Below are 57,671 nucleotides of genomic sequence, written 5' to 3'. Positions count from 1 at the left end.
AATTCCCATCAAGCGGGTGTTGAACATAAAAAGTATTTTGATTATGTATTAGCTGACGAACATAAATAAGTCAGCCAAGGCAAGCTGCTCAGCGCCCAACTTGCCATTGATAGAGGTTAACTTGGCTTTAGTTGTTGACCTAATTTCAACGTCATCGCAATGTTGCGACTGGTATTACTGATGTTAAGCGCACCACTAGCAAGGGCTTGGGCTAATGACATGGCCCTTGGCACAGCAGGAAAAACCGCCACTAAACCATGCTGATGCACCACGCCATAATCCTCACTGACACATCCTGCAATGCCAATCACCGGACAGCCATGTAAATTGGCAACACGAGTCACTCCCATTGGCGTTTTACCCTGAATCGTTTGACTGTCAATGCGACCTTCCCCGGTGATCACCAGATCCGCGCCTTCAACTTGCTGCGCTAGGCCAACCGTTTCCATTACAATATCGATACCAGGACGTAGCTTGGCATTAAAAAACGCCAACACACCCGCGCCCATTCCACCCGCTGCGCCCGCGCCTTTAATGTCAGCGACATCTTTGCCTAAGGCTTGCTTGATACAATCAGCATAATGCGCCAAGTTGGCATCAAGCGCGGTCACCATGGCTGCATCCGCACCTTTTTGTGGGCCAAATACAGCGCTAGCACCTAACGGCCCGCACAATGGATTATCGACATCACAAGCCACTTCAATGTCTACACTAGCTAATCGAGGATCTAATGCGCTTACATTAATCTGTTGTATTTCACCTAAGCCTTGTCCACCGCGAGCCACAGGCTCATCAGCCTCATTTAAAAAACCCATACCTAGCGCACAAAGCATGCCCATGCCGCCATCATTGGTGGCGCTGCCGCCAAGGCCGATAACAATTTTTTTCACGCCACGGTCAAGGGCGTCTAAGATCAATTCACCAGTGCCAAAGCTACACGTCTGCATCGGATTGCGCTGTTCAATCGGCACTAAGTGCAAGCCCGAAGCCGCCGCCATTTCAATCACAGCCACTTCACCGCCGCCTAATAAACCATATTGCGCGGTAACAATATTGCCTAATGGGGCGTGCACTTGGCAGCTGACGAGCTCACCTTGCGTGGCATCCACCATGGCTTGTACTGTGCCCTCACCACCATCGGCTACTGGCACTTTAATGTAACTGGCATTGGGAAACACTTGCTTGAAGCCTTGCTCAATTGCATTTGCCACCTCAAGAGCAGTCAGGCTTTCTTTAAAAGAGTCTGGGGCAATAACAATTTTCATTCTTTCTCTCCAGTCCTACGCCTTAGCTAAACGACGGGCAAACCTGCCCGTCAGCTAGGGTAAGTTAATTACAGTAAAATCAAGCTCAGGATGTAAACTAACGTCATAGCCGTAACACCTTGGATCAAGGTCGCCATGGTATGAGCCCGATAAGCCAGGGAAACACTCATTTTGCTAAATTGTGATACCACCCAGAAGAAACTATCGTTAGCATGAGATACCGTCATTGCGCCCGCACCAATAGCCATTACCGTTAACACGCGTCCCATTTCAGTGTCTAAACCCAATTCAGGCAGCAATGGTGCAACCAGTGCTGATGTTGTTACCAAAGCAACCGTTGACGAGCCTTGTGCTGATTTCAGCGCTGCCGCAACAATAAATGGCATAAAAATACCTACGCCTAAAGCCGATAACGTCGCGCCTAGATAATCACCAATCGGCGTTGCTTTAAGTACCGCACCAAACGCGCCGCCAGCACCAGTGATCAAAATAATAGGGGCGGCAGCGGTTAAACCTTGGCCAATACGTTCGCTGAATTCAGCAATTTTATTCTCACCTTTTAACAAGCCAAGAGACAAACCTAACCCCACCAATAAGGCATTAAGCGGCTGCCCTAAAAAGTTGAACAGCTCAAACAAGCTACCATCACCCATAGGAGCGGAAGGAAATTTAGCAATAGAGCCAAAACAGATTAAAATAATCGGCACAAAAATCGGTGCAAATGCCTTCATTGGTGAAGGTAGCGTGCCGTAAGCCGCTTTCATTGCAGCAAAATCTTGCTCAGTTGGCTGCGCCGAAGATCCATCCACCACATCAGGTTGCACCTTGGCAAAACGGTTTGCCCATAGCATACCTGCAATCGCCGCCGCGGCTGCCACAAACACACCGACAAAAATAACTAAACCTAAGTTTGATTCTAAGCCTAAATTACCCGCAGCCGCAATCGGACCAGGAGTTGGCGGCACAAACGTATGCGTAGCGTATAAACCTGTTGCCAATGCCACACTCATGGCAACACTCGATACCGCCATCCGCTTAGCCATCGACTCTTTTAGCGAGTTTAGAATGACAAAACCAGAATCACAGAACACAGGCACCGATACCAAGTAACCAATAATCGACATGGTTAATGTAGGGAAGCGCTTCCCTAGCACCTTGATGATCACATCGGCCATGGTAATTGCCGCACCGCTTTTCTCTAAGATAATACCAATAATGGTGCCTAACACGATCACCAGGCCGATATAACCCAGTATGCCACCAAAACCAGAGCTGATGGTTTTAGCGATATCAGCAGCGGGTAAACCATAGGCAAAAGCCGCCAAAAAGGCCGCTAAAATAAGGGTTAAAAACGGATGGAGTTTAAATTTGGCGGTTGCTAGGACGATAAATCCTATGACAGCAACCAAGATAAAGATCATGAGCATGTTTGCCTCCTGCAATGGCGTGATGGAGTCTTTGCCACTGGCATTGAGCACAGGCATAGACCAAAGTTAACACAAAAAGGCATTCCTTTTTGCACAGCAAATTATCACCAAGTCGGTCTCAAATTGCTTTAGCCAAGCGCACCAATCGAATGTTACAAAATTGCTAATTTATGTGCATTTGCACAATCGACAACAAACACAAAAACACACCACCAATACAACTGATTGTATTTAAATAAAATTATTTAATGTGGAGACATTGATCACAATTATTTATGTTTAAGATCACAAACCTGTGCCACTGTGCTGGCAAGATATAATTGCACTAAACCATCTAGGCTTTGTAGATCAAGCCCAGTAATTTGGATAATTTTATCCAATCGATAGCGCAAGGTATTACGATGAACAAATAAGCTGGTGGCGCAAGCATTTAAATCACCAAAATGAGTGAAATACGCCTTAAGGGTTTTTTCCAGCTGGCCTGATTTATCTTGCTGGCGCAACATTTGATAGGGCTTGATCAGTTCTTGACCGCGCCAATCTTCCGCTAGCGCTGAAACTAACACTGGCAGTGATAAATCGTGATATAAGTATTGCTGTTGATCGGGTTGCAGTTGCTTGCCAACCGCTAAGGTTTGTAAAGCACTTTGATAAGACAAAGGAATTCGACTAACGCCATTACTGGTATCGAAGAAGTGGCCTAAGCCGACATTAATTTGGATCGTTTGCTCTTGTTCAATGCGCTGTAGCAAAGCGCTAATACGCTGGCGCTCTAACTCAGGCTGCCATTGTTGCTCCGCTAAAAAAGCGGGTTTCAGTACCACTAGCTCAGACATAGAAAGCATTGCCACTAAGTTGTCTCGCGCGGGGTACTCCAATAACTCAATCACGCGACGAATAGTTTGGGTTGAAACTCCTTGCCCTTGGCTTGCATTCAGCTCTATCACCGCAGCGACCCGTGGCATATAAATATCGATCCCTAAACGCTGCGCCCAATCAAGGCACTGTTCATGGCTGAGTTGGCCTTTCACCCATTGCACAATAAACTCTTCTTTATGACGGCGATCCCATTGTAATTTCTCCAGCAAGGCCGCTTGCTCTACGATCATTTCGGCGGTCATCTTTACTAACTTACCGTAATTGCGAATAGCATCTGGCTCGCCAGTGATCCCAACAACCCCTATTACATCGCCCGCAAATGACAAAGTCAGATTGATTCCAGGTTTTACGCCGACCAAATTATTGGCCGTTTCTAGATCTATTTCCACAGTGCGGCCGTTAGCAATCGCCAACAAAGCCCCTTCATGTACCGTGTTAATACGTTGAGTATCACCGCTAGCAAGGATCACCCCCTTGGCGTTCATGACATTGATGTTAAAACCAATGATGTCCATGGTGCGATCGACAATTTGCTGCGCTAAGCGGGGATCAAAAATATACATAAGCGGCCTTAGAGTGTTTTGACAAATGGCGTTTATACGCGCCCTAACAAACCTGATCTAATTGTATTAGTCGCCGCCATTGCTGCGCCAATAACTGATCACTCGCACTGGCTACGTTCTCAGGCTGCAGATACCACAACAGCTCTAATAAACGATAGCCTAAGCGATACAACGCCAGCTGCGACATATGACAGCCACAGCGCGCAATGAGTACAGCAGCTTGTGCATCCGATAGCTGTAAATCTTCAGCCAGAGCCGCAATATCAATTAAACGATTACCTATACTGGCATATTCCCAATCAAGTAATGCTAACCCCTGCTCAGAAAATAAAATATTATGCCGATGTAAATCGCCATGACAAAGGGTTAACTCAGTCGACGCAAAAGCTGGTAATAATTCAAGCTTGCCCACCATCGCATGTAAGCTTGCGCTACAAATATTTCCAGGAAAAACCAACACAGATTGATAAAGCTGCTGACAACGTTTAGCTAAGTTTAATTTAGGCAGCGCAGCATAAAGCGCAGGCGGCAAGCTGATGAGATTTAATTGCGCCAAGGCATCGGCAAGATGTTGCAGATAGCCAGCGCGGTTTGCTGACAAAGCAAAGTCCTGTGGGCTAAGGTGTATTCCAGCAAAAAATGCACTGATCAACACCCCGCCGTGACTGTAAATTAACTCAGGATAAAGTCCTCGCTGCGCCAGTTGCCGCAGTAGAGCTGCTTCGTTATCATCACTTAGCCAAGGTGTAACCTGGCTTTTAGGGGGCAAGCGCAGTACCCAATCGATCCCCTCACCCGCGCAGTTAATGCCGATTAAGCGCACACTTTGATGGCTAACACCTTGCGTTAACAGCAAGGCTTGACTGAGTTGAATATCCGCTAACGGCCCACCGACTTGCGACAAGCGATGGATTTGCTTAACACAAGCAAGGGGTAAGGCGTTTAGTACAAGGCTTCCCTCACTCACAATAAATTAAGCCGTGGCCAAGCTTGCATCGCCTGACTGTAAACGATAGTGACGATACCAACGAATAAAACCAATGACCGCCATCACTTCATAACTGATAAACAACAATGCGGTTAAATACAGCTCACGATCCACATACAAATAAATGGCACACGCATTGATCACTAGCCAGTAAAGCCAGTTTTCCAGTACCTTCTTGGCAACCATATAAGTGGTTAACACACTGGCCCAAGTGGTAAACGAGTCTAAATAAGGCAATTGCGCACCAGTATTCGCCGTTAAGAAATAGCCTGAAGCGAACGTTAAAACTATCACAACGGCAAAAGCCTGCATGTGTTGCTGTAACTGCCAGCGTACAATGGGACGTCCCGACACTTGCTCGCCTCCGGCAGGGTTGCGCCACTGATACCAACCATAGATGGCCATGGCCATATAGTAGGCATTCAATAACGACTCCATTATTAAACTGACGTCCCAAAACAGCCAAGTATAAATCGCGGTGCTGACAAAAGCGGCATACCAACACCAACTACTTTCCTTGATCGCCAGTACTAAATAAGCGATCGCAAGCACCACAGCCACTATTTCAAAACCAGACATCGCCGCCCAAGCCGCTTGAATATTCTGACTAAAAGATTCCGCCACCCACCTCACTCCTGTAAATCAGTAAAGGGTTCGCGGACATCTCGGCCGAGAATTTTCGCCACAAACACCGCAAAACCATATTGTTCAAACGATTTTTTTAATTCAATTTTGACGCAATCCATCACTTCATCATAATCACCAAAAAGCTGAGTGCTGGTGGCCGTGGTGATCACATCAATATTAGAGTAAGCGTTAAAACCTGCGATCACACTTTTAATGGGCGGGATAAAATCTTGATTGAACGGGTACATGCTAATTTCGACAGTGGCTTTCATGCTAAACCTAGGAAGTGAATGAAAAGAGATATGTTAGCAGTATGAGAAATAAAGCCTAATGAAAATAACCTCAAATTCATTTTTTATTTTCGGCAAGGCACAGCAAAATCAACGTGATAATGTTCATCGTGCCTAACCCAAGAGCGGCGTTTAGAAAACTTAACATGTTGCTTAAGGTAGCCGCCGTATTGCGTTTTAAACAAACCTTTTTGCAACTCAGGGGCGAAAATAACCCGCCACAAACCAACGCCATGGGCGCGAGCTTGTTTATGTAGTGCAACAATATGAGCAGCCATCGCGGGATAATCAATACTTAAACCATCGTATTGATTGTTACTATCTAGCTCGATGTTGTAGCCAAATTTATTCCACGGATAAGTGGGTAAATGCACCGACTTACCCGTGTTATCTATCATTGGCGTCATAAAATCAACTGACAGACCATTTTGATGGGTTTTGTGGGGACGAAACTTGCCGCCAGCAGCAAGCCCCGTTTCGGCGTATTTGTACACCTTATCAGGATGACTCTTAGCCAAATCAGCGTACGCAGCAAGCAAAATATCATGCACCTTACTGTGCACATAAGTACGTCCAGCCAAGCGTGCTACGTCGCTATAAGTGACAAAGTTTTTACCACTTCTAGGCAATTCTACCGCGTTTTCTAAGCGTCCTTTGCTGGTAGTGCCATAGCAAATACTCTCGGCAATTACCGGCATACTTAAACAACATAAACTTAAAAAATTAAGCAAGCGGCCCATATTAACCCTCAGGTAAGTATAAGGTCAGCACTTGCCCTACACGAATATGGTTACCCTTTATCTGATTAACCAAACGTATATCGTCAAGCTTGACTTGATGGTTCGAAGCAATGCGCAGTAACGAATCGCCCGCTTGCACTTTATATTGCTTAATAGACACATTTGTAGCAGGTACTTTTATTTCACTGCCCGCGCGTAACCCTTTCTTTAAGCTTGGATTTAAAGCAACAAGCTCCGTTTCGGTGACATCAAACCAACGGTTAAGACGACTAAATGTCATACCTGGCTGGATCGCGACCTTAATGTAACTAGCATTGCTTTGAGTTTGGCTTACCTCTTTGCTACTAGTACGGTTTGGCGAACGTTTGATAGTCGGTTTAATTTTGCGCTTAGCTTTAGCCAGTAACGCCTTTCTCTCCAGTTCAGCACTGGCACGAGTTGCAATATTCAACTGAGCACCAGCAATAAACTGTGGCTCAAATCCTGTTGCCGCGCTGATATGCAGTCCATCAACGGCGTTCACTGGATGGGCATTGGGATGAACAATAAAGTTATGCTGGTTTGTGAGAAACTCTTCGCCCACAAAATCAGGATTACGCGTTTCAAACTCTTTTTTATTCATGCCCAAGGCACTGGCTAGAGGCGCAATTTGATAATCCTTGTCGGTGATCAGAACCGACTCTGGCGCAGGCATCTTACCTTGACGCTTTATTTGATTAGCCAGCATGGTGGCAGCGATCCAACGCGGCACATAATGACGGGTTTCTTTAGGTAAATGAGAATAAACCGTAACGTAGTTGTAACGCTTAGAATCTACATGGACAAAACGCTTACTCACGCCATATTCACCTGCGTTATATGACGCAGCAATCAGCAGCGCATCATTACCAAATGCCGCTTCACGCGCTTGAATATATTTAATGGCCGCATCGGTGGCTTTCACCACATCTTTACGTTGCTCTGGCGTGATGCCTAACTCTTTTGCCGTTGCGGGCATTAATTGCCATACCCCATGAGCGCCTTTATTAGAAAGCGCGACCGTTCTAAATGCCGACTCGATCATTGCCAAATAGCTGTATTCAATTGGCAGGCCTGCTTGACGTAAACGGTATTGTAAATAAGGAATATACCGATTACCGCGAACCAAAGATCCGGTGACAAAATTAGTTTGATAAAAATAATCGTACTCTGCTTTAACCCACTCATAAAGCTGACGAATTTCGTCATTTTCAAGATCCACTTCAAGTGCTCTTAACACATCAAGGTAATCGAGCTGCTCAGCCGTTGGGCGCTTAAAAGGTGGCTCAACGGGTGCCATTTTCAACACCACCACTTTTTTCGGAGCAGGCTCGGGAGTTGAACTACAGGCACTGATAAATAAAATAAACAAAAAAACGCTAATAAATTTCACTGACTTTCTCCCTGCGCCATCACTCTATTGCAACATTGCGTTGCTGATTCACCCACCAATACATAAACGTTATTTTTTGTGCCAATTGGCCCACGGGTTACTCGTATCACCCTCATCTTGATGTCGAGGCTTAGATACTGCTTTGCCTCTTGGTGTTGACTTACTGTTAGGTTTAAACGACTTTTGCTTTTTCAAGGCTTGCTGCGCTTCGTAATCACGCTGCGCCTTTTCCTTCATTTCGGCAATCAGTTCAACGGTTAGCTCTTGCGGTGCGCGCGGTAAAATACCATCAGCAAAACCACGCTCACGCGGCTTTAGCTCGAACTGTTGTACGCTGGGTCTTGGCATGCGCTTAAAACGGTACAAGTAAAAATTTTCTACTTTGATTCTGGCCCATTCTGTTTTCTTTAAAAACTTCAGACTGCTTTCAATACTTGGATTGAGCTTAAAGCAATCTAAACGCAGCGCCTCATAAAGGATGCTCCAGCCATAAAAGTCCACCAACTCTGCCAGCAAAATTTCATTTTTAAGGCCATGCAAAGGGTTGTTTTGTTGTTTTTCAATCATGACTGCGCCTAACTACACCGAACAATGGGAAGTATCATACCAATCCCGCGAATAAGAAAAAGAATGATACAGGAAAGTAGCATAAGCAAGAATAAATAAATCTCACAGATCCGGCGATAGCAACAATTGAAATAACATAGAGCGGTGAGATTAAATAACTCAGTAATGGAGAAAAGTAGTTCAATGTAAAACAACAGCAATAAAATAATCCGCCTGACAAAAAACACCCGCTAATATAGCGGGTGTTACATGGCAGATAACGGCACTTTCAAGTCAGTCAAATCCGTTAAAGAATTTCTGCTACCGCTTGCTTTAGCTCTTGATCCCACACGCCCACTTGTACTTGGCCAATGTGCTGTTTTTGCAGTAATAACATGGCTAAACGAGACTGACCAATACCGCCACCAATGGTTTGTGGCAGTTTCGCGTCTAACAAGTCTTTATGCCAATCAAAGGCTAGGCGATCTTGATCACCAGTAATTTCAAGTTGTTTTGCCAACGCTTCAGGGTTAACGCGGATCCCCATAGAAGAAATCTCAAACGAATCTTCTAATACTGGGTTCCATACTAAAATATCGCCATTTAAGCCTGCGTATTTTTCACAGGTTGCCGTTGACCAGTCATCATAGTCAGGGGCACGGACATCGTGAATTTCGCCGTGAGAAAGGACGCCGCCAATACCGATTAAAAATACCGCGCCATGCTCTTTTGTGATCGCGCGTTCACGCTCTTTTGAACTTAGCTCTGGATATTGTTCAACCAGCTGTTGTGCGTGCACAAAAGTAATGGTTTCAGGTAAAAATGGTTTTAGATCATAAAGTGCATCAACCTGCGCTTCCGCTGTTTTAATGGCGCTGTATAACGTTTCAACGGTTGCCTTTAAATAATCTAATGAACGCTCAGTGCTGGCACAAATGACTTTTTCCCAGTCCCATTGATCAACGTACACAGAGTGGATTGGGCTAAGCTTTTCTTCGTCAGGGCGCAACGCCTTCATATGAGTGTAAATACCTTCACCAACTTGGAAGCGGTAATCACCTAGAGTTTTACGCTTCCACTTAGCCAAAGAGTGGACAACTTCGTAATCTTGGTCTTGTTCTGGCAGTGATTTTACTTTTACTGATACCGCTTTTTCATGGCCGCTTAAGTTGTCCTGAATACCGTCACCTACTTTCGCCAAAATAGGCGCTTGCACTTCAACTAGGCCGAGTTTTTCTTCTAATTGCGCCGAAAAGATTTGCTTAACTTTGCTGATTTGGCGCTGGCTTTGAATGTATTGACTGCTCATGAAGATATTCCTTTACTTAACGTGTTTTAATTATCTGGAACGAATCTTCACTTATTCACAACCTTTATTCAATATACCTTAATAAAAATAGCTTTATGATCCAATAATCGTTATTTTTAGTTCCATAATTTGGTGATTCAATAATTTTAGGTGGTATATATGCAAGATAATTATGAGATCGATAATCTCGATAAACAGATACTTCAAGCGCTAACAGCAAACGCACGCATACCTTACGCAGAATTGGCTAAAAACTGTTCAGTAAGTGCTGGAACAATCCATGTTCGGGTGGAGAAAATGAAACAAGCGGGCATTATTGAAGGTACGCGAGTAGCGATAAATGCCAAAAAGCTGGGTTACGATGTGTGCTGTTTTATAGGCGTAAACTTGACCAGTGCTAAAGATTATCCTGACACCATTAAAAGATTAGAAGCCCTAGAAGAAGTGGTTGAAGCCTATTACACCACAGGTAACTACAGTATTTTTGTCAAAGTCATGACCCGCTCGATTGATCATTTACAAGCAACCCTGATTAATAAAATCCAAACCATCGACGCAATCCAGTCAACAGAGACCCTGATCTCGCTGCAAAACCCCATTAACCGTGATGTGTTGCCGTAACACTTAAAGGAAGCTGCCTTGATATTGTCTAGGCGTTACCGCGAGACGCTTTTTAAATTGATGCTGAAAATGACTTTGGTCGTTAAAGCCTAATGCAAAAGCAGTGTCAGCAATACTTTGCCCTTGCTTAAGTTTACGTTTCGCCATTTTAATTTTAGCATCCAACAAGAAAGCATGAGGAGATAAGCCAAATGCAGCTTTAAAGCTACGAATAAGGTGATAACGGCTGATCCCGACTTCTTGCGCTAGCTCAGTAAGGGATGGCGCATTGTCTAGCTGATCAAGAAGTCGCTCTTTAGCGCGATATAACTGAGCACTTACACGCGACTCTGCGCGCATGGTAAACAATGGCATTAAATAACCAATCAACAATGTTTCCATTCTTAAGGGAGAGCTCGATTCACCAAGGGCTGAAAACAAGCGAGCAAAATCTTGGTAAGCTTGCTTATCTCGTCGTAAACATGTTGCAAACGATTGATAGTCTGCACTCGAGGTTAACTCACTTTCTTGTTGTAACTCTGCTAGCCAAGGCGTATCCAGAAACAGCATTCGATATGACCATAAGCCTTGTTTTGGGTTACAGGCGTGGACATCGCCGGGGTTAATCAGCACCGTATCCCCGACATGAATACTGTGCTTACGCGATAAATTTTGATAATCCGCAGCGCCAACATCAATCACTCCAAATGAAAACTCATCATGACTATGGGCTTGATAACAAGCCGACGATTGATTGGCTTGGCGCATTTCAAGCATAGGCATTATGCGATTTTGGTAAAAACGCTGTTGAGCTTGTTCCATCACCGTCTCCACAATTAAATGCTCATGCTAAGGTGTAAGTTGACGACCAAATAGTTAACACACTCAATACCAATAGCGCACTCATTAACCAATTAAAATAGCGTTGACGCATAGGATCAGCAAGAAGTTTTTGTAAGCCTTGGCCAAGTAACGCCCAGCTACTAATACCCACTGAGCACATAAGTAATGAGATCACCACAAAATAACCCAACAACAGTGCTTTATCAGCTTGCCCCGAAATAAATAAAGAGACGCCAGAGATTGAGACAAGCCACGCTTTAGGATTAAGTAATTGTGCCATCGCCCCTGTCATCATCGTCGGAATTGATGCAGGCTCGTGATGAGCAGTGGTGTCAACAGGAGTGGCAACAGCAATTTGATACGCCAAATATAATAAAAATAGTCCACCAAGGTAGCCCATGCCTTCTAGTACAAAAGGCCAACTCACCAAATACACTTGTACGCCTAGTCCTACTAGCCACACAATCAAGGTATATGCCAACGTTGCACCGGTAATATGGGGCAGCGCTTGCTTAAAACCATGCTGAGCGCCAATGCTAGTAGCAATGATGTTCACAGGACCAGGGGAAATGGCGCCGACTAGGGCAAATAGACTCATCGCGACAATCGCACTTATCATTATTTATCTCCAAAAGATGTTTTCATAACAATAATGCGAAGGTCACGTTAAAGATTGTAAAAAATTGCGCTGGTTTAAGCTAAAGGCGCATCAACTGCCTTAGTCTGCCTTAGCCAAATCGTCAGTTATCACCCGCTCAAACACTATCTCACCGTATTTAAACACCACAAATGCCCCCGTGGCCATTTTGACCCAAGGTTCACCTTCGGTCAGTGGGCGAGTCGCGATCACTGTGACAATATCATTGGGTGTGGTTTCTTGCTGAAAATCTATCACCATGTCTTCATCAATTAGGCGCGCCTTACCAAACGGCGCTCGACGTGTTAGCCAGTGTAGGTTATTGCTGCAATAGGCCAAAACATATTCACCATCACTGAGCAGCATGTTAAACACGCCTTTTGCTCTTAGGGTATCGCCAGATTGCGCAAGAAATTCAAATACTGGCGTGAGATCACTTGGCTTAGTTGGAAAGTGTTGCTTGAGTTGAGCAAGGATCCAGCAAAATGCTTTTTCACTGTCCGTTTCACCTATTGGCAACAAATCACCAGTGGGCAGATCGTGATAATCACTGAGTTGACCATTATGAGCATAAGTCCAGTGGCGCCCCCACAACTCGCGAGTAAAAGGGTGGGTGTTTTCTAAACTTACACCACCACGGTTAGCTTGACGAATATGGCTGATCACCGCTTCACTCTTTATCGGATACGCTTTGACTAACTCGGCTATTTCCGATTCGCAACTGGGCCGCGGATCTTTAAAGCTGCGACAACCTTTACCTTCATAAAAAGTAATGCCCCAACCATCACGATGTGGCCCAGTTTCACCGCCGCGCTTAACTAATCCCGTAAAGCTAAAACATATGTCGGTTGGCACATTCGCGCTCATCCCTAACAACTCACACATAATGACTCATCCTTTACTGAGCAGCCGAGCTCGCCATTTCTTTTTCAATAAGTAAAATTAATATATGGATAATTTTGATGTGTATTTCTTGAATGCGATCGGCATAGCCAAAATGTGGTACGCGAATTTCAATATCGGCTAGTCCCGCCATCTTGCCACCGTCTTTACCCGTTAGGGCAATGGTTTTCATGCCTTTGCTTTTCGCCACTTCAATAGCGTTTAAAATATTGACCGAATTACCACTGGTGCTTAACCCTAACAAAACATCACCAGTACGCCCTACGCCTTGAACATAGCGCGAAAAAACATGGTCAAAACCATAATCGTTACTGACACAAGACATATGACTCGCATCAGCAATAGCGATGCCCGGTAAGGAAGGTCGGTCATCACGGAAGCGACCGGTTAACTCTTCGGCGAAGTGCATCGCGTCACAGTGCGAGCCGCCATTACCACAAGAGAGAACTTTGCCATCGGCCTTAAAACTGGCTGCGATCATCTTGGCTGCCGCTTCAATCTTACTAAGGTTTTCAGGCTGACTAATAAAGTTATCTAAAACAGTCGCCGCTTCTGTTAATTCTGCTTGGATTATTTGCTGATACATGGCCTGCGCTCAACATACTATAAAAGCGGCATTGTGCCATATCTATGACTTTATTCCTATATACCCAATCAACTTGAAGATGCATGTTTCAAGCATCTCCAGGTTGATTAGGTATATACTCAAAACACTTCATCTATACTAACAAAGAGGTGATAGATGCTAAGTTTTGCAATTGTTTTAACATCAATTTTTACCCTACTGTGCTTGATTATTGGCAAAGCATCTTTAGCCAGTGCCACCTTGATTTTGGGTTTATTCTTTCTGTTTACTCTCTATTTGCAGTGGCTCCCCATTTCCGTATTTATTATTTACTTGGTATTAGCGTTATTACTCAATCATCCCCCCCTACGACAACGTTATCTCTCTCGCCCTTTACAGGCCTTATTTGTCCGCCGTAAAAAACACTGGTTACCTCCCCAACTCCCCCATAGTGAAGGTTGGCTAGAGCGAAAAATAATAACGGGGTTAATCCAATGGCACCATTTACATGCCCAGCCGGCGCCGCGCATCAACGCACAAGAGCAAGCTTTCCTTGATGGACCAACTCATCAATTATGCCAATTGATTAACAGTGAACCGTGCCAAGGTGGCATCAATGAAGCCTGCTGGCGCTATCTTAATCAACGCGGCTTTTTTGCTTTAAGCCAACCTTACCATTTAGGGGGGCATGCTTTTTCTTGCTATGGCATCAATAAAATCATCCAAAAAGTCGCCAGCGTAAACAGTGAGATAGCTGAAACCGTTGCGCTACATAACAGCTTAGGTAGCGCGTCATTTCTGCAACATTGTGCACCGCGCGAGGCTCAAAGTATTTGGCTTCGAGCAATTTGCAAGGGCCGAAAACAAGCGCTATTTAGTGTTGAACCCGCCACAATCGTGCAACAGATGACCCCACTTCAGGGTGAATTAACCATTGATAAACACCCTATCCCTAGCCCTGTTATGCCCGATTTATTAATTTTACCTGTGCGTTTAACAGCAAAGGGAGAAGAGCATTATCTATTAATTGAAACCGAGCACTGCAAACAACTTTCTTTTACCTGTCAAAATCAGTTGGGTAGTTTTTCTATCGCCGCTTACCCTTTCGCTTTATCTGACTTGATCTGCCCTGAGACCGTAAAACCTTGGTATTGCCGAGCGCAAGCGTGGTTAAAACTCAATTTAAGCGCCTTACAAGCCGCGCAAATGAAACAAGCATTAATTAGCACTCATTCAACAACTGATGCGCCCCTTGCAACACCAGACACCACAAAGCAACCCAGATCCGATCGATTAGTTGGGCTATTGCTGCGTGTCGCCTCCTTTGATGCTTGTATCGCCATGACCTGCTCCGCCACTGACAACGGCGAAAACCCTATATTGATTGCAGACTTACTCACTAATGAAGTTGACCATACGCGATCTCGTTATGTGCTGCCATTATCAAGCCAGTACTTTGAGTACCTTTATGCCTGTCACCCCTATTTATTGGATGAATATAAAAACTGTCAGGGACCGCAACAACTTGAACGATTTGACCTGCAAGTGATTAGCCACCTCGGCTTTACCCTTAACCAATTACTGATCGTATTTACCCATAAGTTTTTTGCCCGCTATCCCTACCGAGCCTGTGACCAATTTTATTTTAAGTTAATTAAACGCTACAGCCATATTTTGGCCGTGTTGGGCGAAGATTTACTGTTTTCTAGTCCACTCCCCGTGAGTCGGGATAAGCAGCAAGGCCGGCTATTACGCCTACTTTCACTGATCTATGCCATGACCGCTTTGCTGCGCAGTCATCAACACACTACCATCAAGTATTCGGCACTGGATAAAGTCATCAATGAAATAGAAGCATTACTGCAAAATATTTCGGGAAATATGAAAGGCTCACTGATTGGTCGACTCTTTTGTTGGCTTTTTTTACCAAACAATCCTTTGTATGTACCAGAATCAGATCAAAATTATCAATTAATTAGCCAGGAAATTGCCCAGCAAAAAATCAATTTTCAGCATCTGTGCGGCGATATCAATCAGGCTCAGCCAACCTCGCCAAGCTCTGATTAGTCATTAATAGTAGCTGAAGCACTATTAATTAACCGCTATGATGACGCTCGCTGCATCGCCCGCACGCGCAGTTTCGACCAACCAATGACCAGTAACTGTCCACCAGCCATCGCCGCCAAAAACAATAATATTTCTTGTTGTCCCGTGACTAAAGCCGTTAAAGCCGGCCCTGGGCAAATGCCCGCCAGTCCCCAACCCAAACCAAATAAACTAGCGCCAATAATAAGGGGCTTGTCGATAGCCGTTGTGGTTGGCACTTTCAGTACCTCGCCACTAATGGCTGTTTGACGCGGCTTAATAAACAAATGATAACAAGGGCTAAACACCAACAACGCACCGCCCATGACAAAGGCTAAACTGGGATCCCAGTTACCGCTGATATTTAAAAAGCCCATGACTTTGGCGGGGTCAACCATTTGCGAAACCACCATGCCCATACCAAATAAAATGCCTGCCAACAAAGCGATAACACGATTCATTAAAACCACCCTAGCTGTTCACGTAATAACACCACTAAAATCGCCACGCCCATAAACACCACTGTCGCCACCACCGAGCGCACAGAAAATCGCCCCATGCCGCAAATGCCGTGACCACTGGTGCAACCATTGCCTAACTTAGTGCCGATCCCCACTAACAGCCCAGCCAGCACATACAATAAAGTGGAGCCTTGCGGCACCTTCGCAATACTAAACCCCATCGGCAATAAGATAGCCGCCCCCAACATCATGCCAACCAAAAATAACACGCGCCAACTGGTGTCTTCTTTATGAGGGGTAAAAAGGCCCGACAATATGCCACTGATACCCGCAATTCGGCCTCGAAACAATAATAAAATCACCGCCGACAGCCCTAATAAAGCACCACCTGCGAGCGCACTCCAAGGAGTAAAATTTTCCACTTTATTTTCCTATTTTATTAATGGTTGCTCTAAGCCTTCGGCTCATCACAAAATGATTCTTTAAGCACGCCTAATAGTGCTTCAATACGATGGTCAGCAAGGGAGTAAAACACCTGCTGTGACTCTTTACGTACCTTCACTATATTTTGTTTACGCAGCACACTAAGGTGCTGTGAAAACGCCGACTGACTAAGCCGAGAATGTTGCGATAACTCGCTCACATTCATTTCACCTTGGGTTAATAAACACAGCACCATTAACCGATCTGGGTGCGCCACGGTTTTTAAAAAGTCAGCAACGACAGCCGACTGCTGCTGCATTGTTTCAATATCTATCATAGCTACCTCTTTAAGCTGTTCGGGGCATTTTAAGTGAAGCATATAAGATTAGTCAAAACTATTTTAGATTAAACTTAATTAGCAAAAACTAAAATACAATTTGATTTATTAGATTATACTAATATATTATTTCCCTAACGCTTATAGGGTCACCAAGGAGCATCAAATGAAATTAGAAAATGCGGTACGCGTGTTTGCAGGGTTCATGGTTTTATTGTCTATTGCGCTCACCTATTGGGTATCTCCTCACTTTGTATGGCTCACGGCTTTTATTGGCTTTAACTTAATTCAAAGCGCATTTACTGGAATTTGCCCAGCAGCAAGTGTGCTTAAAAAATTGGGCTTTCAGCCTTAAATTATATTCAACAAACTAACTTTATTAACATTTTTGAGTGAGGTTACATGACAAAAATTTTAATTATCGGAGGCGTTGCTGGTGGCGCCTCTGCTGCTGCCAGAGCACGCCGTTTAAGTGAAGATGCAGAAATTATCATGTTCGAAAGAGGCCACTACGTTTCTTTTGCTAACTGCGGCTTGCCATACCATATTGGCGGTGACATAAAAGATAAAAGCAAGTTACTGCTACAAACGCCTGAGAGTTTTCTTGCTCGTTTTAATGTTGACGTACGCGTGATGAACGAAGTCACTCACATCAATCGTCAAGATAAAACAGTAACAGTGAAAAACTTACTTGATGGTAGCGAGTATCGAGAAGCATACGACTTTTTACTGCTTAGCCCTGGTGCGGGCCCCATTGTTCCGCCTATCCCAGGTTTAGACAATCCCCTTACTCACTCGCTGCGTAATATTCCTGATATGGAGCGCATTCTAAACACCATCGAGATGAATAAGCCTGAGCATGCAACGGTTGTTGGTGGAGGCTTTATTGGATTAGAAATGATGGAAGCATTCCATCAACTTGGCATTAAAACAACGCTGGTCGAAATGGCCGATCAGGTTATGACCCCTGTCGATCGCGAGATGGCCGGTTTTGCTCATGCCGAAATTCGTGAAAAAGGAGTCGATCTTAAACTAGGGGTTGCTTTAGAGGCAGTTGAATACTTGCCTAGTGAACATATTGCAGATGTAAACTCGGGAGAGGATGCTGCCCATCAACATATTGAAGGCGAACTAAAACTGTCTCTTAACAGCGGAGAAACACTCACTACCGATATACTGATTATGGCGATTGGCGTACGACCTGAGATTAAGTTAGCGCAACAAGCAGGCCTGCAGATCGGTGAACTAGGTGGCATTTACACCAATGAAATGATGCAAACAAGCGACCCTGCTATATATGCTGTTGGCGATGCGGTTGAGGCCAAAGATTTTGTTACGAACGCACCGAGCTTAGTGCCATTAGCAGGGCCAGCTAACCGCCAAGGTCGCATGGCGGCAGACAATATGTTTGGTCGCAATGAAGCTTACCAAGGTACGCAAGGCACCGCTATTTGTAAAATTTTTGACATTGCGGTCGCTTCTACAGGTAAAAACGAGAAACAACTTAAGCGTGATGGTATCGAGTATGAAAAAGTATATGTTCATACTGCCAGCCATGCCAGCTACTACCCCGGCGCTGAAATTGTCTCGTTTAAAATGCTGTTTGACCCCAACTCGGGCAAAATTTTAGGCGCTCAAGCTGTCGGTAAAGACGGCATCGATAAGCGCATCGACGTAATGGCGGTGGCACAACGGGCAGGAATGACCGTTGAACAGTTACAGCATCTCGAACTTACTTATGCGCCTCCGTACGGCAGCGCTAAAGACGTGATTAATCAGGCTGCATTTGTGGCGAGTAACCTAATGAAAGGGGATGCGAAAGCCATACATTACCATGAAATAAGTCACCTAACGGATGAGCAAATACTGTTAGATGTGCGTAACCCCGGAGAGCTTGAAGCGATGGGTAGCTTAGCCGACGCAATCAACATTCCCGTTGATCAGTTGCGCCAACGTATTAATGAGCTGCCAAAAGACAAAGAGATCATCATCTATTGCCAAGTAGGTTTGCGCGGTAATGTCGCCTATCGTCAACTGGTTAATAATGGATACAAAGCGCGTAACTTGCTTGGCGGTTTACGCACTTACCAGTTCGCACAAGCTTAATGGGATAATCGCTCCGTTGATTTGGCGCACCTTGATGCGCCAAATCAAAAAAAACATGAGTTTAGCTCTGTACGACTAGAATAATTAAGTAGGTAAATGAGTAAACCAACACGCGATTTTCTACTCTGCATGTGACTAGGTTTCGCCAGACCCCCATTTAATATGGAGTCATAATATGAATAATATTCAAGCTTTTATGCCACAGCAAACTCAGCAATTTATTACCGGGTTATTAACCACACTGATACTCTCGCTAATCACACTTTTTAGCCAAGTCAGCCAAGCTGACGAGTTTGAAAAAATCCGCGTTCAAGCAAGCCTTCACACAGAAACTTTAACCCTTAATGCCACCATCGAAGCCGTCAACCAAGGCACCGTATCCGCACAAACTACTGGTCGCATTACCCAACTTAATTATGACGTAAGCGATTTCGTGCCTGCAGGTAGCACACTATTAGAGATCACCGACACCAATCAAGCGGCAGATATTCTTGCAGCGCAAGCCGATGTAGCGGCCAGTGAGGCGAATAACACCGATGCAAATTTAAACTTACAACGCCTTAAAGCCCTCTATCCACAAGGGGCTATTTCCAAAGGTCAACTCGATCAAGCTAAAGCCAATGCTCAAGCCGCCCTTAGCCGCTTACAAGCTGCGAAAGCGCACTTAAGCCAAGCGCAACAAGCCCATAGCTACACTCAAGTTAATGCACCTTTTACCGGGGTAGTAACAGAACGTCATGTTGAGATTGGCGAAACCGTGATGATGGGCACGCCGTTGTACTCAGGTTTCTCTCTCGACAAATTAAGAGCACTAGCGTCAATTCCACAATCCTATTTAAGCTACATCACCCCCGATACCCAATACGATATTTTGCTTAATAACGCGCAAGTTATTTCAAGCCGCGATGCGGTGCTGTTTAGTTATGCTGACAGCGCCAGCCATGGCTTTAAATTACGCATTAACTTTAACAACCTTTTCAACAGCACCTTAGATAAACCCGCCGCCCAATTGCGCCCCGGCATGTGGGTAAAAATACGCTTTGCGATTGGTGAGACGGAGCAAATTTGGCTACCGCGCAGCGCTGTCACCAAGCATTATCAACTTAACGCCGTTTACCTCAATACAGCACAAGGTTGGCAGTTAACCCAGGTACGCCTCGGCCAAACGCAAGGCGATCAAGTGCAAATTATCTCGGGTTTGCGCAACCAAGACGAGGTCGCCCTAAATGCACAAACGGTCATGTCGGCGCAACTAAAACAAAATTTAGCATCCAGTCAGTAATCGTCACGGCGCATTCAAATAAGGAAAAAATATGGGCATTTCAGGACGCATCGCGAGTGCATTTCAAGGATCTGCTATTACGCCACTGCTGGCCCTAGTCGGTTTGTTATTAGGTTTGTTTGCAGTGATCGTCACGCCAAAAGAGGAAGAGCCGCAAATTGATGTCACCTTCGTTGATGTGTTTATTCCATTTACCGGAGCATCGGTGCAAGAGGTCGAAAATCTACTGACCTATCCTGTTGAGCAAATTGTTTCCGAGCTACACGGCATCGATACCTTGTATTCTTTCTCCCAGCCCGGAGGCGCCATGCTAATTGTGGTATTTGATGTCGGCGTGCCACGTAATGAAGCCATTGTCGGGTTGTATAATCAGCTTTATGCCAATCTTGATAAACTGCCACAACAAGCTGGCGTCGGTCAGCCGTTAATAAAACCCAAAGCCATTGATGACGTCCCCATTGTCAGTTTAACCCTGTGGTCGGAGCAAACCAATGCCGATATGGCTCAGCTCAGTCAGGTGGCCACCAGCTTAGAAACCGAGCTTAAACGCATTCCCGGCACCCGCACCATTGAACTGCTCGGCCAGCAAGCTAATGTGCTTAGCGTGCGCTTAGACAGCCAAAAAATGAACGCCTATGGCGTGTCTTTTAATCAAATAAGCCAGTTACTATCACAAAGTAACCTTCGCAGTGGTCTTGCGCCGCTGCAACAAGATGACCAAATCATTCAAGTGCAAACAGGGCAGTTTTTCACCCGGTTAGATGAGATTGAACAGTTAATTGTCGCCATGCACCAAGGCGCGCCGGTGTATTTAAAAGACGTGGCCAGCGTCAGCTTAGGTGCTGAACTACCGACACAAAGTGTTTGGCACACCAATGAGCGCGGCACTTTTGCCGGCATTACTTTAGCCATCGCCAAACAACCGGGTAAAAATGCCGTGGCTGTCGCCGAGCAAATCACCGAGCGTATTCACCAATTAGAAAACGTACTGTTACCTAAAGATGTGCATTACAGCATCACGCGTAACTACGGCATTACCGCTGGCGACAAGTCTAATACCTTAATCGCCAAGCTGATTTTTGCTACTGCTGCGGTGATTATTTTAGTGGTGATCACCATGGGCTGGCGTGAAGCTATTGTCGTCGGTATTGCGATTACCGTTACCTTGGCCATGACCTTATTTGCCTCATGGGCGTGGGGCTTTACCCTTAACCGCGTCTCTTTATTTGCCTTGATTTTCTCCATCGGCATCTTAGTTGATGACGCTATCGTGGTGGTCGAAAATATTCATCGCCATATGGCCATGGGCAAAAAGTCCATGAGTGAACTTATCCCCGTGGCGGTAGATGAAGTGGGCGGACCGACTATTTTAGCCACCTTTACCGTGATCGCAGCTTTGCTGCCAATGGCATTTGTTTCCGGTTTAATGGGGCCTTACATGAGCCCTATTCCCATCAATGCCAGCTTAGGCATGCTCATTTCACTAATGGTCGCTTTTATTCTCTCACCTTGGCTGAGCCGCCATCTATTGCGCCGCCATAGTCATAGCACTTCACCCACAACAGCCAATAATAATGAAGAGAATCACAACGATAACAGCAAAATTCTGCGTATTTTCACCTACTTTATGACGCCCTTTTTGCGCCCTAATACCGGCAAGCGCGCACGAGCTGGCTTATGGTTAGTGGTATCCCTGCTGATCTTAGGCTCTATCGCCTTGCCAATCAGTGAGAAAGTGGTATTAAAAATGCTGCCGTTTGACAATAAATCTGAATTTCAGGTGATGATCGATTTACCCGAAGGCAGTACCTTAGAAACCAGTCAACGCTTGGGCTTTGCCCTTGCGCAATACTTAACCACAGTGCCCGAGGTTGAACATGTACAACTCTACGCTGGCACCAGTGCACCGATTAACTTCAACGGCTTAGTACGCCATTACTTTTTGCGTCAAAGCCCTGCCTTATCTGACATTCAAGTAAATTTAGTGGATAAAAAACACCGCGATCGCAGCAGTCACGACATCGCCCTATCAGTGCGCGAAGAACTGCAAAATATAGGCAAAGCCTATCAAGCTAATATTAAAGTAGTTGAAGTACCACCCGGCCCGCCCGTGTGGTCACCGATAGTGGCAGAAGTGTATGGCCCAAACCAAGTGAGCAGAGAAACCGCTGCCAATACCTTATTGGATATATTCAAACAAACGCCAGACATTGTTGACATGGACATTGACTTGCCAGCCATGCAACCGCAATGGCAAATAAACATAGACACCAATAAAGCAACGCAACTTGGCATTACCCAATCAGCTATCATCGACGCCGTTTATACGGGACTAGCTGGCAAAGACGTGGCGGTGTTTCATGATCCACAACAAAAGCGCCCGTTGCCCATTCGCCTGCAACTGCAAGAAACCGATAAGCTGGCATTACGAGAATTACTTAACCTATCTTTAACTAATCCTCAGGGACAAAAAGTGCCACTGGTGGAATTGGTTAGTATCGAAAAAGGCCATATTGAAACCGCCATCATGCATAAAAATATGCAGCCGATGATCATGGTTATCGCCGATATGGCCGGCCCATTAGACAGCCCTTTATACGGCATGTTTGAAATGGCGTTAAACATGGACGAATTAGGCCTAGATGTCACACAACACTACGTTGAACAGCCCGATGGTCTTGCAGGCATTGGCATTTTATGGGACGGCGAATGGAAAATTACCTATGAAACTTTTCGCGACATGGGCATCGCGTATGCGGTGGGTATGATTTTGATTTACTTGCTGGTAGTGGGTCAATTTAAGTCTTACTTGGTACCCCTAGTGATCATGGCGCCTATTCCGCTAACCATTATCGGCGTATTGCCTGGCCATGCGCTATTGGGCGCGCAATTTACCGCCACATCGATGATTGGCATGATCGCCCTAGCGGGGATCATCGTGCGTAACTCTATTTTGCTGGTGGACTTTATTCATCAAGAAATTGCGCAAGGCGTGCCCCTTGAGCAAGCAGTGATCCACTCCGGCGCGGTGCGGGCAAAACCGATTTTACTGACCGCGTTAGCCGCGATGATCGGCGCTCTGTTTATCTTGGACGATCCGATTTTTAATGGCTTAGCCATCAGTTTAATCTTCGGGATTTTTATCTCGACGTTACTAACGTTAGTGGTGATCCCTATTTTGTATTACAGTGTGTTTGCCAACAAAATCCCTAAGTAACCCCTGAATTCAGCTTAAGCAGGTTACATCAGCCTCAAACAAGCACGGGAGTATGATTTAACTGCGCTAACATAAATAAGTGACAGACAAACACCACAGCGGTAATTTTACCGCGCATTTGCTGATAATCAGGTGTCATTTCAGGCCAGCTAGCTAACCGCTTTTGTAAAGCTAATAACCAAACAAAGCTTAACGCTAAGCAAATCAATACCACTGACTCAGCAACAAATACACTTAATGGCAATGGCAAGGTCACCAAAACCACCAGCCAAGCTTGAGTATGAGATTGGCTAATGGTTTTAGTCTCACCCTTTACGCTGGTCTTGGTAGCGGGTTGCCATAAGCTGCCCGCAACAAAAGATAAAATGCTAATGCTGTAAATGATAAAACTTTGTAGCAGCCAATCGGCCTCGGTTAAAAAATAACCTCCGGTTAAAAGCAGGAAAGGCAGTAACCCGAGATAACCCAGTTTTACGTGATGAAATGTAGACATGACTTACCTAACCTTGACAAATTATCTGATTAAAACGTAATGACTCACTGGGACGATCACTGCTGATTGGTAAACAACACTTCTGGCGTGTCAAACAACAGTTTCGCCAACTCAGCGATAGCCTGATTACGCTGTACTAAGTCGAGCTTACTCTCGGTTAAATAAATACTGACGATAGTTGGCGTTTGCTCACCTTGCCACAGCAACGCGGTAATACCACGCGAACCATGGCCACCGGCACCAGAGCGATCTGCGATATGCCAACCTTGTGGTAATACCGAGCGGATCAGTGGCTCTGAAACAGTATTATCCATCATCCACTGTTTAAGTTGCTGGCGGGATCCTTGGTTAAGCGCAGAACTAAAAAAGATCTGGTTTAAGCTATGTACCATTGCCACTGGCGTGGTGGTATCACGCACATCACTTGGCGTTGCTTCATTTAGGTCTGGTTCAATGCGAGTCAACTGAGTGGTGGTGTCGCCGAGTAAGCGAATAAAACGCGTCACCGCTTTTGGTCCACCAATATGGGCTAACACCAAGTTGGCGGCAGTATTATCACTGGTGAGCATGGTTGCTTCACAGGCATCAAATACCGAAATACGGCGGCCAATCTTAGTTTCAGTCACCGGTGACCAAGGCACTAACATTTCCCCATTGATTAAGGTGCTGGCGTTGGGATCTAACCCCCCACCATCAATGTCGCCCAGCATTCTTGCGCAAATTAAGGTTTTAGCAGTGCTCATCATCGGAAAACGCTCATCACCACGATATTGCCATATACGTCCGGTATCGGGCTGAAAGGTAGCAATGCCAACGCGAGCCGATAGCCTCGCTTCAATGGCGGCGACAGCTTTGGTTAACTCATCGGTTGAAGATCCAGCCTGACTCAATGGGCTAAATAAGATGAATACACTCAGCAGTAATAAAAACGTACATTGCTTTTTCATTTTTGTTCTCACTTACTTGTTTTTAAGGCGTTACGACTCTTGTTCGACAATCATACCAATACCGAATATTATTGAGCCAAGTTTTTTATTTAGGCTTGCATTATGAATTCCGTGATAGATACGATCCTTTCACACCGCTCTATTCGCTCCTTTACCGAACAAGCCATCAGCAAAGAGCAATTAGACACCATCATTCGCGCTGGCCTCGCCGCATCATCTTCCAGTATGTTACAAGTCGTTTCAGTCATTCGTGTCACCGAACCATCGATGCGAGCACAATTAGCGCAATTTGCCGGGCAACAACAATATGTTGAATCGGCTGCCGAGTTCTTAGTGTTCTGCATTGATTATCAGCGTCACGCCACCATTAATCCTGACATTCAAGCAGGCTTTACTGAGTTAATTCTGATTGGCGCGGTCGATGCAGGGATCATGGCGCAAAACTGCTTGTTGGCAGCTGAATCCATGGGCTTGGGCGGCGTATATATTGGCGGGTTGAGAAATCAAGCATCCGACGTCGATAAGCTACTTCAATTACCGCCCTACACTGCAGTGTTATTTGGCATGTGCCTAGGCCACCCCAATCAACACCCAGAGTTAAAGCCACGCTTACCAGTGGATGTGGTGGTGCATGAAAATACCTACCAAGGAGTTAACCTAACCCGCATTGCGCAATATGATCAACACATGCAAGATTACTACAGCCATCGCGCGGCGAATCAAAAGCAAACCACTTGGTCGCAGCAAACGTCCTCCAAACTGGCAGGCGAATCGCGGCCTCATATTTTGCCCTATTTAAATAGTAAAGGGCTCACGACAAAATAGTATCGGTTTGATACTTTTTAAGGGTAAAGGGGCAGCAAGTGGAGAATTGGGCAGGCACTCTAATAAAATGTGATGAATAACCCCGCCCAATTATTATTGTTAGGCGCTCAGTTTCTTCTTACTGATTTGAACCACTCCCCCTTTAACACAAACTTTGGGAAGGTATAGCATTGCTCAATTAACAAGCGTGCAATAAAGTTGCCAGTACTGCTAAATGGTGCAGGTTGCTTCGCCTCTTGCTTGTGGCCTACATTTTGTAACACTAAAGAGCACATGGCTACTGCAACAGACACTAACGCACCAAACATAGCGCCACTAAACAGGTTGATAAAAAGCGCTAATAAAGCGCAAACAAAAATGGGCACAGCAATGATGTGGATCCATAAATTTGTTTTGGATTGATGGTTGATGGCATAGTCTTGCCACTGCCAAGCCAATAATGTCTTTAACTTCATCGCTGCACCTCGGCAAACGTTGACCAATCGCCAAGCTGAACGAGAACTTGATTATCCGAGCCATCGGTATCACTCTCAAACCAATTTGTCATCTTCGCCTCCTTCATTTAATTAACAACCTAAGCTTACTGAAGGCAGCTTTTCAATTAAATACATGTAGGATAGCTTGGGAGTAAAAGGCGATAGAATAAGACAAAACGTCGATATTATGGGTTGGTTTTAGCTACACGTGTTGCATATTGTTTTGGCGTGCAATCATGAAATTGCCGAAAATTTCGAATGAACACATCGACCGATTGAAAACCCACTTTGTGAGCAATTTGCGCAACGGTAAAACGTTCATTAACCAACCATTGCGCCGCAATAAAGCAGCGCCACTGACGTAAAAATAATAACGGACTAGTCCCCGTTGTGGTTTTGAATTTTTCGGCAAATACCGAGCGCGACATAGCGGCAAGGCGGGCTAGCTCATCAACGGTCCAATCACGACAAAACTGCTGCTGAATGGCCAAAATGACAGGAGCCAAACGCGTATCTTGTAATGCAGCCATCCAACTGGGGTAATGAGTAAAATGGTCCAAATTTCGCAGCATTTCAATTAGCAGTAATTGCATTAAATATTCAATGGCCAAAGATTGCCCAGCTTGTGGTTGACTGTTTTCTTGGTATAACCAAGTCAAAAGTTGTACCAAACGACTGCCGCTTGGTACGTTTAAAACAATCATTTCTGGCAAGCTACCAATCAACGCATCTTTGCCCCAATGCTGCATTGGCGCAAACGAAAAGGTGCCGTAAACCAACTCACAACTATCACCGTTGCTGGCGTTATGCCATTGTTCGCCTGCGCCCTTCTTTTCATTAAGTAATTCATTTACCTTGACGCACTTGGCATGAATATCACTTTTGATGCAGTGAGCATGACCATAAGGCAAGATTAACATTTGGCCAGCGAATAACGTCACCGACTCCCTGCCTTCTAATTCAAGGACACAAGTACCAGCAGGTAGATAGGCAACATAAGCCGAATTTAGCTGGTCGGCTTCAATTCCCCAAGGCGCTGACAAAGTAACATGGGTGAAGATCTCACTACTCGGCGAGAGGAAGTGAACAAATTGACTTAACGGATCTAATTTCTTTTGCATACATACCTACTCTATAACCAACGAGCCTCCGCTAGCCTAAGTAACCTAGCTAGATGTTGTTTATAGCTGTGTGCCACACTTTAAAAAGGCGACTTAGCATCTTTAGGTTCATGGGGCTATTAAGCTCCACTCTAGCAAAATTAACCTGCATTCACTCCCGCCAGCTTGGATAAAACCTACTAATTGGACTGTAAATCAAACAGATCCAGCTGATATGTTTGACTCGCGGTCCCTTTGCCCATGCCTACTTGCTTAGAATCAGAAAAAACAAAGTAACCCATAGCGGCTTGTGTCCCATCTTCAGACAAGCTTGCGCTTAAATAACCTAATTCAGCTCCAGAATCCCACACATTTGAATCAGCCGGTAGATCATACTGTTTAACCAATTTGGCTTTTATGGATGGCCCCTTTTCAGCGTTCTTATCGGCGTTACTTAGCTGATAAATTGAAGCCTCTACATCAATGGTATACCGTTTTTGCTTAGCCTGAATACCAGTCAGCAAAAGATCGCCTGAGTGGTTCAACATAAACCCTCGATTCAAAGCCAGCGAGCCTTTCAAATCAAAGTCTGAACCCAAAGACATATTCACATGAAAATAACTAGCATTTTCAGGAACCGATACCAACTCTTTTCCATGGGTATATTTATGCACAATAATTGATGTTGCCTCATCGTTTTCACCATTAAAGGGCTGCCAACCTTGAGGGGTTTTTCGCCATAAACTAATACTTGGATAGGCAAGCGCGACTTCAACAGGCTTACCAAACACCGCATATTTTTCACTATTTTGCTCAGCTTCAATGTATTCGCCTATGGCTAAAATGTCACCCTGTAGATTGGCCGCAATATCAAGTCCTGACATTGGATTGGCCCCCGCAAAAGTCGAAAAATCCGTCGTCACTTGGTATTGACCTTCAACTAGACTGAGTTCAACAACAAACCCTTGATAATTCAAACCATAGCGTTCGCTTTTAGCAAAAGACATGAACAAACGCTGGCCATTTTCAACAGTTAGTATGCGGGTTATTTTCCAGCCTTGCCACGCATCTGGCAGCCTTTGTTTCAACAAGGGTTGTTGCGGCTGCTCGGTGTTATAAACCACCAACTCAAAATTGCTCGCCATCACTAACTTTTCACCATTTTGCGTCAAACTAAAACGCCATGGACGATAGCTGTTCTCGGGCGCTTTTTCTTCACCATCAGGATAGATTTTCTCAGCGCTAAATAAATTAAATTCATAATTCAGCATTTCCCCTGCACTCACTTGGCTAACATGAGTACAAACACCTGGGTTGTATTTACATTGGTAAACATAAGCTTTATTGGCGTGTTTATCATATTGCCAGTCAGCCAACTGATAAACACGATCATCCCAATAATCAAGCTGGCCCATAATTTGACCTGCCATTTCAAAATTGATTTGATTTAAGCTGAGTCCAGGAGCTCCATTCGCCATCATTGCGCCATGAGGAGAGTACTTTATAAGTGGAAAGTTTTCTGCAGATTCAAATCGAGTAAGTTGGTGAAAAGGTACTTCCGCTAAAAACTTTGATTTAGATGGCAACTCTGCTAATGAACGGTATTTAACTTTGCCTGATAACGATCGAGTCGCAACAACCTTAGGAATGTAATGTTGTTGAGGTTGTGTCAACTTTTCGACTGTTTGCTCACTGCGATTATCCCTTGTGCCAGCAGATGGTGAAGAATTAGGGGCGGTGCCAGTATTGGCCGTTACTGGCGGTTGGCCTAAACGAGCTCGGTCTTCATTAATATTGTGCATAATCAGCACGATAACAATAAATGGCAAAAATACGGCGGCAAAAATCGACCAAAATTTCTTAAGTGAAATCGGCTGAGCATAATTTGACTGTTGAGGAGGCAAATTTACAGAAGGGGCAATGACCACCGAGGACATACCTTTAACCTGAGGAGCAGAAGCTCTTTCCGGTAGAGAATGCATGTTAACGATAGCTGTTTTGAAAGCATGCTCACTTGCTTGGTTCAACAAACAATGCGGACATTGACTCTGCCAGAACATATGGTTTGAATTGTTGTGACATGTTTTTAACTTATGTTTTTGTTCTTTAAGCAATTGCTGCCACAGTGCCGCATTAGTTCTGGTAACACTGGTTAGGCTTTGCGTAAAAGCTTGCTGCAAAACATCTGGGAAGTCACTGTGGATAGACCAAGGTGAAGGCTGAATTTCGAAATGCGGATTCTCATCATAAGCGTAAAGGCCTGCGGCTATTCTACCTTGATTATCCGAGGGCAATTGCTTGCCTTTGACGGGCACGCCTTGAAATGGATGCAACCCATTGTTTAACAATTGAAATATTATTGTGGCTAGGGCGAACAAGTCTTGCTCAAGGCCTAACTTTTCAGGCGGTTGTTTAGCGCGAAACGCTTCCGGCGCAATATAACCTGCCGTGTATTGATGCCCTGTATATTGCTTAGTATTACCTTTAATTGAAAAGCCATCACAATCGAGGATCACCACATCCCCAGTATGCTTATCAAATGATAAATTGACGGGTTTTAAGTCAATCACATGATGCCCAAGCCTATGTAACTCAGCTATTTTTTTAGCCAGATTAGTCGCAACCGTTAACCTAAATGGATAACTTTCAGTGATTCCTAAAGATTGGCGAGAGCGCTTGGTTAGTAACATTTCAAGGGGGTGATGGCTGGTTAAGTCCAACAATGGCATGGCATAGCCAATAAAAGTGCCATGGTGATCGCCGAGTACGGCAATCGGCCAGCAAAACCCTTTTGCTTTGGGGGCATGAGACAGCATTTGCCACAACTTTTCTTGCCGCTGGCTGTCTTTACTAGGGTCATGGTAAATTTTAAATGCTAACTTGTTATCGGTGCTGGCATATATAGCCCCATCCGCACCACTGCTAAACGGCTTGTTTTGACATCTTATTTTTTCAACTCGACCATCAAGATAAGTCAGGGTGACACTTTTATTCATGGAGCAACCACACTAACGACTTATCATCACTGGTGATCGCATCTGTACGCGCATCATTTAAGGTATTATCCAAGGCTTGCTGTCCACTTGCTGCATCAACGCGACTTAGGTAATTGTGCACAGGCAACAAGAAGTTTTCTGTCGGACGATAGGGATTAGTTAATGCTGAAAAGCTTGCTGCACCGTCTGACATTAAAAACCATAGTTTGTATCGTGGTGGCGCGCACATCATACGTAAATGAGACGACCAATCTGGTAAGGTAAAAAAATAGGTGGTTTCGGCAAATTCACCATTTTCTGGCTCGCTCACGATAAAATCAGACCAATCATCAGGATCCACTCCTATGATCAAACCATCACCAATGTGAAAAACCAAATGGCCTTCCTTGTCCGTTAGCACACCGCATAGGGTGGCGTGATAATCAGACAAATCGCCCATTTGGCTAACTTTTTCTCGCACTTGTACAATGGCTTCTTTTACTCGCTGCACCGCTGCTTCATCGAGCGATGGTTGTTGGCACAACACTTCACAAACTGTGTCCACCAACATCCGAGAACCAACATCTGAAAAACGAGCAGAGCCAGCGCCATCAGATAAACAGGCCACCATGCCTGTGGGGGTCGCTCTAACTTGCCAAGCATCTTGGCAAGGGATCTGATTACTACGATGGGAAGTTCCGGTAACAGAGCTGCCTAAAAAACGCGATGTCATTAAATATCGACCTCTGCCCATTCATCTGCTGAAGGAAGTTTTACCTTTTGACCAGGCACACTGGCCGATACTGTCGCCATCGAGCGGCTTAACCATACGAAAAGCTCTGTAAAATTTAAGCCTTTTAGTTTTTTAGCCGACTTGTTAGAAAATTGACCAAGTGCCTCAAAATCAGCACCTTCTGTGCCGATTGGAAATATCACGACTTTTTTATCGGCTTCGGCTTCACGACAGCGACTTGCAGATTGATCCCAATCCAAATCGGTCGGACAACCATCAGACAGCAGAATAACCCAAGGACGAGTGCTTGATATACCATTGGCATCATAAACTGACTTTTGCTGCTGCACCTCGGTAAGCGCCCTTTCCATACCCGCACCTAAAGGTGTTAAACCGCCGGGCTCTATTGTGGGGGCGTTGAAGTCAGCGGCATCTACCCAAGGTTGCAACACCTCAACATCATCAAGACCGCCCACAGCGATGACAAGAACTTGCACTCTCATGGCCGCCACCAAATCATTTTTTAATTGCTCTTCAAAAACCTTTAGGCCAAGATTCAGTTGCCTGAGCGGCTCCCCAGTCATGGAGCCTGAGGCATCTAATACTAAAACACAGGGGGTTCTTTGATTGGCGTTATCGATAAATTCAACGCCAGGGATAATTGCAGTAGACATATAAAACTCAGACCGTTAAAAAAATACATTTAAGCAGAAAACATCAATTTTTTATATTTAAATATGTATTGAAAGATGTATTTGTGATGCTAGATCAATAACTAACCTACTTTTAGGAATGGCTACCAAGCACCGCTATGATTCAAAGCAGGCCAAAGGCATTGTTTGGTTCTATCTCCAATGGAGCAAATACCACGCCTTTAAGCTAGCGCCAGAACATAGCGCTGCACCATGTCCCAAGCGGCAACGGCCTCATGCATAGAAGCGCCCGCCATAAACACATCAATATCATGAGTTCGACGCCCCAGTTTATCAGGGTATTTGTAACGCAGGGATAAACGAAATTCATGGGTGCCGTTTTGCTGGATGGCGGCATTAATCACCGCATCAAAGTCGGTGAAAGGGAAAGTGCCAAAATGCGTGGTCATGTTACCCGTACAACGGTGTAAACCGATTTTGGACCAGATGTAAGCTTGTTCAGTAAATCGATTAGTCTTTAATAAAACTCGCATCATGGTACATGCGATGAAAATTGGAATTGGGTACAAAAAAAAGAATAAGCGCATTAGCAAAATGGCCATACATCATACCCACAATAGAAACGAAAGCTAGAATAAACAGGTAACCCCAAGCTAATGGAAAGCTTCCAATTAGGAAAATAGACCGTATAAACCCCATCAAAACTGAACCAGAGCAATCAGGGCCCCTCTCTATACGATAGATGGAAGTATCGTGACTTAACTTACCTGGCTCAGCCACCTTCTTAAATTGATATTTTGTTGGATTAAGCCAAGTGATATCTCCCCATGGCAGCTTCGCCTTGGTGATGACGGATTTAAAAAAGCTATCATTGGCCGCCGGCGCAGGATTTGGCCCTTGGCCATGATAGGCCGTGTTTGCGTATTCGCGATGTGGTGAGTGGTACAAGGACATTCGATTTAGCAATTAAGTCACAAAAAAATGAAGCATTCTACCCCAGTGTTATTGATAATAAAATCTATATAAACCTATTATTGCGAGCTAACACATTGAGTTAGTGGGTAACTCACCCTTTTCCGACTAAGTCGAGCTAGTTGCAATTATCCACCAGCCAGACTCCGCCAACCAGACGAGACGCAATTGATGCGCACCACCTTGCAACAACTAAAATTAACCTTACTACCGATCTCGCTGTTTGCCGCCAATGCCGTGCCAGAGCAAATTACCCTAGCACTGGATAACCAGCTCTTTCAGGCCAGTTCCGCTATCTCACCCAATCGATTATTGACGCCAACGATACCCCCAATGCTTACACACCGAGCATGTTGCTAATTTGGGCTACAAAATGTTTCTTCCCGCGTTAACGCATAAAGTCACTAAGGTGAGTTTCATTTTTAACTCTGCGATAACAGGCAGTCGCTACACCGACATGGCAGTGAGTGAAATTCGCTTTATCGGCGAAAGTTTTAACCCAGCACCTGAAATTGACAGCCTAGTAAAGGCGTTTCGCCAGTTACAACACGCGCCTTTCATGCAGGGTAAAGTCCCAAGTTATCAATTTGAATACAATCAGAACAGCGGTTGGCAGCTAGCCCCATCGAGCGCAGAAACTCGGGCCCAGCGCATATGATTGAAGATTATCAAACCAATCAAGAATTAATTAACACCCATTTTTTAAATACTTGGCTCGATCTTGACGCACAAAATGGCGCCAAGACGTTAATTGGCTCCATGGTCGCAAGTATGGGGGATGGCGAATGGATTGAGGCCTCGCCCGCACTTCAATTTACTCAAGCTAACACAAGATTTGCATGGCGTTATCACCGAGACAGTGCCCCCGGTTGCCACTATGTGTACCCGTGCAGCTTAAACCGATAACGGGGATCATGCCATTCCCTGAGCAAGCTCAGGTCCCACTGTTACCCGCAAATTAACAACCACACCCAGCCCCTGTGGGAGGCGAGCTTGCTCGGCGAACATCACAAAATCACACTTAAATTTGCTATTCCCTGAGCGTCATCACCAAATGCCAGTACATGATTGCCTTGTGATGATGAGGAGCCTGTCATGATTGCATCATCTCAGCTTGCTTAGTTTCTATCTCGACTGCATCCTGCGCTGCCTTTAGGCGCTGCTGATAAACCTCTTCTGGAATATACGGCGGTGTGTACGGCGCAAAGCCATTCATCATTACTCGATATTCCTCTTCCATCACCTTGATGGGGTTATCACTGCGAATACCGTCATATTGGGTAAAGTAATCTTGCCACGCTGGTTTGCTGTGCTTGACATAAAAGTCTACCCAAAAGTTATCAGGTCGCCCCCGCTTACCCGCTTTATCAAACGCCGCGGTGGTCGGGTCTAAATGGCGAAATGGCTCAAGGCTTGGGATATCTGGTAGGGGCTGCTCCACATCCATGTATCTCAGTAGCGTATCCCATGCGGCCTCAATTTGTGAATAATCGGTACCGCCGCTGAATATGTGCACCTCAAATGATTGGTACGGATTTTCGGGGTGCCGGTATTTCAACACTAAACTTAAATGGGTAGTGCCATTTGTCATCACATTATGCTCTACCGCGGGCACACAATCGGTAAAGTTAGCCTCCCCGATATATGCGTGTTTCACTTTACCGGTTCGGCGATAACACCCCTCTCCGCTCCAGCGATAACGCTCAAAACACCTTAATTCCTTATCTGTTACCCAATAGTTTAGATATGTCCCAAAACAAGCGACAATAGGAGGGAAAATCAAAAATGATACTAATACATCCCAATGCACTTCCATGACGGCAATCATTGTCAGTATGCTTCCTAGCCAACAAGCAATGATCCATATCCATGCTAATGGAAAAGATAAAAAGCTGCCCATAATAGTGAATAACAGACTAGATGTTGGCTTTGTTTTGTCTTCATCAAAGGCTGCTTTAAATGCCTCATCAGTCCAGCGCCAAAAGGTTGGAAAGTCATTATTTTTAACTTGATAGGTATATTGCTTGTACCAGTGGCTAGGGTCTGTTGATCTTTGCTGGTTAATTTTTGTTCGAGATAAAAGCGTTTTGAGCAAGGCGAGCAGTGTATAGCTTAGCATTCTAAGTAAATACTGCTCAACGATGGGCAAAACGCTTTTAGCCGAATCCGTAGGACAGCGTTTGTTGGGTATTTCTACTGCGTTATCGCCTTTTCGTGTAGCTAGCTACACCACAAAAGCGCTGCCTTGTATAAATACCCAACAATTCGCTGCAAAAATAATCACGAAAGATCAACAGACCCTAGGAAACTGCCAATTAATCGGGCTCTTGTAGGTATATTGATTATGCCAAGTAAGCTGGCTGTCTATCAGTAAATGTTCAAGCAGATTGGCTTGGTATATTTCATTGACACTAGGACATTGACTGCCGCGATAGGCGGTGTCGGCGTACACATTATTTTCAACTGACATGGGAGGCCTTAAGCTGCTTATTTACGTTAATTAGACAAAGACGGAAAACCAACGACATCAGCAATAGATCCGGTTAATTTTTTCAGCCATGGCCTGCTCTGCCCATTGGTACTCTTGCTCGCTCATATCGCGCCAATAACGGGGGTCGCGTCCAATAGCTAAGTCATACTTGGCTGATGTTGGGTCTAAATGGCGGCATACTTCTAACGTGGGCGAATTGGGCAGCGGCTGGGCGACATCCATGTAACACTGAATAAAGTCCCACCACGCTAGCCCATCGGCAATGCTGGAAAAGTTAGCCAAGCCAACGCTGCTAAATTGAAGGGACATGTCATCCTTATGCACAAAAATGATATTGCAGCCAGCCGAGGTCGGGGTTGGGCTGACAAGAGGCTGTAAGTAAGGGATAAATTCCATGAAGTTATAGCTTTGTTTGGATTTTAATCGGCCTGTTAACCAACCATAGAGCCAAAAGGTGATCATCCCTGTTTGACGATTAAGCTCTAATGATGGGCCAGCTTTACCAAAAATATAGTCCGAATACGGGGGGGGGAGGCGAACTAGTAATAATAAGAGCACGCCACCGAACAATAAACTAAGAGACAAAGGCATCAGGACAAATATACTATCAATAGCTTTACTTACACTATGAAAGGCTAAAAACATTGATATAAGAAGATTTCCAATAATAAAAACAATGCCACCTATCGCCATTAGCATTCCGCCAAATTGACACAAGATCCCCAACCAAGCCCTGCCCCCCGTCACGGTTCGAATACACTGATGATTAAATTGAAATAAGCCATCATCTTCAACTATAGCCTCATCTTTCAAAGAAGCATGCAGTCCTTTAAGGTAGGAGGATGGCAAGACTTGCTCATACTCCCCAAATACCAATACAAAGCTGCCTTTTAAATAATGAGGCTCAGGCATTGGCGTGGTTTTCCAGTACTGGTATTCATACGCCGATAACGCGTAATAGTCTTGTTGCATGTCTGGGCTCCAGAAGCTAAATACAGTAAGTCGTGGGAACGTTAAGTTGAAACAAATATGACCGATGCAAATTCAATCGCGGCTATGGATAACGCTTATTTTGTTCAACAAAAGAAATAGACTTAAGTGCAAACCGCAAAAGTCACAAAAAGATGAAGCATTCTAACCCAACATTATTGACAATAAAATCCATAAATACCTATTATCGCGAGCTAACACATTGAATTAGCAGCTTACCTACTTGTTGTGTTGGCTAATGTCTTAGCGGCACACTATCGAGCCACAAGTCTGGCCCTAACTAACCTGAGATCGGTTTAAGCCATTGCCATCAACCCAGACTTTTCAGTATTTGTGATGTTGAGTGATGGCTTTTCTGGTTTTAAACAGTAAGCGATTAAGCCTCCTAGCAAGTTCAGCATGAACCCGTGTAAGCTACGATGACGAGAATGTTCAATCTGAGATATGTTCTTCAGTTGGTCGTTTATCGTCTCGATAATGAACCGCTTTGACAACATTGCTCGATCCCAAGCAGCTATGACTTTTGGCTTCATATTTTTTCGATGCGTTGTTATCAGCGTAATCCCATCTTCTTTTAAATCTTCAGTGGGCGCTTTACTGATATAGCCTTTATCAGCATAAAGCTTGTCGAATAGCCCCTTTGATAATTCTCGAACAGGCTTCATATCATCAGTATTTGCTGGCGTCAGTTTGGCTGCAACAATGTCACCAAGGTGATTCGTGATGATGTGAAGTTTAAAGCCGTAAAACCAACCCATCGTACCTTTACCTCTTGCAGCCGTCCCTTTGAATACTTTGTGTCTTGGGATACGTAAGTTATGGCAGACTTTAATACTGGTAGAGTCAACAAACTCAATACCTGTAGGCGTTCCTTTCACATGAGTGAAAAAGGAGCTTAAAGGAACGAGCACTGACGGCATAACTTCAAGAAAACGTGTGTAGCTCAGTAAAGTAGGAAATTCATTTTTGTGATACCGGTGGATTATACCGAGATAGAAGTTCTTAAAATCACGTTGATGTGACATATGAAAAGCAATAATAATGGTCATTATTTCACTTTCAGACATGCGTCCTTTACGGTTCCGCTTACGATCACCGTTTTCAAGTTGAAGTTTTTGCCATTGAGGTAAAAAAGCCTGACAAAAGTCATCGACATGACAGAATAAGTCTACTAGTTTATGCATAGCTGGTTCCCTTGCGATTGTTCTCTCTTGGTCGAAAGATCTGATCGCAGAACCAGCTTTTAGTTCATTTCTATTTTTATCCCGAGTTCAGGTTAACTAATCTAAAAGGATCGCAAGTGATTCAACGCCAGTTATTCTGCCTATTTGTCACCATATTAAGCTTGCCTGTACTGGCGTAATCCGCCCCTAATGCGAGCTATCAAGCAAGCCTTAATCATGGGCTGATCATTACCACGGCAAAATGGATGAGCTCTATTTCACCTTCAGCCAAAGAAACGCTGAGCTGGTCGACTGCGTTTACGTCAGTTTACGCACCCAATTTAACGTGCTAGTCAGAAAGTTTCGTTGTGGCTTAAACGAAAAAATATCGGTAAGTCTGTTTGAGCAACATCGTGATGACTTTGCCCTCACACTGCCAACACAAGCCAGCGATCCGGACATCACCGCCCAAGTTAACAGCAAGGGCAAGGTGATCATTCCCGTTTCTCAAGCCGATGATTTTGAGGTTCAAGCTGTCTATACCCAACAAAACCTCGCAAACGGTGAGCCAGACATGTTTATTAACTGACAAGGCGCGCAGACCAAAGTCAAAGACAGCGAATACTTCGTTGAATATGTGCCCATTAAAGACAATTTTACAGCCAAAAAACTATTTAGAGTTATCAGCTAAGGGAGTCAGCGACTTCAAGCATTCTAGAACAACAGTCACTCATCTATTTGATAGAATTTCTAGGCGTTATGTTATTGCGATGGGAGTTGCCGACTCTTCGCCGTAACATGTCTTTTTCAGGGGATACAAAGGCTAAGCCTACAGGGGCATACTTAAAGCGGTTATACCAAAAGTGCTTGGATGGTAATAAAAATCCCACTTATCTCGTAACATTTTTATTAAGTTTGTCGCGTCATCAACACCGGTTATCGGTTAGTTTGATTTCAAACCCAACTTCACTCCCTCGCGCGAACCACTGCTGGCAAATAAATAAATCGCCCACGGCAACCACTTCCTTACCAGCAAAGATTATCGGAATACTATCGCGTAGCCATGGTGGCACTTGATACTCTTGCAGGAGCTTTTTATAACTGCGCGAGCCGTGGCGACCTGCGGGGGTAAGCTTAGTGCTACCCGCGAGTTGATAACCAACGGTAAGCTCAGTGTTCGGCATTGTTATCCGCGCGCCTTGGTTGGTTGAGCTTAGGGTTAAGGTTTTACCACAAGGCAAGGTGTTCACCTGATCTAACAACAGCGGCGCGGTGCTAGTTTGGTCAAACTCCGCGCCCTGCCCTGGCGTGAGGTAGAGATGGCCTAAGAAGCGGCGGATTTGGTAGTGTTTAAAACAGAGCATCGGCTGCGCATCGGCGCGTGCCAATGCGACGTTGTGCCATATTTCTTTTAGCCGCACTTCTGAGGGTGCGTATTGATGTTGCTTGGCAATCCATAACCGCAGCAGGGCTAACTGGCGCTGCTCACTATAAGTGGTCACGCCAGCAATGTTAAAGGCCAAGTCCGCCCTAAGACATTGATTCAAGTCATCCGTCAACAGTTCATCGAGTAAGGCTTGCTGCTCTCCGCACAAACGCGCGCTACGGCTAATGGCGCTCACAGCGCTCGGCCAACGTTCAACTAATGCAGGTATCACATTTAGCCGTAAAAAGTTACGATCAAATTGGCTATTGCTATTGCTGTCGTCTTCAATCCAAGTCCAATTCATTTGCTCAGCAAGCGCTGCTAGTGCATCACGAGGCACATTAAGCAAAGGGCGCAAATGGGTGCCGTGTTGAAACGCTTTTATCATCGGCATGCCACTTAAGCCCTTTACGCCGCTGCCACGTTTGGCAGCCAGTAAAAAGCTTTCGACTTGGTCATTTTGATGCTGCGCGGTGAGTAATTGACCACCAATGGGCAAATGCTTTGCAAAGGCTTGATAGCGCGCTTTACGCGCCAGTGCTTCAATGCTTTCGCCTTTCACATCACCAAGGTCGACGCGCTCTGAGACAAAGTCAATATGTAGATGTTGGCAAAGCTGCTGGCAAAAAGTAAGCCAATCGTCGGCGTATTGACTCAAGCCATGATGAACATAAATCGCCTTAAGCTCAAAATGCTCAACCTCACGCAACTGATGTAATAAATGCAATAAAGCAACCGAGTCTAAGCCACCACTTAAGCCCAATACTCGCTGGTTATTTGGGAAAGCAGCGCATTGCTGCGCCACTTGCCGATACACCGAATGGCTTAATAGTGATAAACCTTGAGTCATTAGTGAAACACCAACTTGGTATTTTTTGGCCCCAATAATAAGTCCAGCTGATCCATCAACTCATCCGCTGGTGTTACCCGCCACTGGGTGCCTAAGGTCAAATCAGCAGTGGCCGACTCACTTTCATAGCTGATAGTCACTGGGCAAATACCGCCGCTGAAGGGCGCAAGGGTATCGGTAAATCTCGGGAAAAAGTCTTTATTGATTTGTGACTGCTTAAGCTGCAAGTGTAAGCCTTTGGCATGCTTTTCTCGCGCTTCTGATAAGTCCAATACCTCGCGCGCGGTAAGCTTTAAACCACCAGAGAAATCATCATGACTGACTTGACCGCTCACTACCAAAATTTTGTCTTTGGCGATCAGCGACTCATATTGGTCAAAGGCGTCCGAAAACAACATCACTTCCAGTCGCGCACTTTTATCATCAAGGGTTAGCAAACCCATTTTCTTGCCTTTTTTGGTCATCATCACTCTCGTCGCGATCACTAGACCTGCGGCAGTGGTATTTTTATGGCGATCGGTCGGTACCATATCTTTTAGTCGACCAGAGGTATAATGACGCAGTTCACCTAAGTATTGATTAATCGGGTGCCCTGTTAAATAAAGGCCAAGCGTATCTTTTTCACCTTCTAACCACACCTTATCTGGCCACAAAGGCACACTCGCAAAGGCATGCTCAATTTCGTCTTGCTCGGTGGTCAGTACACCAAACAAGTCCGTTTGACCATGGGCTTCAGCTGCTGCGTGTTGTGCTGCCGCTTGCATCGCATCAGGCAAGGTTGCCATCAGCGCCGCGCGGTGTGGGCCAAGTTGATCCATCGCCCCTGATAAAATCAGTTTTTCTAACACACGGCGGTTAACTTTTTTAAGGTCAACACGGGCACAAAAATCAAATAAATCACGAAATGGACCGCCGCTATCACGCGCAGCAATAATGGCTTCAATCGGGCCTTCACCTACCCCTTTAACCGCACCAATGCCGTAGATGATAGTGGTGCCCGTTTCATCAACGTTAAACTTGTATAAGCCTTTATTCACATCCGGTGGCGCAAGGGGCATGCCCATGCGCTCACATTCATCCACTAAGGTGACTATCTTGTCGGTGTTATCCATATCGGCCGACATTACCGCCGCCATAAAATAGGCCGGATAATGGGTTTTCATCCACAGGGTTTGATAAGAAACCAGTGCATAAGCCGCCGAGTGCGACTTGTTAAAACCGTAGCCAGCGAACTTCTCTACCAAATCGAATATCTTCATGGCGAGTTCGCCATCGATACCATTTTTGACCGCGCCCGCTTCAAAGCCAGCGCGTTGTTTGGCCATTTCTTCGGGTTTCTTTTTACCCATAGCGCGACGTAACATATCAGCACCACCGAGGGTATAACCCGCTAACACCTGAGCAATTTGCATCACTTGCTCTTGGTATAAGATGATGCCGTAGGTTGGCTCTAGAATAGGTTTGAGTGATTCATGTTGCCAAGTAGAATCAGGGTAAGAAACCTCTTCACGGCCGTGTTTACGTTCGATAAAGTTATCAACCATGCCTGATTGCAAAGGACCGGGACGAAACAGTGCCACTAGCGCGATCATGTCTTCAAAACAGTCCGGCTGCAGGCGCTTAATTAGGTCTTTCATGCCGCGCGATTCCAGCTGGAACACCGCGGTGGTTTCAGAGTTTTGCAACAACCTAAAACACGCCGGGCAATCCACCGGAATACGGGCGATATCAATCGGGTCCTCACCGCGCTGCGCTTTATGGGCATTGGCCATATCGAGCGCCCATTGCACGATGGTTAAGGTGCGTAGACCCAAAAAGTCGAATTTTACTAGGCCTGCGTATTCCACATCGTTTTTATCAAACTGAGTAACGGGGAATTTACCTTCTGCATCACAATACAACGGCGCAAAATCGGTAATGGTGGTCGGTGAAATCACCACGCCACCCGCGTGCTTACCCGCATTACGAGTACAACCTTCAAGGATCCGACACATGTCAATCAAGTCACGCACTTCTTCATCGGCGTCATAGGTTTCTTGTAGCTTAGGCTCAACATCAAACGCCTTGGCCAAAGTCATACCGGGATCAGGTGGAATTAATTTTGAAATCCGGTCAACAAAACCATAAGGATGACCGAGCACTCGCCCTACATCGCGAATTACGGCCTTGGCCGCCATGGTACCAAAGGTGATAATTTGCGATACCGCATCACGGCCATACAACTCAGCTACGTGATCGATTACTTCATCACGTCGGTCCATACAAAAGTCGATATCGAAATCCGGCATCGAAACACGCTCAGGGTTGAGAAAGCGTTCGAACAGCAAGTCAAATTCAAGTGGGTCAAGATCGGTGATCTTTTGTGCGTAGGCCACCAACGATCCTGCACCTGAACCCCGACCCGGCCCTACTGGAATATTGTTATCCTTACTCCACTGGATAAACTCCATGACGATCAAGAAATAACCGGGGAACCCCATTTGGTTAATCACGTCGAGCTCTATTTGCAAACGCTCGTCATAAGGTTTGCGCTTTTCGGCAAAATCGGGACTGTTTTTATCAAACAGGAAATCCAGCCGCTCTTCTAAGCCCTCCCACGAAACCTTACAAAAGTATTCTTCAATCGGCAGACCGCCGGTGGGGAAATCAGGTAGAAAGTACTCGCCTAGTCGCACAGTCACATTACAGCGTTTAGCGATTTCTACCGAATTTTGCAGCGCTTCAGGAATATCGGAAAACAGCTCACACATTTCGTCTTCGGTTTTCAGATATTGCTCAGGGCTGTAAAGCTTCGGGCGGTTTTTATCCATCAGGGTATAACCATCATGGATTGCCACACGAATTTCATGGGCGTCAAATTTGTCTTTATCTAAAATGACAACTTCATTGGTGGCCACGACGGGTAAATCGACTTGCTGCGCCAACTCCACCGCCATGTGCAGGTATGCTTCTTCATCGGGGCGTTCGGTGCGCAATAATTCAAGAAAATAGCGATCAGGGAAATGAGTTTTATAAAAATCAACACAACGCTGGGTCAAGCTTTTATTACCTTTAAGTAACACTTTGCCAACGTCACCCATGCGGCCGCCAGATAAAATAATCACGCCTTCGTTATGCTCAACCAGCCATTGCTTGTCGATGATCGGCCGACCTTGCACATGGCCACGCAAATAAGCTTTTGAAATAAGCAGAGTGACATTTTTATAACCGGCGTTGTTCATTGCCAACGCTGTCATGCGAAACTGCTCATCGCCTAGCTCATCACTTTGCACCCAAAACTCGGCACCAATAATCGGCTTGATCCCTGCATCATGGGCGGCGCCGTAGAATTTTACCAAACCACACATGTTAGTTTGATCGGTAATGGCTATGGCCGGCATTTGGTATTCTTGTGCGCGACTGACAATGGGCTTAACTTTGGCTAAGCCATCAACCATCGAGTAATCACTGTGCACCCTGAGGTGGACAAACTTGGGATCGGCCATGGTTTAATCCTGCTGGTTAATAATGTTCTGGACTGGCTTAAATGATTTTCGATGAAACGGTGTAATGCCATGCTCCGCTAAAGCGGCAAAATGCGCTTTAGTAGGATAACCTTTGTGATTAACAAAGCCAAACTGAGGATATTGCAAATCCAGCTCAGCCATTTCCGCATCGCGAGTCACCTTGGCAATAATGGATGCGGCACTGATTTCTGCCACTCGCGCGTCGCCTTTAACAACGGCTTCGGCGGGCATATCGAGCTGAGGACAACGGTTACCGTCAATAAACACATATTCAGGTGTAATACTTAACCCCGCCACCGCACGTTGCATTGCTAACATAGTGGCGTGAAGAATGTTGATGTCGTCGATTTCAGCGGGTGTCGCACGACCAATAGAAACCGCAAGCGCTTTTTGTTTGATTTCATCAAATAGCGCCAAACGTTTTTTTTCCGTGAGCTTTTTTGAGTCGGCTAATCCAACAATGGGATGGTTGGGATCTAAAATAACTGCGGCCGTAACAACATCGCCCACTAATGGACCACGTCCTACTTCGTCAACGCCCGCAATAATTTTATTTTCTGGATAGACTACTGGATCCATGATACTTCCCCTGCCAATTGATGAGCCGGAGATTATACGCTAGTTAGACTTGCTCGCTAAGACCTCAATCACAGCATCTGCCGCTTTTTCATCGGCATTGCAGCGGATTTGCTGGTGCAACTCGGTGAAGCGTTCAATTAGTGCGCTGTTATCTTTACCAATCAACTTATCTAATTCGCTGACAATATTTTCAACGGTGCAATCGTATTGCAATAGCTCAGCCACTAATGGCCCGTCATGTAATAAATTTGGCAAAGATGCGTATTTACTTTTTACCAGTGCTTTGGCAATACGATAAGTGATCCAATTAACGCGATACGCCACCACCATAGGACACTTAGCCAGCATGGCTTCAAGGGACGCGGTACCTGATGCCAACAGCACGTAGTCTGCCGCTTGTAATACGCTGCTCGCCTTACCATCGACAATGGTAATCGGTAAGTCCGGCGCCAGTTGTTGATGAAATTGCTCAAACTGGGCACGGCGTTTGGCATTGACCATAGGGACAACAAATTGCAATGCAGGATGCCGCTGTTTTAACGCAACGGCCGCTTGCAGAAAAAATGGACTGAGCAATTCAATTTCAGCGTGACGACTGCCGGGTAGCATGGCTAAATAAGGCTGGCTGAGATCTAGCCCCAATTCGGCTTTATTTTTTTGTTGCTCAGGGATTAGCGGTAAACGCTCGGCTAGGGTGTGACCGACAAACTTACAAGGCACATTAAATTTGTCGTAAAAAGCTTTTTCGAACGGTAAAAATGCTAAGACAAGGTTGGTTGCCTTAGCAATTTTATGAATGCGCCATTGCTTCCAAGCCCACACCGACGGGCTAACATAATGTATGGTTTTAATGCCTTGCTGCTTTAATTTTAACTCTACGGTTAAATTAAAGTCAGGCGCGTCAACACCAATAAAAATGTCGGGAGGATTGGCAATAAAATGCTCAGTAATGGCTTTACGTACATGCAAAATACGTTTTAGTTTGCCAAGCACTTCCACAAACCCCATGACGGATAACTCTTCCATGCTAAACAATGCATTACAGCCCTGCTCAACCATTTCAGGGCCGGCAATGCCTTCAACAATTAAATCAGGGTAGCGTAAACGAAGGGATTTGATTAGGCCTGCGGCAAGTATATCGCCGGAGACTTCTCCAGCGATAATGCCAACACGTAACGGTTGGCTCATATTAACGAACAATGCCTCGGGTATTAGAGCTGATAAAATCAAGCATCGGCTTCACTTCAGGTGACTCTTTCACCATGTCCTCTAATAATGCTTTTGCTTCTTCAAGGGTATTGCCATTGCGGCAAATAATTTTAAATGCACGTTTGATAGACATGATTTGCGCGCTGCTAAAACCACGACGCTTTAAGCCAACTGAGTTAATACCATGGGCTTCGGCATAGTTACCACTGGCCATGACATAAGGAGGCACGTCTTTGTTAACAGCAGAGCAGCCGCCAATCATGGCATGTTCACCAATTTTACTAAACTGGTGAATAGCCGACATGCCACCAAAAACCACGTTATTGCCAAGTTCAACGTGACCCGCTAGGGTGGCGTTATTAGCTAAAATACAATGATCGCCAATAATACAGTCGTGAGCAACGTGGGCATTGACCATGAATAAACAATGGCTGCCAATTTTAGTAAGGCTTTGATCTTGAGTCGTGCCACGATGAATAGTACAGCTTTCACGGAAAGTATTGTTATCTCCTATTTCAAGATAGGTTTCCTCGCCTGCGTACTTTAAATCCTGACAATCTTCGCCGATGCTGCCAAATTGGAAAAACTTGTTGTTTTTACCTATTTTTGTATGGCCTTTGATGACAACATGAGGACCAACCCAAGTATTTTCACCAATTTCAACATTCGCGCCAATAATGGAATAAGGGCCAACTTCAACGCCAGATGCAAGCACCGCCGTTTCATCAATAATAGCGGTTGGGTGAATTTTTACCGTTGGTTGCGTCATTTAAATCTCTCGTCTCGCACACATTATATCGGCGCTACAAACCACTTCACCATCCACTTTGGCTACGCAGCTAAATTTCCCCATACCTCGACGTTCCTTGAGGTAATCAACAAATAACTCTAAACGATCACCCGGCACGACAGGCTTTCTAAAACGAGCGTTATCAATCGATGCTAAAAAGTAAAGCTCGTTATCTTTAGGCTTGCCGTGTGTAGCAAACGCCAGAATACCCGTTGCTTGAGCCATCGCTTCTAAGATCATTACACCTGGAAAAACCGGTGTATTGGGAAAATGGCCAGTAAATTGAGGCTCGTTAAAAGAGACATTTTTTATGCCGTGTAACGTTTCACCTTTTTTGTAATCTAAGACACGATCAACCAATAAAAATGGGTATCTGTGTGGCAGAAAATCCATTATCTCTTTGATTTGAAGCTGGTTTAATTCGTTGCTCAAAAGTTATTCCTTAGCGCTACTTGCAGCTGCTGCCAGCTGTTTTTCTAGTTTATTAATTCGTTTATGCATATCATCGATACGCAGTGTTCTGGCTGCTGTTTTACGCCATTCTTTGTTTGATTGCAGTGGTATGCCTGAAGAGTACACGCCAGGTTTATCAATGGGTCGCATCACCATGCCCATGCCGGTAATGATCACATTGTCACAAATTTCCATGTGACCATTCACCACAGACGCCCCGCCAACCATACAATTTTTGCCGATTTTTAGGCTCCCCGCAAAGGTAGCTGCGCCTGCAATCGCGGTATTCTCACCAATCTCACAATTATGTGCAATTTGACAAAGATTATCGATTACGACGCCATCGGCAATAATGGTGTTATCAAGCGCACCACGATCAACACAAGTGTTTGCGCCAATGCGGACACGATCACCAATAATAACGGTACCTAGCTGCGGTATTTTAACCCAGCGACCTTTATCCGGAGCATTACCAAAACCATCTGAGCCGATAACAGCTCCACTTTGAATAACACACTCGGCCCCAATTTCAACACGATGGTAAATAGAAACATTAGCCCAAATTCGGCCATTAGGGCCAATTTTTGCTTCTTTACCGATAAATGTGCCCGGACCAATTTCGGTATTATCACCTATAACAGCCCCTGCTTCGATCACGACATTAGCACCAACGCAAACACCATTACCAAGCTGAGCAGTTGAATCGATGACCGCACTCGGCGCGATACCAGAAGCGGGTGCTGGAGTGGTATCAAGTACCTGAGCTGCTAGCGCAAAACCAAGGTAAGGATTGGCCATTACCAAGGCATTACCAGTGTAAACCTCTAAAGCTTGCTCAGGGAGAATGACCGCTCCAGCCTTGCTGGCATTAAGGGCATCTAGATACTTAGCGTCAGAAAAAAAAGCTATTTCATTAGGGCCAGCATGACCAAGAGAGGCAACTTTATTGATAACTAAAGTGCCATTACCATGACACTTTGCGCCAATTTTATCAGCTAGCTCAGCTAAAGTAATTTGCGACACGCTTAGTTACTCTTACCAATTTCAGCAATCACTTTCTTTGAAATATCTAAGCTTGGCTTAGCGAAAATAGCCGCTTCACCGTTAAGCACGAGATCGTAACCTTCACGTTTCGCTACAGCATCAATTGCTTTCACTACTTTTTCACGCATTTTGTTTTGCTCTTCGCCTTGACGACGACGATTATCTTCCTCGAAAGCTTTAAGTTTTAACTGATATTCAGAAACTAAGCTTTGGATTTCACGTGACAACTTGGTTTTATTGTCATTAGACATCAATTCAGCATCGCGCTTTTCTTTCTCTTGCTTTGCTTTAATTTTGTTTTCTAACGATTTCATTTCGTTGATACGTGGTTGAAATTCTTTTTTAAGCTTTTCAATGATTTGATCTTTCTGTGGCAACTGCTGGAAAATTTCTGCAGGAAAAACCACAGCGATTTTTTCAGCAGCTAATGCCGCGCTAGAAAATGACCCTGCCACTAAGGCTAAACTTAAACTTACCGCTTTAATTAACTGTTTCAATGGATAACTCCTATCAAAAATTAGAATGTTCGCCCGATATTAAAGGAGAATACTTCGGTCCTGTCACCGGCATACTCTTTTAATGGTTGAGCTAGGGTAAAAACAAGTGGTCCCATTGGAGACAACCACTGGACTTGAACACCGGCAGAAACACGAATACGTCCCGGTTTAGAGTAATCACCTAAGTAATCACAGTTTTGTGCACAATAACTGGTATTGGCCCAATTAGAGTTAAACTCGGTATCCCAAGTTTCGCCAGCATCAATAAAAAAGCTGGTTCGAACTTGACGAGTATAAGCTTCATCTAAAAATGGCGTCGGCATAATTAACTCAGTACTCAAGGTATAAACGGCATTGCCACCCACCGAGTCATCGGTAGCAACAACACCATTGTTCCCCCCTTGGTTAAGCAGATGCAATGCTTTGGGGCCTACTGTGTTACTGGTGAAGCCACGTATAGTGCTAAAGCCACCCGAATAGAAGTTTTCAAAAAAAGGCAGTATTTGATCGTTTTTATCAACATTTCCATAACCATTACCGTACCCAGCTGTACCACGAGTAAGAAAAGACCAACTGCCATCACCGCTAATACGGTAATAATTTCGTATTTCGTAGTTAATTTTAAAGTATTGTAAATCAGAGCTTGGCACCGTTACCTTACCAAATAAAGATTGGTACGAACCAGAAGTTGCAAACTGGCCTCGGTCAAGGGTATTACGTGTCCAACTTGCGGTAAAATCGAGTGTATCAAATGCCACTGTGCCATCTTTTTTTAGTTGGCTTTTATAGATGTTCCAAAATTGCTGAACTTGCGAGTAAGCCTTTAGCTGGGAAATTTCATTGCGCTCTAGTCCTATACCAAAATTTAAGCGATTGAACTCATCAACAGGGAAACCTAATTCGCCCCTGATGCCATAAGTGGTATTGTTATAGTCAACAATGTTGGCTTTACCTGCCTCAAATTGGCTGTAAAAAATACGCCCACCAGCACTCACTCCATCACGGGTGAAGTACGGGTCGGTAAAGTTTAAGTCAATACTCTTTGAGTAGTCATTTAACGATGTGTTAATGCCTACCACATTACCTGTGCCTAAAAAGTTATTCTGCTGCACACCAGCCTGTAAGCTAATGCCCGACTCAGTGCCATAACCAATACCGGCATTGACAGTGCCCGCAGCTTGTTCTTTCACTTGAATGTCAACATCAACAAGATCTTCACGACCTGGAACGCGGTTGGTATTAATGCCAACGGTTTCAAAGTAACCTAATCGATTTAGACGGCCACGCGATAACTCAATATTTTCACTTGATAACCAAGTTCCTTCCATTTGACGTATTTCACGCCTTAGCACCACATCTTTAGTTTCTTGGTTACCACTGATATTAATGCGACGAACATAAATACGTTGTCCAGGGTCAACAGCAATGGTTAATGAAACGGTCTTATCATCATCGTTAACTTCTGGATAAGTGGTTACCTTAGGATAGGCATAACCATGACGACCTAGGTACTTACTAATTGACTCTTCCGCTGCTGTGACATCGGCACCGGAATAAGTATTACCCGCTGCCAATGCAACTATCTGCGTAATATCCTCTTCTTTACCTAGCAAGTTACCAGTCAAAGCAACATTTTTAACTGTGTACTTTTCACCTTCATCCAAGTTAACCGTAATATAGATACCTTTACGATCAGGTGTCATCGCCACTTGGGTTGCATCCAGGTTAACGCGAATATAGCCGCGGTCAAGGTAGTAGCTGCGTAATGTTTCTAAATCACCCGCTAGCTTTGGCTTCTGATATTTATTGTCGGCAAGAAAGTTCCACCAAGGCGCACTGTCAGTTAGTTCAAGCTGTTTTAATAAGTCTTCTTCACTAAAAACAGTGTTACCAACAATATTTATTTGTTGGATCGCTGCACTGCGTCCTTCGATAAAGTTGAACTTCAAATCAACACGATTACGTGGCAAAGGCGTTGCAATAGCGGTTACTTTTGCACCGTATTTACCCACGCTGTGATAAAAGTCTTCTAGGCTTTTTTCTATATTTGCGAGAGAAGTTCGGTCCAGCGCTTCACCAATCCGGACACCAGAAGCCTTTAAACTCTCTTGTAGCTGCTCTTCTTTAATTGCTTTATTGCCCGAAAGCTCAATATTACTGATCGTTGGACGCTCAATTACCTGAATAATGAGTTGACCATTATCACGATATACTTTTACATCTTCAAAATTACCTGAACCGTAAAGTGACTTAACTGCCTGAGATAGAGCGAAAGAATCGACATCATCACCAACTCGTATTGGTAGATTTAACAGCGCAGCACCGAGGGTTACACGTTGTAGCCCTTCAATTTTAATGTCTTCAACAGTAAATGATTCAGCTATCACCGAATGTGAGAATAAACATGCGCCCATTAATAAGCTTGGGGTTAAGAATCTGCGTTTAGCCATCTTGTTATTATTTGTCCTTTATGCCCTATAACAGGTTGAAGTCGTTGAGCAGCGCGACGCTCATCAAGAGTAAAATAAAAGCGCCACCTATTCTAAAACCGATTTCTTGGATCCGTTCAGGGACGGGCTTACCACTAATAAGCTCTATACAGTAATAAAGCAAGTGGCCGCCATCAAGTACCGGAAGCGGAAATAAGTTGATTAAACCTAAATTTACACTGATTAATGCGACAAAACCCAAAAAATAGACTAATCCATAGCTTGCACTAGCACCCGCGCCTTTTGCAATAGAGACCGGCCCACTTAAGTTATTGATAGAAATAGTACCTGTAATTAGCTTACCTAAGGTGTCAAAGGTTAATGCTGTCAGGTGCCAAGTTTTCTCAATCCCCCGAGTAAGGGAATCAACGGGGCCATACTGGGTGGTAATAATATATTCTCTAGGGTATGAATCAACAAGAGGCGAAACGCCAATATGACCAATTTCATTACCTAACTCATCTTTCCTCACCTGAGGTGTGATATTAAGTGATAGTGTCTGATTATCCCTTAACACTTCAATAGCCATAACTTGAGCTGGGTGCGTACGGATCTCCTCTACCCATTGCTGCCAATTCTGCAGCGCGTTACCATTAGCACTAATAAATTTATCGCCAACAGCTAACCCCGCTTGCTCGGCGGCAGAGTTAGGTGTTATTTGCGCGACTTCTAAGTGGACTGTTGGCCGATAGGGTTTGAAGCCTAAGCTCTCAATAGGTGATACTTTTTTGGGATCAAACTGCCATTGACTTAAGTCAATGACCACTTGCTTAACTTGATTGCTCGCAGGGCCGATATAAGAAAGAGTCAGTTCCTCATCCCCAATGTAGCCAGCCAACGCTAGATTCACTTCTTGCCAATCAGGTGTTTTAGTATCACCAATAGCGATCACTTCAAAAGGGGTTTCAAGGCCAGCAGCCGCTATTGGTGAGTTAACCTCAACCTCGGGCACCATAGGTTTAACAGTGGTGGTGCCAAGCATAAACACAAGCCAAAAAGCGATGATGGCCAAAATAAAATTGGCAGCCGGTCCTGCGGCCACTATTGCAATGCGCTTCCAAACCGATTGACAATTGAACGCTAAGTGCAAATCTTGCTCTTGCACTTTCTCTAAACGGCTGTCGAGCATTTTGACATATCCACCCAAAGGGATTGCAGCAAGAGTGTACTCAGTGCCATCTTGTGCCGTTCGGGTATATAGAGACGGACCAAATCCAACAGAAAAGCGCTGCACTTTAACGCCACAGCGCCTTGCGACCAAGAAGTGACCAAATTCGTGGATGGTCACGAGAATTCCCAACGCAATAATAAAAGAGGCCGTATTCCAGAAAAAGTCTATCATGGCTAAGCTTGCCTCACCCTTGTTGCAACTAAACTCAATGCCTTATTACGTGCTAAACCATCTAGGGCCATCACCTCTTCAATTGATGAAGCGTGGCTATTAGCAAACATGGATAACACATCCGCGGATATTGATGCGATTTGGTCAAAACGAATTTTGTGTTGTAAAAAAGCCTCTACCGCAATTTCATTTGCGGCATTGAGTAAAGTGGTAGCACCTTGCCCTGCGTAACAAGCTTCAATTGCAAGTTTAAGGCAGGGATAACGTTCAAAATCTGGCGCAGCAAAAGTCAACTGACTAGTTTGTGTAAAATCAAGGGGAGCAACCCCACTTTGAATACGTTCAGGATATTGCATGACATGAGCAATGGGGGTGCGCATATCTGGTAGCCCCATCTGCGCTAATACAGAACCATCGATGTACTGCACCATCGAGTGGATCACGGATTGCGGGTGTATCAACACTTGAATATCAGATTTTTCGGTATTAAACAGGCGCTTCGCTTCAATGTACTCTAAGCCCTTATTCATCATCGTAGCCGAATCAACTGAAATTTTTGGCCCCATTGACCAGTTTGGGTGATTGACTGCTTGTGCTGGAGTAAGGTGCTTGAATTCACTAACAGGTGTGGTTAAAAATGGTCCACCGGAGCCCGTTAATATCAGTTGTGAAATACCACTTTGTTTGAGGTTACAGTGACCAATAGCTCCTTGGCATTCAGGCGGTAAACACTGAAAAATGGCATTATGCTCACTGTCAACGGGTAGCACTTGCGCACCACTGCGTTGCGCCGCGTCCATAAATAGCGCCCCAGACATCACTAAGGCTTCTTTATTAGCTAGGAACACTTGTTTACCAGCATTCACCGCAGCTAAGGTCGGTGCAAGACCGGCCGCGCCAACAATAGCGGCCATAACAGCATCAACTTCAACACCAGCGATACATGCTTCAAATTCAGCTTGGTCAACTAAGACTTGAGTTACATCTTGCTGCAACTGCTGTTTCAGCTGTGTATTCGCGCTAGGGCATGACATAAAAGCGAAAGGAACTTGATAAAGGCGACATATCTCAACCATCTTGTCGACGTTACGCCACGCACTCAACAAAGTCAGCGACATCGTTTCAATGTTTTCAGCGTAAACAGCTAAAGTGCTGCTACCAATAGAGCCTGTTGCGCCAAGAATAGCCAGTTTTTTCATCACAAATTACAACCAAGCAATATAACAAAGGGTAAACACCGGCAACGCGGCCGTTAAACTATCGATGCGATCAAGCACGCCACCATGACCCGGCAACAATGTTCCACTGTCTTTAATGCCCGCTTGACGTTTGAACATACTTTCACTCAAATCACCTAGGCTTGATGCCAAGCTGGTAATAACAGCCGCAACGATAAACAAAAGTTGTTTGTCAGCTTCAATTGCAAAAGCATACATAGCAATAAAAGCAATGATCACCGTTGATATCAAACCACCAACAAAGCCTTCAATGGTCTTGCCGGGGCTTACCTTAGGTGCCAATTTATGCTTACCCAAGGATTTACCCGTAAAATAAGCGCCGGTATCGGCGCCCCAAACCAATAACATAACGAAAAGCACCAGCCACGCGCCTTGCTGCGGCTCGTGATAGAAGTTAACACTGCGCAACGTTAATAACGACCAAAAAAACGGCATTAAGGTCAGCAGACCAAATATTCCTTTTAGCCAAGCTTGGCTTTGCCATAGTTTTGCACTGTTAGGGAAAGTGAGCACCAACGCTAAACAGCATAACCACCATAAACCTCCAGCACTTAATATACCTAAGACATAATGGTTTATCTGCGTCAGCCAAATCCCCTCGACCGGAATAGCGATTAAGGAAGCGCCCAACACCAAGCCAAATGGATAGAGGATAAATGCTCGTTTTTCACGAGAGACGAGGCTTCCCCATTCACGAGAAGCTAACAAAAAAATGGCAGCAACCAGTAAAGAAAATAGTTTTAAAGGAAGTAAAAAAATGGCGGCTATGGTCATTGGAGCTAACACACCGGCCGTAATAATTCGTTGTTTTAACAAAAAGCTACCCTTGTTTTAATGCTTGCACTTGAGCACTGGTATGGCCAAAGCGTCGTTCCCTGTTACCGAAACTAGACAATGCCAAAGCAAAGCTATCTTCGTTAAAATCTGGCCAAAGTGTATCAGTAAAGTACAGCTCTGCATATGTCAGCTGCCAGAGTAAAAAGTTACTAATGCGTTGCTCACCGCCTGTGCGAATCATTAAATCGACGTCTGTTAATGGCAGTTTTTTAATTTCATTATCTAGCGTCTGTTCGGTGACGTCCGCTACTTTAATGTCGCCCGCTAGCACCTTACCCGACAATGCCTGTGCCGCTTGCGCGATGTGCCAACGGCCACCATAGTTTGCCGCAATATTTAAGATTAGACCTGAGTTATCTTTAGTAAGCTGTTGAGCTTGTTTTATTTTTTCTTGTAGGCGCGGTGAAAAAGCACTCAAATCACCAATAATGCGTAGACAAATATTATTTTTATGTAATTTTTTTACTTCACGATTAAGTACCGTGAAAAACAATTCCATGAGTGTTGAAACTTCAGCAGGCGGCCGTTTCCAGTTTTCACTACTAAACGCAAACAGGGTCAAGGTTTTAATTTTATTTTGCGTGGCAAACGATACACAACGTCTTACAGATTTAACACCGGCTTGATGACCAAAAACACGAATTTTGCCTTTTTGCTCTGCCCAGCGCCCATTACCGTCCATGATAATTGCAACGTGTTGAGGAACGACATTCATTTCCTGCACAAATAACCTCTCGTGATGGACAAAAAAACGCCGTGTTAACACACGGCGTTAACAGCTAATATCTAAGCGAATTTAGATTTCCATTAGCTCTTTCTCTTTAATCGCTAGAATACTATCCACTTCTTTAATGGCTGCATCCGTTAATTTTTGTACATCATCTTCAGATTTACGTAGTTCGTCTTCACTGATTTCTTTCTCTTTTTCTAATGCCTTTAAATCACTATTAGCATCGCGACGAATATTACGGATAGCCACACGGCCAGCTTCAGCTTCTGCACGAACGACTTTGATAAGGTCTTTACGGCGCTCCTCCGTTAACGCAGGAAGAGGAATGCGAATCACGGCGCCTGCTGAGTTAGGATTCAGCCCTAGGTCGGAAGACATAATTGCTTTTTCTACCGCTTGGATCATCGCGCGATCAAATACTGTCACGGTAAGCGTACGAGAATCTTCAGTACTTACGTTACCCACTTGGTTAAGAGGGGTATCTGCGCCGTAATATGATACGGTGATGTTGCTTAATAAACTTGGATGCGCGCGGCCTGTTCTAATTTTAGACAGTTGCGATTTCAGTGCATCGATACTTTTGCTCATGCGCGTTTGAGCGTCGTCTTTAATTTCATTAATCACGGTATATTCCTTTTAAACATTTTAGGCTAGATTATATCAACCAAGTAGCCTTATTCTTCTTCTGAAACACTTGGCGCTTTTATCACTGTGCCTTCACTTTCACCCATAACCACGCGACGTAGCGCTCCAGGCTTGTTCATATTAAACACACGGATTGGCAGACCATGATCACGAGCCAGTGTAAAGGCCGCAAGGTCCATTACCTTCAGCTCTTTTTCAAGAACAGTAGAATAATCAAGTTCATCATACAAAACTGCATCAGGATTTTTCATAGGGTCAGCATCATAAACACCATCAACTTTCGTCGCTTTTAGCACGGCGTCAGCTTCAATTTCAATGCCACGTAAACATGCTGCTGAGTCAGTCGTAAAGAAGGGGTTGCCAGTACCGGCTGAAAAGATAACCACTCGACCAGACTTAAGTAGGCTGATTGCTTCTGCCCAGTTATAATCGTCACACACACCTTTTAACGGAATGGCGGACATCAAGCGAGCATTAACATATGCACGATGCAAAGCGTCACGCATGGCTAAACCATTCATCACCGTTGCCAACATGCCCATGTGGTCACCCACTACGCGATTCATACCCGCTTTCGCTAAGCCTTCGCCGCGGAATAAGTTACCGCCACCGATGACCAATCCAACTTGAACACCTAGTTCAATTAATTCTTTAATTTCTTGCGCCATGCGTTCTAGTACTTTGGCATCAATGCCAAAGCCTTCTTCGCCCATCAAGGCTTCACCACTTAGTTTTAACAGAATTCGTCTATAGCTTGGTTTCGGATTGGTACTCATTTTACGCGATTCCTAGTTGCAAAACAGCCGCAGCAATGGCCGCGGCTAATACTTATGATCTACAAAAGCAGAGCTTACTTAGCTTTAGAAGCTGCAATTTGCGCTTCAACTTCAGCAGCAAAGTCTTCTTCTTTCTTCTCGATACCTTCACCCACTTCTAAACGTACGAAGCTAGAAACAGAGATACCTTTCTCTTTAAGCACAGCGCCTACCGTTTTCTTTGGTTCCATGATGAAAGGTTGGCCAGTTAGGGCAACTTCACCTGTGAACTTCTTCATACGGCCAGCAACCATCTTCTCAGCGATTTCTTGAGGCTTACCCTCATTCATCGCGATATCGATTTGAATTTCACGCTCTTTTTCAACAACTTCAGCTGGTACGTCTTCAGGGTTAACGTATTCAGGCTTGCTCGCTGCAACGTGCATTGCAATGTGCTTTAGTGAATCAACATCACCTTCACCTGCAACAACAACACCAATTGTCGAACCGTGCGAGTATGAAGCCAGGTTTACACCTTCAACGTAAGACACGCGACGTACATTGATGTTTTCACCAATTTTAGTCACAAGTGCAATGCGCTTTTCTTCGAATTGCGCTTGTAGCTCTTCGATGGTTACTTTAGAAGCAACAGCTGCATCAGCCACTTCATTAGCAAAACTTAGGAAGTTCGCATCTTTAGCTACGAAGTCTGTTTGACAGTTAACTTCAACTAAAGCCGCAACATTACCTGCAGTTTTGATTAAAATAGCACCTTCAGCAGCAATGTTACCTGCTTTTTTGGCCGCTTTTGCTTGGCCATTTTTACGCATAAATTCGATAGCAGCTTCGATATCACCATTGGTTTCTTGAAGTGCTTTTTTACAATCCATCATGCCCGCACCGGTACGATCGCGCAGTTCTTTAACTTGAGCAGCAGTAATTGCCATTTTGAGTTTCCTCAACAATAAAAAGATGAAAAACAGGGGCCTAAGGGCCCCTGTTAACCAAAAAAAAATGGTTTGGTTAATAAGGGCGAAAGCCGTTATTACTCTGCAGCTTCTTCTACAAAGCCGTCTTCTTCAGCCTGTACAACGATATCTTGTTGACGACCTGCTTTTACTGCATCAGCAGCAGAAGTTAGGTATAACTGTACCGCACGGATAGCATCATCGTTACCTGGAACAATGAAATCTACGCCGTCTGGGTTTGAGTTAGTATCAACGATAGAAACTACAGGAATGCCTAAGTTGTTCGCTTCTTTGATAGCGATATGCTCATGGTCTGCATCAATGATGAATAGTGCGTCAGGTAGACCGCCCATATCTTTGATACCACCTAAGCTTTTCTCTAACTTCTCAAGTTCACGAGAACGCATTAGCGCTTCTTTCTTCGTTAGCTTATCAAATGTGCCATCTTCAGTTTGAGCTTCTAGCTCTTTTAGACGCTTGATAGACTGACGAACAGTTTTCCAGTTTGTTAACATACCACCTAACCAGCGGTGGTTTACGTAGAACTGGTCACAGCTTATTGCTGCTTCTTTTACTGCCACGCTTGCTGCACGTTTAGTTCCAACAAAAAGAACTTTACCTTTTTTCGCAGAAACGCCAGAAATGAAATCCAGAGCTTCGTTGAACATTGGAACTGTTTGCTCAAGGTTGATGATGTGTACTTTATTACGAGCGCCGAAGATGAAAGGCTTCATCTTTGGGTTCCAGTAACGAGTTTGGTGACCGAAGTGCACACCAGCCTTCAGCATTTCGCGCATTGATACATTAGCCATGTTAAATTCCTCTTGGGGTTAGGCCTCCACACATCCCATAATCTCGACCCTTAACAGGCACCCCGAAATATGTGACGATGTGTGTGTGTTGTTTAATTAAGTTGATTTCGGGTTGTCGGCTACTTAATCGTGACCGATTATTGGTTAACAATGTAATTTCACATTGCCAATTCCCGGCG

General features: G+C 44.8%; 59 protein-coding genes (1 of these 59 cut by a window edge). 12 read left to right on the top strand and 47 right to left on the bottom strand.

Translation table 11 applies throughout. The features are described 5' to 3' along the window. Positions 1–69, top strand: the 3' end of a protein-coding gene (locus K1M91_RS05170; protein WP_232800487.1) for a sulfotransferase family protein. Its footprint begins 570 nt before the window's first position; only the last 69 of its 639 coding nucleotides appear in the window; the start codon falls outside the window, past its left edge; the stop codon is at positions 67–69. Between the two features lie 47 nt (positions 70–116). Here the strand turns inward: K1M91_RS05170 and K1M91_RS05165 are convergent, their stop codons facing one another. The 10 genes from K1M91_RS05165 to asnA all read right to left on the bottom strand — a co-directional run bounded on the left by K1M91_RS05165 (position 117) and on the right by asnA (position 10,045). Beyond that, a complete protein-coding gene (locus K1M91_RS05165) occupies positions 117–1,265 on the bottom strand; it encodes a glycerate kinase (RefSeq protein ID WP_232800486.1) in 1,149 nt (382 codons plus the stop codon). Between the two features lie 68 nt (positions 1,266–1,333). Next, positions 1,334–2,692, bottom strand: coding sequence for a GntP family permease (locus tag K1M91_RS05160; RefSeq protein WP_232800485.1), 1,359 nt, complete (start codon positions 2,690–2,692; stop codon positions 1,334–1,336). Between the two features lie 269 nt (positions 2,693–2,961). Continuing rightward, positions 2,962–4,134, bottom strand: a complete 1,173-nt coding sequence (locus tag K1M91_RS05155; RefSeq protein WP_232800484.1) for a sugar diacid recognition domain-containing protein — start codon at positions 4,132–4,134, stop codon at positions 2,962–2,964. A 43-nt stretch (positions 4,135–4,177) separates the two neighbouring features. Next, on the bottom strand, positions 4,178–5,101 hold the full coding sequence (locus K1M91_RS05150) for a phosphotransferase (RefSeq protein WP_232800483.1): 924 nt from the start codon (positions 5,099–5,101) through the stop codon (positions 4,178–4,180). Positions 5,102–5,107: 6 nt separating this feature from the next. Next, positions 5,108–5,746, bottom strand: a complete 639-nt coding sequence (gene pnuC / locus K1M91_RS05145; RefSeq protein WP_232800482.1) for a nicotinamide riboside transporter PnuC — start codon at positions 5,744–5,746, stop codon at positions 5,108–5,110. 5 nt (positions 5,747–5,751) lie between these two features. Further along, positions 5,752–6,021: a YkoF family thiamine/hydroxymethylpyrimidine-binding protein gene (locus K1M91_RS05140; RefSeq protein WP_232800481.1), complete on the bottom strand. Its 270-nt coding sequence runs from the start codon at positions 6,019–6,021 to the stop codon at positions 5,752–5,754. An 83-nt stretch (positions 6,022–6,104) separates the two neighbouring features. Beyond that, positions 6,105–6,779, bottom strand: a complete 675-nt coding sequence (locus K1M91_RS05135; RefSeq protein WP_232800480.1) for a penicillin-insensitive murein endopeptidase — start codon at positions 6,777–6,779, stop codon at positions 6,105–6,107. 1 nt (position 6,780) lies between these two features. Further along, positions 6,781–8,190 carry a lytic transglycosylase domain-containing protein gene (locus K1M91_RS05130; protein WP_232800479.1) on the bottom strand — a complete coding sequence of 470 codons (1,410 nt, stop codon included), beginning with the start codon at positions 8,188–8,190 and terminating at the stop codon, positions 6,781–6,783. Positions 8,191–8,259: 69 nt separating this feature from the next. After that, positions 8,260–8,757, bottom strand: coding sequence for a VF530 family DNA-binding protein (locus K1M91_RS05125; RefSeq protein ID WP_232800478.1), 498 nt, complete (start codon positions 8,755–8,757; stop codon positions 8,260–8,262). A gap of 286 nt (positions 8,758–9,043) precedes the next feature. Continuing rightward, entirely contained in the window at positions 9,044–10,045 is a 1,002-nt protein-coding gene (gene asnA, locus K1M91_RS05120) for an aspartate--ammonia ligase (protein WP_232800477.1), read from the bottom strand. Between the two features lie 159 nt (positions 10,046–10,204). Between asnA and asnC the strand changes: the two genes are divergently transcribed. Continuing rightward, complete coding sequence (asnC, locus tag K1M91_RS05115; RefSeq protein WP_232800476.1) at positions 10,205–10,666, top strand: transcriptional regulator AsnC; 462 nt, start codon at positions 10,205–10,207, stop codon at positions 10,664–10,666. A 3-nt stretch (positions 10,667–10,669) separates the two neighbouring features. Here asnC and K1M91_RS05110 read toward each other — a convergent pair whose 3' ends face one another. The 4 genes from K1M91_RS05110 to lpcA all read right to left on the bottom strand — a co-directional run bounded on the left by K1M91_RS05110 (position 10,670) and on the right by lpcA (position 13,614). Then, positions 10,670–11,467: an AraC family transcriptional regulator gene (locus K1M91_RS05110; RefSeq protein ID WP_232800475.1), complete on the bottom strand. Its 798-nt coding sequence runs from the start codon at positions 11,465–11,467 to the stop codon at positions 10,670–10,672. 22 nt (positions 11,468–11,489) lie between these two features. Next, on the bottom strand, positions 11,490–12,107 hold the full coding sequence (locus K1M91_RS05105) for a LysE family transporter (protein ID WP_232800474.1): 618 nt from the start codon (positions 12,105–12,107) through the stop codon (positions 11,490–11,492). Between the two features lie 99 nt (positions 12,108–12,206). After that, complete coding sequence (locus tag K1M91_RS05100) at positions 12,207–13,010, bottom strand: class II glutamine amidotransferase (RefSeq protein WP_232800473.1); 804 nt, start codon at positions 13,008–13,010, stop codon at positions 12,207–12,209. A gap of 13 nt (positions 13,011–13,023) precedes the next feature. After that, positions 13,024–13,614, bottom strand: a complete 591-nt coding sequence (gene lpcA, locus K1M91_RS05095; protein WP_232800472.1) for a D-sedoheptulose 7-phosphate isomerase — start codon at positions 13,612–13,614, stop codon at positions 13,024–13,026. 156 nt (positions 13,615–13,770) lie between these two features. Here lpcA and K1M91_RS05090 point away from each other — a divergent pair, with 156 nt between their 5' ends. After that, entirely contained in the window at positions 13,771–15,660 is a 1,890-nt protein-coding gene (locus tag K1M91_RS05090; RefSeq protein ID WP_232800471.1) for an acyl-CoA dehydrogenase domain-containing protein, read from the top strand. A gap of 35 nt (positions 15,661–15,695) precedes the next feature. Here the strand turns inward: K1M91_RS05090 and K1M91_RS05085 are convergent, their stop codons facing one another. The 3 genes from K1M91_RS05085 to K1M91_RS05075 are packed head-to-tail and all read right to left on the bottom strand — an operon-like array spanning position 15,696 to position 16,899. Beyond that, positions 15,696–16,139 carry a YeeE/YedE family protein gene (locus tag K1M91_RS05085; protein ID WP_232800470.1) on the bottom strand — a complete coding sequence of 148 codons (444 nt, stop codon included), beginning with the start codon at positions 16,137–16,139 and terminating at the stop codon, positions 15,696–15,698. Beyond that, positions 16,139–16,561 carry a YeeE/YedE thiosulfate transporter family protein gene (locus tag K1M91_RS05080; protein ID WP_232800469.1) on the bottom strand — a complete coding sequence of 141 codons (423 nt, stop codon included), beginning with the start codon at positions 16,559–16,561 and terminating at the stop codon, positions 16,139–16,141. Before K1M91_RS05080 ends, K1M91_RS05085 begins: the two co-directional genes overlap by 1 nt. Before the next feature lie 29 nt (positions 16,562–16,590). Then, entirely contained in the window at positions 16,591–16,899 is a 309-nt protein-coding gene (locus K1M91_RS05075; RefSeq protein ID WP_232800468.1) for a metalloregulator ArsR/SmtB family transcription factor, read from the bottom strand. Between the two features lie 166 nt (positions 16,900–17,065). On the opposite strand from K1M91_RS05075, the gene K1M91_RS05070 reads away from it, so the two are divergent. From K1M91_RS05070 to K1M91_RS05055, 4 genes are all read left to right on the top strand, one after another. After that, positions 17,066–17,254: a DUF2892 domain-containing protein gene (locus tag K1M91_RS05070; RefSeq protein WP_232800467.1), complete on the top strand. Its 189-nt coding sequence runs from the start codon at positions 17,066–17,068 to the stop codon at positions 17,252–17,254. A 47-nt stretch (positions 17,255–17,301) separates the two neighbouring features. Beyond that, positions 17,302–19,005, top strand: a complete 1,704-nt coding sequence (locus tag K1M91_RS05065; protein WP_232800466.1) for an FAD-dependent oxidoreductase — start codon at positions 17,302–17,304, stop codon at positions 19,003–19,005. A 175-nt stretch (positions 19,006–19,180) separates the two neighbouring features. Continuing rightward, the gene (locus tag K1M91_RS05060; RefSeq protein ID WP_232800465.1) at positions 19,181–20,287 is read left to right on the top strand and encodes an efflux RND transporter periplasmic adaptor subunit; all 1,107 of its coding nucleotides are present in this window, start codon (positions 19,181–19,183) and stop codon (positions 20,285–20,287) included. Between the two features lie 31 nt (positions 20,288–20,318). Continuing rightward, entirely contained in the window at positions 20,319–23,504 is a 3,186-nt protein-coding gene (locus K1M91_RS05055; RefSeq protein WP_232800464.1) for an efflux RND transporter permease subunit, read from the top strand. A 34-nt stretch (positions 23,505–23,538) separates the two neighbouring features. Here the strand turns inward: K1M91_RS05055 and K1M91_RS05050 are convergent, their stop codons facing one another. Further along, complete coding sequence (locus K1M91_RS05050; protein WP_232800463.1) at positions 23,539–23,997, bottom strand: DUF3429 domain-containing protein; 459 nt, start codon at positions 23,995–23,997, stop codon at positions 23,539–23,541. 56 nt (positions 23,998–24,053) lie between these two features. Further along, on the bottom strand, positions 24,054–24,944 hold the full coding sequence (gene bla / locus K1M91_RS05045; protein ID WP_232800462.1) for a class A beta-lactamase: 891 nt from the start codon (positions 24,942–24,944) through the stop codon (positions 24,054–24,056). A gap of 102 nt (positions 24,945–25,046) precedes the next feature. Here bla and nfsA point away from each other — a divergent pair, with 102 nt between their 5' ends. Continuing rightward, positions 25,047–25,769: an oxygen-insensitive NADPH nitroreductase gene (gene nfsA, locus K1M91_RS05040; RefSeq protein ID WP_232800461.1), complete on the top strand. Its 723-nt coding sequence runs from the start codon at positions 25,047–25,049 to the stop codon at positions 25,767–25,769. A 107-nt stretch (positions 25,770–25,876) separates the two neighbouring features. Here nfsA and K1M91_RS05035 read toward each other — a convergent pair whose 3' ends face one another. The 7 genes from K1M91_RS05035 to K1M91_RS05005 form a co-directional block, all read right to left on the bottom strand. Then, the gene (locus K1M91_RS05035) at positions 25,877–26,224 is read right to left on the bottom strand and encodes an Mpo1-like protein (protein ID WP_232800460.1); all 348 of its coding nucleotides are present in this window, start codon (positions 26,222–26,224) and stop codon (positions 25,877–25,879) included. Positions 26,225–26,430: 206 nt separating this feature from the next. Beyond that, the gene (locus K1M91_RS05030; RefSeq protein ID WP_232800459.1) at positions 26,431–27,366 is read right to left on the bottom strand and encodes an AraC family transcriptional regulator; all 936 of its coding nucleotides are present in this window, start codon (positions 27,364–27,366) and stop codon (positions 26,431–26,433) included. A 179-nt stretch (positions 27,367–27,545) separates the two neighbouring features. Continuing rightward, complete coding sequence (locus K1M91_RS05025; protein ID WP_232800458.1) at positions 27,546–30,341, bottom strand: hypothetical protein; 2,796 nt, start codon at positions 30,339–30,341, stop codon at positions 27,546–27,548. Next, positions 30,334–31,053 (bottom strand): PP2C family serine/threonine-protein phosphatase, encoded by a 720-nt coding sequence (locus K1M91_RS05020; protein ID WP_232800457.1) that lies wholly within the window; start codon positions 31,051–31,053, stop codon positions 30,334–30,336. Before K1M91_RS05020 ends, K1M91_RS05025 begins: the two co-directional genes overlap by 8 nt. Further along, positions 31,053–31,727 carry a VWA domain-containing protein gene (locus tag K1M91_RS05015; RefSeq protein WP_232800456.1) on the bottom strand — a complete coding sequence of 225 codons (675 nt, stop codon included), beginning with the start codon at positions 31,725–31,727 and terminating at the stop codon, positions 31,053–31,055. The genes K1M91_RS05020 and K1M91_RS05015 overlap by 1 nt, the downstream gene beginning before the upstream one ends. A gap of 200 nt (positions 31,728–31,927) precedes the next feature. Then, positions 31,928–32,242 carry a hypothetical protein gene (locus K1M91_RS05010; RefSeq protein ID WP_232800455.1) on the bottom strand — a complete coding sequence of 105 codons (315 nt, stop codon included), beginning with the start codon at positions 32,240–32,242 and terminating at the stop codon, positions 31,928–31,930. Next, on the bottom strand, positions 32,217–32,660 hold the full coding sequence (locus K1M91_RS05005; protein ID WP_232800454.1) for a hypothetical protein: 444 nt from the start codon (positions 32,658–32,660) through the stop codon (positions 32,217–32,219). The genes K1M91_RS05010 and K1M91_RS05005 overlap by 26 nt, the downstream gene beginning before the upstream one ends. Before the next feature lie 189 nt (positions 32,661–32,849). Here K1M91_RS05005 and K1M91_RS05000 point away from each other — a divergent pair, with 189 nt between their 5' ends. Genes K1M91_RS05000 through K1M91_RS04990 form a run of 3 tightly spaced genes read left to right on the top strand, consistent with a single transcriptional unit; the run spans position 32,850 to position 33,584 of the window. Then, the gene (locus K1M91_RS05000) at positions 32,850–33,038 is read left to right on the top strand and encodes a hypothetical protein (RefSeq protein WP_232800453.1); all 189 of its coding nucleotides are present in this window, start codon (positions 32,850–32,852) and stop codon (positions 33,036–33,038) included. Positions 33,039–33,051: 13 nt separating this feature from the next. Continuing rightward, on the top strand, positions 33,052–33,336 hold the full coding sequence (locus tag K1M91_RS04995; RefSeq protein ID WP_232800452.1) for a hypothetical protein: 285 nt from the start codon (positions 33,052–33,054) through the stop codon (positions 33,334–33,336). After that, a complete protein-coding gene (locus K1M91_RS04990) occupies positions 33,333–33,584 on the top strand; it encodes a hypothetical protein (RefSeq protein ID WP_232800451.1) in 252 nt (83 codons plus the stop codon). The genes K1M91_RS04995 and K1M91_RS04990 overlap by 4 nt, the downstream gene beginning before the upstream one ends. Before the next feature lie 187 nt (positions 33,585–33,771). Here K1M91_RS04990 and K1M91_RS04985 read toward each other — a convergent pair whose 3' ends face one another. The 4 genes from K1M91_RS04985 to K1M91_RS04965 all read right to left on the bottom strand — a co-directional run bounded on the left by K1M91_RS04985 (position 33,772) and on the right by K1M91_RS04965 (position 37,343). Further along, the gene (locus tag K1M91_RS04985) at positions 33,772–34,797 is read right to left on the bottom strand and encodes a hypothetical protein (protein WP_232800450.1); all 1,026 of its coding nucleotides are present in this window, start codon (positions 34,795–34,797) and stop codon (positions 33,772–33,774) included. Positions 34,798–34,968: 171 nt separating this feature from the next. Continuing rightward, entirely contained in the window at positions 34,969–35,148 is a 180-nt protein-coding gene (locus K1M91_RS04975) for a hypothetical protein (protein ID WP_232800588.1), read from the bottom strand. A gap of 57 nt (positions 35,149–35,205) precedes the next feature. After that, the gene (locus K1M91_RS04970) at positions 35,206–36,141 is read right to left on the bottom strand and encodes a hypothetical protein (RefSeq protein ID WP_232800449.1); all 936 of its coding nucleotides are present in this window, start codon (positions 36,139–36,141) and stop codon (positions 35,206–35,208) included. A gap of 314 nt (positions 36,142–36,455) precedes the next feature. After that, positions 36,456–37,343: an IS982 family transposase gene (locus tag K1M91_RS04965; RefSeq protein WP_232800448.1), complete on the bottom strand. Its 888-nt coding sequence runs from the start codon at positions 37,341–37,343 to the stop codon at positions 36,456–36,458. A gap of 241 nt (positions 37,344–37,584) precedes the next feature. On the opposite strand from K1M91_RS04965, the gene K1M91_RS04960 reads away from it, so the two are divergent. Further along, a complete protein-coding gene (locus tag K1M91_RS04960; RefSeq protein ID WP_232800447.1) occupies positions 37,585–37,911 on the top strand; it encodes a hypothetical protein in 327 nt (108 codons plus the stop codon). Positions 37,912–38,248: 337 nt separating this feature from the next. Here the strand turns inward: K1M91_RS04960 and tilS are convergent, their stop codons facing one another. From tilS to rpsB, 17 genes are all read right to left on the bottom strand, one after another. Then, entirely contained in the window at positions 38,249–39,598 is a 1,350-nt protein-coding gene (gene tilS, locus K1M91_RS04955; RefSeq protein WP_232800446.1) for a tRNA lysidine(34) synthetase TilS, read from the bottom strand. Next, a complete protein-coding gene (dnaE, locus tag K1M91_RS04950; RefSeq protein WP_232800445.1) occupies positions 39,598–43,083 on the bottom strand; it encodes a DNA polymerase III subunit alpha in 3,486 nt (1,161 codons plus the stop codon). The genes tilS and dnaE overlap by 1 nt, the downstream gene beginning before the upstream one ends. A 3-nt stretch (positions 43,084–43,086) precedes the next feature. Then, positions 43,087–43,683 carry a ribonuclease HII gene (gene rnhB, locus K1M91_RS04945; protein ID WP_232800444.1) on the bottom strand — a complete coding sequence of 199 codons (597 nt, stop codon included), beginning with the start codon at positions 43,681–43,683 and terminating at the stop codon, positions 43,087–43,089. 39 nt (positions 43,684–43,722) lie between these two features. Next, entirely contained in the window at positions 43,723–44,871 is a 1,149-nt protein-coding gene (gene lpxB / locus K1M91_RS04940; protein ID WP_232800443.1) for a lipid-A-disaccharide synthase, read from the bottom strand. 1 nt (position 44,872) lies between these two features. After that, positions 44,873–45,661 carry an acyl-ACP--UDP-N-acetylglucosamine O-acyltransferase gene (gene lpxA / locus K1M91_RS04935; protein ID WP_232800442.1) on the bottom strand — a complete coding sequence of 263 codons (789 nt, stop codon included), beginning with the start codon at positions 45,659–45,661 and terminating at the stop codon, positions 44,873–44,875. Beyond that, positions 45,662–46,114 (bottom strand): 3-hydroxyacyl-ACP dehydratase FabZ, encoded by a 453-nt coding sequence (fabZ, locus tag K1M91_RS04930; protein WP_232800441.1) that lies wholly within the window; start codon positions 46,112–46,114, stop codon positions 45,662–45,664. A 3-nt stretch (positions 46,115–46,117) separates the two neighbouring features. Then, positions 46,118–47,158 carry a UDP-3-O-(3-hydroxymyristoyl)glucosamine N-acyltransferase gene (gene lpxD / locus K1M91_RS04925; protein ID WP_232800440.1) on the bottom strand — a complete coding sequence of 347 codons (1,041 nt, stop codon included), beginning with the start codon at positions 47,156–47,158 and terminating at the stop codon, positions 46,118–46,120. A 2-nt stretch (positions 47,159–47,160) separates the two neighbouring features. Continuing rightward, positions 47,161–47,676 carry an OmpH family outer membrane protein gene (locus K1M91_RS04920; protein WP_232800439.1) on the bottom strand — a complete coding sequence of 172 codons (516 nt, stop codon included), beginning with the start codon at positions 47,674–47,676 and terminating at the stop codon, positions 47,161–47,163. Positions 47,677–47,696: 20 nt separating this feature from the next. Beyond that, positions 47,697–50,126: an outer membrane protein assembly factor BamA gene (gene bamA, locus K1M91_RS04915; protein WP_232800438.1), complete on the bottom strand. Its 2,430-nt coding sequence runs from the start codon at positions 50,124–50,126 to the stop codon at positions 47,697–47,699. 25 nt (positions 50,127–50,151) lie between these two features. Further along, on the bottom strand, positions 50,152–51,507 hold the full coding sequence (rseP, locus tag K1M91_RS04910) for a sigma E protease regulator RseP (RefSeq protein WP_232800437.1): 1,356 nt from the start codon (positions 51,505–51,507) through the stop codon (positions 50,152–50,154). Between the two features lie 2 nt (positions 51,508–51,509). Beyond that, positions 51,510–52,706 carry a 1-deoxy-D-xylulose-5-phosphate reductoisomerase gene (gene ispC / locus K1M91_RS04905; RefSeq protein ID WP_232800585.1) on the bottom strand — a complete coding sequence of 399 codons (1,197 nt, stop codon included), beginning with the start codon at positions 52,704–52,706 and terminating at the stop codon, positions 51,510–51,512. Between the two features lie 6 nt (positions 52,707–52,712). Then, positions 52,713–53,561 (bottom strand): phosphatidate cytidylyltransferase, encoded by an 849-nt coding sequence (locus K1M91_RS04900; RefSeq protein ID WP_232800436.1) that lies wholly within the window; start codon positions 53,559–53,561, stop codon positions 52,713–52,715. Positions 53,562–53,565: 4 nt separating this feature from the next. Continuing rightward, positions 53,566–54,297, bottom strand: a complete 732-nt coding sequence (gene uppS, locus K1M91_RS04895) for a polyprenyl diphosphate synthase (RefSeq protein WP_232800435.1) — start codon at positions 54,295–54,297, stop codon at positions 53,566–53,568. 81 nt (positions 54,298–54,378) lie between these two features. Next, positions 54,379–54,936, bottom strand: a complete 558-nt coding sequence (gene frr, locus K1M91_RS04890; protein ID WP_232800434.1) for a ribosome recycling factor — start codon at positions 54,934–54,936, stop codon at positions 54,379–54,381. Between the two features lie 50 nt (positions 54,937–54,986). Further along, positions 54,987–55,733, bottom strand: coding sequence for a UMP kinase (gene pyrH, locus K1M91_RS04885; protein ID WP_232800433.1), 747 nt, complete (start codon positions 55,731–55,733; stop codon positions 54,987–54,989). A gap of 74 nt (positions 55,734–55,807) precedes the next feature. After that, positions 55,808–56,659: a translation elongation factor Ts gene (gene tsf, locus K1M91_RS04880; protein WP_232800432.1), complete on the bottom strand. Its 852-nt coding sequence runs from the start codon at positions 56,657–56,659 to the stop codon at positions 55,808–55,810. A 98-nt stretch (positions 56,660–56,757) separates the two neighbouring features. Then, the gene (gene rpsB / locus K1M91_RS04875; RefSeq protein WP_232800431.1) at positions 56,758–57,492 is read right to left on the bottom strand and encodes a 30S ribosomal protein S2; all 735 of its coding nucleotides are present in this window, start codon (positions 57,490–57,492) and stop codon (positions 56,758–56,760) included. Between the last annotated feature and the right edge of the window lie 179 nt (positions 57,493–57,671).

The organism is Motilimonas sp. E26, from assembly GCF_021278025.1.
Lineage (GTDB): Bacteria > Pseudomonadota > Gammaproteobacteria > Enterobacterales > CBDFNC01 > Motilimonas.
The sequence above is the reverse complement of the archived record's forward strand: the minus strand, read 5'-3'. Positions and strand labels throughout refer to the sequence as shown.

Excerpts from the sequence above, each read along its gene's own strand:
- K1M91_RS05165 (WP_232800486.1), bottom strand. The coding sequence starts at position 1,265 with ATGAAAATTGTTATTGCCCCAGACTCTTTTAAAGAAAGCCTGACTGCT.
- K1M91_RS05160 (WP_232800485.1), bottom strand. The coding sequence starts at position 2,692 with ATGCTCATGATCTTTATCTTGGTTGCTGTCATAGGATTTATCGTCCTA.
- K1M91_RS05155 (WP_232800484.1), bottom strand. The coding sequence starts at position 4,134 with ATGTATATTTTTGATCCCCGCTTAGCGCAGCAAATTGTCGATCGCACC.
- K1M91_RS05140 (WP_232800481.1), bottom strand. The coding sequence starts at position 6,021 with ATGAAAGCCACTGTCGAAATTAGCATGTACCCGTTCAATCAAGATTTT.
- K1M91_RS05135 (WP_232800480.1), bottom strand. The coding sequence starts at position 6,779 with ATGGGCCGCTTGCTTAATTTTTTAAGTTTATGTTGTTTAAGTATGCCG.
- K1M91_RS05125 (WP_232800478.1), bottom strand. The coding sequence starts at position 8,757 with ATGATTGAAAAACAACAAAACAACCCTTTGCATGGCCTTAAAAATGAA.
- asnA (WP_232800477.1), bottom strand. The coding sequence starts at position 10,045 with ATGAGCAGTCAATACATTCAAAGCCAGCGCCAAATCAGCAAAGTTAAG.
- asnC (WP_232800476.1), top strand. The coding sequence starts at position 10,205 with ATGCAAGATAATTATGAGATCGATAATCTCGATAAACAGATACTTCAA.
- K1M91_RS05110 (WP_232800475.1), bottom strand. The coding sequence starts at position 11,467 with ATGGAACAAGCTCAACAGCGTTTTTACCAAAATCGCATAATGCCTATG.
- K1M91_RS05105 (WP_232800474.1), bottom strand. The coding sequence starts at position 12,107 with ATGATAAGTGCGATTGTCGCGATGAGTCTATTTGCCCTAGTCGGCGCC.
- K1M91_RS05100 (WP_232800473.1), bottom strand. The coding sequence starts at position 13,010 with ATGTGTGAGTTGTTAGGGATGAGCGCGAATGTGCCAACCGACATATGT.
- lpcA (WP_232800472.1), bottom strand. The coding sequence starts at position 13,614 with ATGTATCAGCAAATAATCCAAGCAGAATTAACAGAAGCGGCGACTGTT.
- K1M91_RS05090 (WP_232800471.1), top strand. The coding sequence starts at position 13,771 with ATGCTAAGTTTTGCAATTGTTTTAACATCAATTTTTACCCTACTGTGC.
- K1M91_RS05085 (WP_232800470.1), bottom strand. The coding sequence starts at position 16,139 with ATGAATCGTGTTATCGCTTTGTTGGCAGGCATTTTATTTGGTATGGGC.
- K1M91_RS05075 (WP_232800468.1), bottom strand. The coding sequence starts at position 16,899 with ATGATAGATATTGAAACAATGCAGCAGCAGTCGGCTGTCGTTGCTGAC.
- K1M91_RS05070 (WP_232800467.1), top strand. The coding sequence starts at position 17,066 with ATGAAATTAGAAAATGCGGTACGCGTGTTTGCAGGGTTCATGGTTTTA.
- K1M91_RS05065 (WP_232800466.1), top strand. The coding sequence starts at position 17,302 with ATGACAAAAATTTTAATTATCGGAGGCGTTGCTGGTGGCGCCTCTGCT.
- K1M91_RS05060 (WP_232800465.1), top strand. The coding sequence starts at position 19,181 with ATGAATAATATTCAAGCTTTTATGCCACAGCAAACTCAGCAATTTATT.
- K1M91_RS05055 (WP_232800464.1), top strand. The coding sequence starts at position 20,319 with ATGGGCATTTCAGGACGCATCGCGAGTGCATTTCAAGGATCTGCTATT.
- K1M91_RS05050 (WP_232800463.1), bottom strand. The coding sequence starts at position 23,997 with ATGTCTACATTTCATCACGTAAAACTGGGTTATCTCGGGTTACTGCCT.
- bla (WP_232800462.1), bottom strand. The coding sequence starts at position 24,944 with ATGAAAAAGCAATGTACGTTTTTATTACTGCTGAGTGTATTCATCTTA.
- nfsA (WP_232800461.1), top strand. The coding sequence starts at position 25,047 with ATGAATTCCGTGATAGATACGATCCTTTCACACCGCTCTATTCGCTCC.
- K1M91_RS05035 (WP_232800460.1), bottom strand. The coding sequence starts at position 26,224 with ATGAAGTTAAAGACATTATTGGCTTGGCAGTGGCAAGACTATGCCATC.
- K1M91_RS05030 (WP_232800459.1), bottom strand. The coding sequence starts at position 27,366 with ATGCAAAAGAAATTAGATCCGTTAAGTCAATTTGTTCACTTCCTCTCG.
- K1M91_RS05025 (WP_232800458.1), bottom strand. The coding sequence starts at position 30,341 with ATGAATAAAAGTGTCACCCTGACTTATCTTGATGGTCGAGTTGAAAAA.
- K1M91_RS05020 (WP_232800457.1), bottom strand. The coding sequence starts at position 31,053 with ATGACATCGCGTTTTTTAGGCAGCTCTGTTACCGGAACTTCCCATCGT.
- K1M91_RS05015 (WP_232800456.1), bottom strand. The coding sequence starts at position 31,727 with ATGTCTACTGCAATTATCCCTGGCGTTGAATTTATCGATAACGCCAAT.
- K1M91_RS05010 (WP_232800455.1), bottom strand. The coding sequence starts at position 32,242 with ATGATGCGAGTTTTATTAAAGACTAATCGATTTACTGAACAAGCTTAC.
- K1M91_RS05005 (WP_232800454.1), bottom strand. The coding sequence starts at position 32,660 with ATGTCCTTGTACCACTCACCACATCGCGAATACGCAAACACGGCCTAT.
- K1M91_RS05000 (WP_232800453.1), top strand. The coding sequence starts at position 32,850 with ATGCGCACCACCTTGCAACAACTAAAATTAACCTTACTACCGATCTCG.
- K1M91_RS04995 (WP_232800452.1), top strand. The coding sequence starts at position 33,052 with ATGTTTCTTCCCGCGTTAACGCATAAAGTCACTAAGGTGAGTTTCATT.
- K1M91_RS04990 (WP_232800451.1), top strand. The coding sequence starts at position 33,333 with ATGATTGAAGATTATCAAACCAATCAAGAATTAATTAACACCCATTTT.
- K1M91_RS04985 (WP_232800450.1), bottom strand. The coding sequence starts at position 34,797 with ATGCTAAGCTATACACTGCTCGCCTTGCTCAAAACGCTTTTATCTCGA.
- K1M91_RS04975 (WP_232800588.1), bottom strand. The coding sequence starts at position 35,148 with ATGTCAGTTGAAAATAATGTGTACGCCGACACCGCCTATCGCGGCAGT.
- K1M91_RS04970 (WP_232800449.1), bottom strand. The coding sequence starts at position 36,141 with ATGCAACAAGACTATTACGCGTTATCGGCGTATGAATACCAGTACTGG.
- K1M91_RS04965 (WP_232800448.1), bottom strand. The coding sequence starts at position 37,343 with ATGCATAAACTAGTAGACTTATTCTGTCATGTCGATGACTTTTGTCAG.
- K1M91_RS04960 (WP_232800447.1), top strand. The coding sequence starts at position 37,585 with ATGGATGAGCTCTATTTCACCTTCAGCCAAAGAAACGCTGAGCTGGTC.
- tilS (WP_232800446.1), bottom strand. The coding sequence starts at position 39,598 with ATGACTCAAGGTTTATCACTATTAAGCCATTCGGTGTATCGGCAAGTG.
- dnaE (WP_232800445.1), bottom strand. The coding sequence starts at position 43,083 with ATGGCCGATCCCAAGTTTGTCCACCTCAGGGTGCACAGTGATTACTCG.
- rnhB (WP_232800444.1), bottom strand. The coding sequence starts at position 43,683 with ATGGATCCAGTAGTCTATCCAGAAAATAAAATTATTGCGGGCGTTGAC.
- lpxB (WP_232800443.1), bottom strand. The coding sequence starts at position 44,871 with ATGAGCCAACCGTTACGTGTTGGCATTATCGCTGGAGAAGTCTCCGGC.
- lpxA (WP_232800442.1), bottom strand. The coding sequence starts at position 45,661 with ATGACGCAACCAACGGTAAAAATTCACCCAACCGCTATTATTGATGAA.
- bamA (WP_232800438.1), bottom strand. The coding sequence starts at position 50,126 with ATGGCTAAACGCAGATTCTTAACCCCAAGCTTATTAATGGGCGCATGT.
- rseP (WP_232800437.1), bottom strand. The coding sequence starts at position 51,507 with ATGATAGACTTTTTCTGGAATACGGCCTCTTTTATTATTGCGTTGGGA.
- ispC (WP_232800585.1), bottom strand. The coding sequence starts at position 52,706 with ATGAAAAAACTGGCTATTCTTGGCGCAACAGGCTCTATTGGTAGCAGC.
- uppS (WP_232800435.1), bottom strand. The coding sequence starts at position 54,297 with ATGAATGTCGTTCCTCAACACGTTGCAATTATCATGGACGGTAATGGG.
- pyrH (WP_232800433.1), bottom strand. The coding sequence starts at position 55,733 with ATGAGTACCAATCCGAAACCAAGCTATAGACGAATTCTGTTAAAACTA.
- tsf (WP_232800432.1), bottom strand. The coding sequence starts at position 56,659 with ATGGCAATTACTGCTGCTCAAGTTAAAGAACTGCGCGATCGTACCGGT.
- rpsB (WP_232800431.1), bottom strand. The coding sequence starts at position 57,492 with ATGGCTAATGTATCAATGCGCGAAATGCTGAAGGCTGGTGTGCACTTC.